Annotated in this window: 45 protein-coding genes and 1 other annotated feature; of the genes, 22 read left to right on the top strand and 23 right to left on the bottom strand. The window is 35.2% G+C overall.

Translation table 11 applies throughout. The features are described 5' to 3' along the window. Positions 1-207 precede the first annotated feature (207 nt). Complete coding sequence (locus tag HF990_RS10945) at positions 208-1,194, bottom strand: ornithine cyclodeaminase family protein (RefSeq protein ID WP_168412588.1); 987 nt, start codon at positions 1,192-1,194, stop codon at positions 208-210. Positions 1,195-1,215: 21 nt separating this feature from the next. Beyond that, positions 1,216-2,544: an MFS transporter gene (locus HF990_RS10940; RefSeq protein WP_168412587.1), complete on the bottom strand. Its 1,329-nt coding sequence runs from the start codon at positions 2,542-2,544 to the stop codon at positions 1,216-1,218. A 132-nt stretch (positions 2,545-2,676) separates the two neighbouring features. On the opposite strand from HF990_RS10940, the gene HF990_RS10935 reads away from it, so the two are divergent. Next, entirely contained in the window at positions 2,677-3,168 is a 492-nt protein-coding gene (locus tag HF990_RS10935; RefSeq protein WP_168412586.1) for a helix-turn-helix domain-containing protein, read from the top strand. A 218-nt stretch (positions 3,169-3,386) separates the two neighbouring features. Here HF990_RS10935 and HF990_RS10930 read toward each other — a convergent pair whose 3' ends face one another. After that, positions 3,387-4,586, bottom strand: coding sequence for an ABC transporter permease (locus HF990_RS10930; protein WP_168412585.1), 1,200 nt, complete (start codon positions 4,584-4,586; stop codon positions 3,387-3,389). Beyond that, positions 4,579-5,313 (bottom strand): ABC transporter ATP-binding protein, encoded by a 735-nt coding sequence (locus HF990_RS10925; RefSeq protein ID WP_016838144.1) that lies wholly within the window; start codon positions 5,311-5,313, stop codon positions 4,579-4,581. The genes HF990_RS10930 and HF990_RS10925 overlap by 8 nt, the downstream gene beginning before the upstream one ends. Positions 5,314-5,419: 106 nt before the next feature. On the opposite strand from HF990_RS10925, the gene HF990_RS10920 reads away from it, so the two are divergent. From HF990_RS10920 to HF990_RS10895, 6 genes are all read left to right on the top strand, one after another. Beyond that, positions 5,420-5,845: an HIT family protein gene (locus HF990_RS10920; RefSeq protein WP_026019060.1), complete on the top strand. Its 426-nt coding sequence runs from the start codon at positions 5,420-5,422 to the stop codon at positions 5,843-5,845. 188 nt (positions 5,846-6,033) lie between these two features. Beyond that, positions 6,034-6,573 (top strand): tryptophan transporter, encoded by a 540-nt coding sequence (locus tag HF990_RS10915; RefSeq protein ID WP_016838146.1) that lies wholly within the window; start codon positions 6,034-6,036, stop codon positions 6,571-6,573. A 141-nt stretch (positions 6,574-6,714) separates the two neighbouring features. Next, positions 6,715-7,080 (top strand): YtxH domain-containing protein, encoded by a 366-nt coding sequence (locus HF990_RS10910; RefSeq protein WP_016838147.1) that lies wholly within the window; start codon positions 6,715-6,717, stop codon positions 7,078-7,080. A gap of 185 nt (positions 7,081-7,265) precedes the next feature. Beyond that, positions 7,266-7,847, top strand: coding sequence for an HTH-type transcriptional regulator Hpr (locus HF990_RS10905; RefSeq protein WP_184656237.1), 582 nt, complete (start codon positions 7,266-7,268; stop codon positions 7,845-7,847). 123 nt (positions 7,848-7,970) lie between these two features. After that, on the top strand, positions 7,971-8,531 hold the full coding sequence (locus HF990_RS15385) for a metalloprotease family protein (protein ID WP_016838149.1): 561 nt from the start codon (positions 7,971-7,973) through the stop codon (positions 8,529-8,531). Between the two features lie 84 nt (positions 8,532-8,615). Continuing rightward, a complete protein-coding gene (locus tag HF990_RS10895; RefSeq protein WP_016838150.1) occupies positions 8,616-8,807 on the top strand; it encodes a hypothetical protein in 192 nt (63 codons plus the stop codon). An 80-nt stretch (positions 8,808-8,887) separates the two neighbouring features. On the opposite strand, the gene HF990_RS10890 is transcribed toward HF990_RS10895, so the two are convergent. After that, entirely contained in the window at positions 8,888-8,992 is a 105-nt protein-coding gene (locus HF990_RS10890; protein ID WP_016838151.1) for a YjcZ family sporulation protein, read from the bottom strand. 143 nt (positions 8,993-9,135) lie between these two features. Between HF990_RS10890 and HF990_RS10885 the strand changes: the two genes are divergently transcribed. After that, a complete protein-coding gene (locus tag HF990_RS10885; RefSeq protein ID WP_016838152.1) occupies positions 9,136-10,008 on the top strand; it encodes a peptidylprolyl isomerase in 873 nt (290 codons plus the stop codon). 277 nt (positions 10,009-10,285) lie between these two features. Here the strand turns inward: HF990_RS10885 and yhaM are convergent, their stop codons facing one another. After that, complete coding sequence (yhaM, locus tag HF990_RS10880) at positions 10,286-11,230, bottom strand: 3'-5' exoribonuclease YhaM (RefSeq protein WP_016838153.1); 945 nt, start codon at positions 11,228-11,230, stop codon at positions 10,286-10,288. 171 nt (positions 11,231-11,401) lie between these two features. Here yhaM and HF990_RS10875 point away from each other — a divergent pair, with 171 nt between their 5' ends. Further along, the gene (locus HF990_RS10875; protein ID WP_016838154.1) at positions 11,402-11,587 is read left to right on the top strand and encodes a YhzD family protein; all 186 of its coding nucleotides are present in this window, start codon (positions 11,402-11,404) and stop codon (positions 11,585-11,587) included. A gap of 59 nt (positions 11,588-11,646) precedes the next feature. On the opposite strand, the gene HF990_RS10870 is transcribed toward HF990_RS10875, so the two are convergent. Further along, a complete protein-coding gene (locus HF990_RS10870; RefSeq protein WP_016838155.1) occupies positions 11,647-12,429 on the bottom strand; it encodes an enoyl-CoA hydratase in 783 nt (260 codons plus the stop codon). Positions 12,430-12,721: 292 nt separating this feature from the next. Continuing rightward, positions 12,722-12,953, top strand: a binding site (T-box leader). A gap of 150 nt (positions 12,954-13,103) precedes the next feature. Here HF990_RS10870 and serA point away from each other — a divergent pair. Next, positions 13,104-14,723 (top strand): phosphoglycerate dehydrogenase, encoded by a 1,620-nt coding sequence (gene serA, locus HF990_RS10865; protein ID WP_016838156.1) that lies wholly within the window; start codon positions 13,104-13,106, stop codon positions 14,721-14,723. A gap of 192 nt (positions 14,724-14,915) precedes the next feature. Further along, the gene (locus HF990_RS10860; protein WP_157782649.1) at positions 14,916-15,602 is read left to right on the top strand and encodes a TraR/DksA C4-type zinc finger protein; all 687 of its coding nucleotides are present in this window, start codon (positions 14,916-14,918) and stop codon (positions 15,600-15,602) included. 36 nt (positions 15,603-15,638) lie between these two features. On the opposite strand, the gene HF990_RS10855 is transcribed toward HF990_RS10860, so the two are convergent. The 4 genes from HF990_RS10855 to HF990_RS10840 all read right to left on the bottom strand — a co-directional run bounded on the left by HF990_RS10855 (position 15,639) and on the right by HF990_RS10840 (position 19,782). Beyond that, the gene (locus HF990_RS10855; RefSeq protein WP_016838158.1) at positions 15,639-16,430 is read right to left on the bottom strand and encodes an HAD family hydrolase; all 792 of its coding nucleotides are present in this window, start codon (positions 16,428-16,430) and stop codon (positions 15,639-15,641) included. A 155-nt stretch (positions 16,431-16,585) separates the two neighbouring features. After that, the gene (locus HF990_RS10850; protein ID WP_016838159.1) at positions 16,586-18,106 is read right to left on the bottom strand and encodes a coproporphyrinogen III oxidase; all 1,521 of its coding nucleotides are present in this window, start codon (positions 18,104-18,106) and stop codon (positions 16,586-16,588) included. A 170-nt stretch (positions 18,107-18,276) separates the two neighbouring features. Beyond that, complete coding sequence (locus tag HF990_RS10845; RefSeq protein WP_016838160.1) at positions 18,277-18,621, bottom strand: YlbF family regulator; 345 nt, start codon at positions 18,619-18,621, stop codon at positions 18,277-18,279. Between the two features lie 18 nt (positions 18,622-18,639). Continuing rightward, positions 18,640-19,782, bottom strand: coding sequence for a DUF445 family protein (locus HF990_RS10840; RefSeq protein ID WP_168412584.1), 1,143 nt, complete (start codon positions 19,780-19,782; stop codon positions 18,640-18,642). Between the two features lie 416 nt (positions 19,783-20,198). Here HF990_RS10840 and HF990_RS10835 point away from each other — a divergent pair, with 416 nt between their 5' ends. Further along, a complete protein-coding gene (locus HF990_RS10835; protein ID WP_172597925.1) occupies positions 20,199-21,533 on the top strand; it encodes a hemolysin family protein in 1,335 nt (444 codons plus the stop codon). Between the two features lie 75 nt (positions 21,534-21,608). Beyond that, positions 21,609-22,493 carry a cation diffusion facilitator family transporter gene (locus tag HF990_RS10830; RefSeq protein WP_016838163.1) on the top strand — a complete coding sequence of 295 codons (885 nt, stop codon included), beginning with the start codon at positions 21,609-21,611 and terminating at the stop codon, positions 22,491-22,493. 115 nt (positions 22,494-22,608) lie between these two features. Here the strand turns inward: HF990_RS10830 and HF990_RS10825 are convergent, their stop codons facing one another. Together HF990_RS10825 and HF990_RS10820 are read right to left on the bottom strand one after the other, a co-directional pair. Then, positions 22,609-23,259: a response regulator gene (locus HF990_RS10825; protein WP_016838168.1), complete on the bottom strand. Its 651-nt coding sequence runs from the start codon at positions 23,257-23,259 to the stop codon at positions 22,609-22,611. 13 nt (positions 23,260-23,272) lie between these two features. Further along, positions 23,273-24,388 (bottom strand): GAF domain-containing sensor histidine kinase, encoded by a 1,116-nt coding sequence (locus HF990_RS10820; protein WP_016838170.1) that lies wholly within the window; start codon positions 24,386-24,388, stop codon positions 23,273-23,275. Positions 24,389-24,583: 195 nt separating this feature from the next. Here HF990_RS10820 and HF990_RS10815 point away from each other — a divergent pair, with 195 nt between their 5' ends. From HF990_RS10815 to HF990_RS10805, 3 genes are read left to right on the top strand one after another with little or no spacing between them, the layout of a single operon-like run. Next, a complete protein-coding gene (locus tag HF990_RS10815) occupies positions 24,584-25,009 on the top strand; it encodes a disulfide formation protein C (RefSeq protein ID WP_016838171.1) in 426 nt (141 codons plus the stop codon). Continuing rightward, a complete protein-coding gene (locus HF990_RS10810) occupies positions 25,010-25,480 on the top strand; it encodes a thioredoxin family protein (RefSeq protein ID WP_016838172.1) in 471 nt (156 codons plus the stop codon). It abuts the gene before it with no gap. A 56-nt stretch (positions 25,481-25,536) separates the two neighbouring features. Continuing rightward, positions 25,537-26,391 carry an RluA family pseudouridine synthase gene (locus HF990_RS10805; RefSeq protein WP_016838173.1) on the top strand — a complete coding sequence of 285 codons (855 nt, stop codon included), beginning with the start codon at positions 25,537-25,539 and terminating at the stop codon, positions 26,389-26,391. Positions 26,392-26,793: 402 nt separating this feature from the next. Here HF990_RS10805 and HF990_RS10800 read toward each other — a convergent pair whose 3' ends face one another. Then, positions 26,794-27,621 carry an aldo/keto reductase gene (locus tag HF990_RS10800; RefSeq protein WP_096551985.1) on the bottom strand — a complete coding sequence of 276 codons (828 nt, stop codon included), beginning with the start codon at positions 27,619-27,621 and terminating at the stop codon, positions 26,794-26,796. Between the two features lie 240 nt (positions 27,622-27,861). Between HF990_RS10800 and HF990_RS10795 the strand changes: the two genes are divergently transcribed. Continuing rightward, the gene (locus HF990_RS10795; protein WP_168412583.1) at positions 27,862-29,472 is read left to right on the top strand and encodes a long-chain fatty acid--CoA ligase; all 1,611 of its coding nucleotides are present in this window, start codon (positions 27,862-27,864) and stop codon (positions 29,470-29,472) included. Positions 29,473-29,512: 40 nt separating this feature from the next. On the opposite strand, the gene HF990_RS10790 is transcribed toward HF990_RS10795, so the two are convergent. Further along, positions 29,513-29,707 (bottom strand): hypothetical protein, encoded by a 195-nt coding sequence (locus tag HF990_RS10790; protein WP_016838176.1) that lies wholly within the window; start codon positions 29,705-29,707, stop codon positions 29,513-29,515. Positions 29,708-30,069: 362 nt separating this feature from the next. Between HF990_RS10790 and HF990_RS10785 the strand changes: the two genes are divergently transcribed. After that, a complete protein-coding gene (locus HF990_RS10785; RefSeq protein WP_168412582.1) occupies positions 30,070-30,954 on the top strand; it encodes a VOC family protein in 885 nt (294 codons plus the stop codon). 181 nt (positions 30,955-31,135) lie between these two features. On the opposite strand, the gene trmL is transcribed toward HF990_RS10785, so the two are convergent. Both trmL and queG read right to left on the bottom strand, forming a co-directional pair. Then, complete coding sequence (trmL, locus tag HF990_RS10780; RefSeq protein ID WP_409373616.1) at positions 31,136-31,636, bottom strand: tRNA (uridine(34)/cytosine(34)/5-carboxymethylaminomethyluridine(34)-2'-O)-methyltransferase TrmL; 501 nt, start codon at positions 31,634-31,636, stop codon at positions 31,136-31,138. A gap of 19 nt (positions 31,637-31,655) precedes the next feature. Next, a complete protein-coding gene (gene queG / locus HF990_RS10775; protein ID WP_016838180.1) occupies positions 31,656-32,792 on the bottom strand; it encodes a tRNA epoxyqueuosine(34) reductase QueG in 1,137 nt (378 codons plus the stop codon). 135 nt (positions 32,793-32,927) lie between these two features. Between queG and HF990_RS10770 the strand changes: the two genes are divergently transcribed. Next, complete coding sequence (locus tag HF990_RS10770) at positions 32,928-33,629, top strand: B3/B4 domain-containing protein (protein WP_016838181.1); 702 nt, start codon at positions 32,928-32,930, stop codon at positions 33,627-33,629. Next, positions 33,626-34,141, top strand: a complete 516-nt coding sequence (locus HF990_RS10765; RefSeq protein ID WP_168412581.1) for a DIP1984 family protein — start codon at positions 33,626-33,628, stop codon at positions 34,139-34,141. The genes HF990_RS10770 and HF990_RS10765 overlap by 4 nt, the downstream gene beginning before the upstream one ends. Before the next feature lie 1,605 nt (positions 34,142-35,746). Here the strand turns inward: HF990_RS10765 and HF990_RS10760 are convergent. The 6 genes from HF990_RS10760 to HF990_RS10735 form a co-directional block, all read right to left on the bottom strand. Beyond that, complete coding sequence (locus HF990_RS10760; protein WP_168412580.1) at positions 35,747-36,640, bottom strand: S66 peptidase family protein; 894 nt, start codon at positions 36,638-36,640, stop codon at positions 35,747-35,749. A 123-nt stretch (positions 36,641-36,763) separates the two neighbouring features. After that, entirely contained in the window at positions 36,764-37,477 is a 714-nt protein-coding gene (gene nagB / locus HF990_RS10755; RefSeq protein ID WP_026019064.1) for a glucosamine-6-phosphate deaminase, read from the bottom strand. 75 nt (positions 37,478-37,552) lie between these two features. Continuing rightward, positions 37,553-38,839, bottom strand: coding sequence for a mechanosensitive ion channel family protein (locus HF990_RS10750; RefSeq protein WP_168412579.1), 1,287 nt, complete (start codon positions 38,837-38,839; stop codon positions 37,553-37,555). A gap of 229 nt (positions 38,840-39,068) precedes the next feature. Then, the gene (locus HF990_RS10745; protein WP_168412578.1) at positions 39,069-40,295 is read right to left on the bottom strand and encodes a dicarboxylate/amino acid:cation symporter; all 1,227 of its coding nucleotides are present in this window, start codon (positions 40,293-40,295) and stop codon (positions 39,069-39,071) included. 201 nt (positions 40,296-40,496) lie between these two features. After that, positions 40,497-42,248, bottom strand: a complete 1,752-nt coding sequence (gene pabB / locus HF990_RS10740; protein ID WP_168412577.1) for an aminodeoxychorismate synthase component I — start codon at positions 42,246-42,248, stop codon at positions 40,497-40,499. Positions 42,249-42,351: 103 nt separating this feature from the next. Continuing rightward, a complete protein-coding gene (locus HF990_RS10735; RefSeq protein WP_016838189.1) occupies positions 42,352-43,239 on the bottom strand; it encodes a LysR family transcriptional regulator in 888 nt (295 codons plus the stop codon). Between the two features lie 127 nt (positions 43,240-43,366). Between HF990_RS10735 and hutG the strand changes: the two genes are divergently transcribed. Together hutG and gltS are read left to right on the top strand one after the other, a co-directional pair. Further along, positions 43,367-44,302: a formimidoylglutamase gene (gene hutG / locus HF990_RS10730; protein WP_168412576.1), complete on the top strand. Its 936-nt coding sequence runs from the start codon at positions 43,367-43,369 to the stop codon at positions 44,300-44,302. 5 nt (positions 44,303-44,307) lie between these two features. After that, the gene (gltS, locus tag HF990_RS10725; protein WP_168412575.1) at positions 44,308-45,486 is read left to right on the top strand and encodes a sodium/glutamate symporter; all 1,179 of its coding nucleotides are present in this window, start codon (positions 44,308-44,310) and stop codon (positions 45,484-45,486) included. The last annotated feature ends 832 nt before the right edge of the window (positions 45,487-46,318 follow it).

Genomic DNA, 46,318 nt, shown 5'->3' with positions numbered 1-46,318 from the left:
AAATTGTCCATGCAGGCGATGCTTACTTTCGCTGCCATGAACTTAAAGAAAATGGCAAACTGGACATGGAAAAGACCATGTCCAGCCTAAATAAGAGAAGAATCTTAGAAAATGATGAGCAAAAAAAAGACAAACCCCAACTCAAATGCTTCATTTGAGTTGGGGTTTGTCGACAGTCTGAGCTGACTCAAGTATTGAGTCAGCTTTTTACATTAAATCGATAATTGTTCCTATACGATGTTCTAATGCTTTATTGTAGACGCCTTTTGCAACTGCAAGGTCGTAGTAGGATGCACCAACCGATTTGAAAAAAGTGATTTCATCCTCACTTTCCCTCGGAGCAATTTTCCCACTTACTAATAATTCCAGTTCGCCATGCACATCTTCAAAGGACCATTCACCACTATTATTCGCATCAATTAATTCACCTGCTTCTTCCATAATCCCTTCAAGATCATCCACTACTATTTTGGAAGCTCGTAAAATGGTTGTACGATCGATTTCACACATATGAGGTAAGTAAGATCCGACTCCGTTAATGTGGGCACCAGATTTTAAATATTTCCCATTAAACACTGGTGTCGTTGAATTTGTCGCACAACAAATAATTTCTGACTTCGAAACTGCCTCATTCACATCATCTACTAGTTCAATGGATGCAGTTACACCATGCCCTACTAATTGTTGTTTAAATTGAAACGCTTTTTCCTTTGAACGATTAAACAATAAAATTTTCTCAATCTTCCTTACTGCCATTACGCCTAGCGCTTGCTCAAAAGCCATGCGACCTGTACCTACGATTGTCAACACCTTCGCATCTTGTTTCGCAAGTTTCTTTGTTGCTAATCCTGTCATCGCCCCGGTGCGAAGCCTCGTCAAATAAGAAGCATTCATAACTGCCAAATGCTCTCCGTTTTCCGTGCTAGTTAAAACAATAATCCCTTGCGTTGTCGGTAGCCCCTTTGCTGAATTGTTCGGGAAAATTGTTACTACTTTAACACTGGCAAAGTGATGTTCCAAATCTGCACTCGGCATATATAAAGAAGAAGCATTTTTTTCCGGAAATTCAAGCACTGTTCTGATTGGTGCCAACACTTTATTTTCTTGCTTTGCTATTAGCATTTCTTCCACATCTTTTAATGCATCTTCCATTTTATAGATGCTCTTAATCTGTTTTTCATTTAATAGAATCAATGACCACACGCTCCATTTTTACTAAACACTTTGCAATTCTTTCTTTTTCACTTCTTTACCTTTAAATTCATCCAATTCTTGATTATTCTTATCTTTCACTGTTAATACAGCAATAAAAGAGATGACCGCTGTCAAGATGATATATAACGCAACAGGAACGTAAGAATTATTAAATTCAACTAGCAGCCATGTTGCAATCAACGGCGCTGTTCCTCCAGCCAAGGCAGCCCCAATTTGATATCCTAATGAAACCCCAGTATAACGAACTTTTGCATCGAATATTTCAGAAAACATTGTTCCCAGCACCGAAGTAATCGGAGCCCAAATAATTCCCAATCCAAGCACTGTAGCAATTAGGAGTGTCGCAAATGTTCTTTGTTCGAGCAACCAAAAATAAGGAAACGCATATAAAATCATTCCGATTGTTCCCGTAATATAAACTTTTTTTCTACCAATTTTATCAGATAAGCTACCCATATACGGCATTAAAATGGTTGTAATAATTGTAGCAATCATGATGGATATTAACACTTCTGAACTTTTAAATCCTAAGTTGTTCGTACCATAGGAAACAATAAATGTAGAGAAAATGTAAAATGGTGCAGTTTCTACAACTTTTCCACCTACAGCAATAATAACCTCTTTCCACTGCGTTTTAAAAATTTCTATGAAAGGCAACTTCGGAATTTCTCCGGATTCTTGTACTTTTTTAAAGGAAGGCGTTTCATCTAATCCTTTACGAATCCAAAGACCAAAGATTACTAATAAAGCACTTAAAATAAATGGAATACGCCATCCCCAAGCAACGAAACTTTCAGGCGAAACAATAGAAGTAATAAATGATAACGCTCCCGAACCTAAAAACATCCCAATTGTGACACCCATTTGTGGGAAGGCACCGTAAAAGCCCCGTCTTTCTTTTGGAGAATATTCAACAGCAAGTAATACGGCTCCTCCCCATTCTCCTCCAATTCCAAGTCCTTGAACTAATCGTAAAACAATTAATATGATTGGAGCCGCTATGCCAATTGCTTGGTATGTAGGTAATAATCCCATTAATACTGTCGCTATACCCATAATTGATAATGTTAAGACGAGTGTACGTTTTCTTCCGATTTTATCTCCAATATATCCAAAGATGATTCCTCCAAATGGACGGATGAAGAATGCAAGCGCAAGAGATGCATAAGAAGCCAACAACCCTACCGTCGGATCGTCGGTTACGAAAAACACTTGATTGAATACAAGTCCCGCTACCGTTCCATAAAGGAAGTAGTCGAACCATTCAATTGAACTTCCTACTAAACTTGCAATCCAAACTTTCGTCATAACATTTTTGCTTGTACTCATGTTAGTCCCTCCTATTGAATATATAAAAATTGAAGTGTCACTTAAATTTATGCAAGAAATCATACATTCATTCGAATTTTCTATGAAAAATTTAGATATTAGTTCTATTATTTTTTAGGGGGATGTTTATTTATGATGATTGGGGAAAAGCTTCGAAAAATCCGAAAAAAGAAGAAGATGACTTTAAAAGATTTGTCTGAACAGACGGGGGTTTCAATTAGTTTTTTATCTCAAGTAGAAAGAAATAAATGCAGTGTTACGTTAGAATCGTTAAGAAAAATTAGCGATGCGTTAAATGTCAATCCAAGCTTGTTCTTCTCTGATACAAATTATCAAGCAAAATCTTTTCCGTTTTTTTACAAAGACTTGTCCAACAATGTTCAAGGGGCTTCATTTCACCCGATCTTAGCGACACTAAAGCCAAAGGAAAACAAAGGAAATGAATTTTCCCATTACGGCCATGAGTTTATTTATGTGTTATCTGGAATTTTAACTGTTTCTCTCGAAGGAAACGTTTTTGAATTAAGAAATGGGGAATCCATTATGTTCGAATCTAGCCGTAATCATTATTGGTGGAATGATGGAGAAGAGGATGTGCAGTTTCTTCTAGTGTCTACTTTATGAGAATGGGAATTACGCTAGTTCATCTCATTTTGTAGGATATTCATGAATACAAATTGGAAAAAACTCTCTCTTTTTTGTTTCAACAATAAAAACAGTAAACGATTATCATGTTGTAATTTGTACTTTCTGGATTCTCCATAATAGAACTCAAGAATAAAAGCGCATTGGAAAACACTTATGAAATCCAATACGCTTATATAGCAGATGTATAATCCAACTTAAACATGCACAACCGGATCTTTTGACAAGTTAAACGTCAACTCGTTCATCACAATGATAATAATAGCTGGAACAAAGAAATATGGCTGTCCAATGGCACAAAGCATTACTAGCATCCCTTGAATAATCATAAAAATACGCAATAGCTTTTGAACAGCTTTCTTTCGTTGATTCTCTTTTATTGGAAAAAGCATGTCCATACGAAAATCAGAAGAAGACAATAACGCATATTTTAACTGAATGGTCGTAGCAAAACTTAATGCTCCTGCAACAATCCATAATACAACCGGAATATCGATCGTCAACGCGACAATCACTAAAATGGCTGTTAAACGAACCCATAAATAAAAATGGTCATTCGTTCTTACAAAAGTACGGAAAACTAAATAACTTTGAGTACTTTCCTTATTAAATAGAACAAATTTATAAATGATATCTAACCATGCTCTACGTTTTATTGCACCGCGGATATGAGGAACATCTGTAAAGTAGTTCGCAAATCGGTAAAAGGCCATCATACGATTTTGTTCCAATTTTACAAAATGTTCGTAAGGAATTGGTTGAACGATTACTTTCTTTTTTAACGACTGATTGTACACTATAAGCAACAATATATATAGGAAAGCCCACCAAAATTGAACCGATAGAATGGCTTGCACCGCTAAAATTGATACCGCCATTCTTGCTATGCGATCAAAAGCGATGAAATTCCCTCGATTGACATAGCGATAATGGAATTCAGTTTGAACGTTAATATATTTCAGTATGATGATAAACAGCAACCCAAGCCAAATATGCAATGATTCTAATTCCGTGACTGCATTCAATAAAGGAATCGCAATAAGATAGCAAATTGCAGATAGGAAAACTTGTGACCAAAAAGTCCAATTCAATGCTTTTCGGAAATAGATGGGCATCTGTTTTTCTAATGGCAATAAATATACTTGATCTGGCTCTTTTAAAAGAGTGACTGGACGAGAAAATGCAACGATAATACCTACCACTACAGCAACAAGCCATTCAGCTGGGAAATTGGATGATACAACTTGCAACCACTGGCTATATTGAAACCCAAGCGCTCCAATGGCAAACACAATCACAATAGCCAAATGCCCAGTGAACACAAAACGCATATATTTTTGAACTTCAATCATATAGTGTTCGAAACGTTTGGACCATACTTCTGCCAAATTACTCATTATGTTGCTCCTTCGTCATGGCAATATATAAATCATCTAACGTTGCATTTGGCATATTAAACGCTTTTCGTAAATCTTCCATCGTTCCCTGTGCACGAACTCGTCCTTCATGAAGGAAAATGATGCGGTCACAATGTTTCTCAGCCGTCGATAAAACGTGCGTAGACATTAAAACAGAAGCCCCTTCGTTTTTCCTTTCAGTCATTTGGTTAAGCAATGATTGAATCCCTAACGGATCGAGCCCAACAAATGGTTCATCAATTATATATAATGAAGGTTTTACTAAAAAGGCGCACATAATCATCACCTTTTGCTTCATTCCCTTTGAAAAATGGGATGGGAACCAATTGAGGCGCTTCTCCATCCGGAATTCTTCTAATAATTTTCCGGAACGTTCCTTTAAAGTATGCTGATCAATGCCGTATGCCATCGCCGTTAATTCCAAATGTTCTTTTAACGTAAGTTCATCATATAATACGGGCGTTTCGGGAATATAGGAAAAAGATGAACGATATGTTTCAATATCTTCGTTTAACGTAACACCATTTAAACGGATTTCTCCTTTTTGTGGAAGAAGCGTCCCAATTATATGTTTAATAGTTGTACTTTTTCCAGCGCCATTTAAACCAATTAAGCCAACCAATTCCCCTTGTCCAATTGAAAAGTTCAAATCTTTAATGACGGGTTTTCTTGTATATCCACCTGTTACATCCTTTACTTCCAACATAGTTAACACTCCTATTCTTCCTACAGTTTATCAAAATTAGAAAATGTATTCATCTCATGAAATATGTTAAAATGTAGATAAATTTTGTATGAAAGGATTGGGTGAAATGAGCGACTGCATTTTCTGCAAAATTATTGAAGGTTCCATTCCATCAAATAAAGTATATGAAGATGAACATGTTTTAGCTTTCATGGACGTAGCGCCATTAACAAAAGGACATACTTTATTAATTCCAAAACAACACGTCAAAGACTTATTTGAAATGCCTGAAGATGTAGCACGAAATTTATATGCAGCTGCACCAAAAATTGCAAATGCCATTAAAAAAGCGTTTAATCCACAAGGAATGAATACATTGAACAACAACGGTGCCTTTGCTGGACAAACAGTATTCCATTATCACTTGCACTTCATTCCACGCTATGACGAAAACGATGGATATATAGTACGTTGGGAAACGAAAAAAGATGAGTTTACTCCTGACACATTAAAAGCAATTGCGGATGAAATTAAAGCAAATTTGAATAAGTAATGCTTTCTCAGACTGGCTCAAAACAATTCCACGAGTCAGTCTTTGTCATTTAAAAAAGTTGTTACTATCCTATTAAAATTGCTTGAAAATTATTTCTTTTAAGATTACAATCATACTATATATTTTCGCTAACGGCTTGAGGGCACGTTAGGAAAGTAGAGCATAGTTTAGTAGAGGAGAGATTTATTATGAAAACGAAAAATTTAGTGTTAATGGCCCTTTTAGTGGGGATCGGTACAGCTCTTTATTTAGTGATGCCACCAGTTCCAATCGGTGGTGGAATTAAGCCAGATTTAATGTTAACGATGATGTTTGTCGGGATTATTTTATTCCCTACTGTTCGAGATACTTTTATCCTTTCAGTAGTAACTGGTGTTCTTTCCGGTTTATTCTCATCAATTCCAGGATCACTCATTCCAAATATCATCGATAAATTTGCCACAGGTTTTATCTTTTTTGTTGTAGTACTTTTAGTAAATAAATTTGCAAAAAATGTTGTAGCTTACGGTATTTTGATTGGATTAGGAACGTTGTTATCAGGAACTGTATTTTTATCAATGTTGCTATTATTAGTAGGCGAAATGCCAGCAGCTTTTGGCATTATGTTTGTAACGGGAGTAATTCCTGCAACGATTGCAAATATCATTGCATTTGCAATTATTTATCCTATTTTAAAAGGTTTGTTAATGCGTTCCAAATTCGAAACTTCTGTTACACAAGTATCATAATATTGGATATTTCGCTGTCTAAGTTTTACTTAGATAGCTTTTTTATTTTCTTTCATTTTGGTTTAATATGGATAAGTACAAGAATTAATATTTTAGACAATTTCTTTACATACTAATTACAAAAAAAGGGAGAGATTTTCAATGCGTGCAAAACCATTTTTAATCGGACTAACTGCTGGAGTCATTGCAGGAATTACGACTGCAATTTTCACAACTCCACAAACAGGCAATCAATTACGAATGAATATCGCGACTACTTCCAAAAATTTAAAAACAACTATGAGTCAATTAAATAATCAAATCAATGACATAAAAAATGGGATCTCCACTTTAACAAATGAAGTGAAAATTACTATTCCACAAATATTATTCGATGTAAAAAATTCCATTTCACAATTTACACAAGATGTTCAACCAAGTTCACAAAATTTAAAAGAAGAATTGGAACAATTACAGAAAAGCCTAAGCGAAATCGAGAATAATCTTTCACAAATCAAAAAAGGTTAAAATATACTCAGTATAATAATATCCAGGACTTTATAACTAAACAACAATGTGTTTTTAGCACTATTTTTTCAAATTTTATTAAAAAATAACATTTATTAATCACTTTTCATTTATTTATTTTTTCTAACTTTAAACTTTTTTCTTTTATTGCTATAATATTTTAAAATCCTATAATAAGAAGGTGAATCAAATTGTCTGTAGAATCTTATACGTTGAAAGAGGCTATGATTTATAGCCAACGAATTGCCCAACTTTCAAAAGCTTTGTGGAAAGCCGTCGAAAAAGACTGGCAACAATGGATTAAACCGTTTAATTTAAACATTAACGAACACCACATTTTATGGATTGCTTTCCATTTGCAAGGTGCATCAATTTCAGATGTTGCAAGGTTTGGGGTAATGCACGTATCAACTGCGTTCAACTTCTCAAAGAAATTAGAAGAGCGCGGGCTTCTTAAATTTTCAAAGCGCGATGATGACAAGCGCAATACGTATGTTGAACTCACTCCTGAGGGAGCAGAGCTAGTGATTCGTATGTATGATCATTACTTGGATACGGAACACTCTATTTTGGAAGGATCTCTAGCATTGAAAGAATTGTATGGTAGATTTCCAGAATTTTTAGACGTTATGGCAATTATTCGAAATATTTACGGGGAAGATTTTATCGAAATATTTGAGAGATCTTTCAAAAATTTTAAAGAATCTATAGAAGAAAAAGATACGCATGAAGTAGTTATTAAAAATGAAATATTAATGAATAAATAGCAATTGGGGATTATGGGGAGTGTATTAGGTACACTCTTTTTTCTTTTGTCTGCAAAATTATTAGCATAATAATTCAGTTTGTTTTACAATTTTCTTAATTTCAGATAGAGGAGTATTGCAAATATGCATTGTTGGAAAACGATTAACATAAAAAGAGAATATCGTACACCTCGCCTTGTATTTTATGCAATCATTATTTTTATTCTTGTTTTTTCTTTTTCATTTATTATCATCGGTGCAAACCGTCCATTAATATATGATGCTCATCATTTCCCATTATTTATATTAGTTTGTTTACTTTTATACCCGCTGCATAAGCTAATTCATTATTATTCACTGTTTTCTTATCGCAAATCGGTTAAATTAAAATGGAGATTTGAGTTTAAACTGATTCCCATAGTTCAAATTCGAATTAAAAAAATGTTACCGAAAAAAAGATATATGTTTATTCTTTTAACTCCATTTATTATTGTAAATACTTTACTTATACTTGTAGCAATATTCCTTCCCTATTATTCACATTACGCTTGTTTACTACTCGGATATCATTGTGGTATTTGCTTAGTAGACATATTATATTTTATACATTTGGTGAAAGCACCAAAAAATGCTGTAATAGAGGAAACACCTAAAGGTTATGAAATTCTAGTTCCTCCTAGTTTTTCAAACATTCCCAACAATTAAAACGATAAATATTCAATTACTCACTTGTGGGATGGTACCACTTTTTGTTATTCTTAAATGAAGTGATAGAGGGGAGGAATAGACTTGCTACTGTTAATTGTAGTGCTATTCTCGGTATTTTATTTATTCCAAATTAACAAAATGACATATTCACTATGTATGCAAAAAGAAATACCTGAAGAAAAACAACCAAAAATTTTTAGCACAATTAATATATTAGTAACGATTTTACTAATATCCTTTTATATTGAGGTGTATGTTGCCATCAATTTTTAATAAGAGGAGATGTAGGTTACAATTATAGTTCAATATAGATAAAAGAGCTAAAGGAATTCCTTTAGCTCAATTCACTGTAATCAATGCATGTAAGCTGCACCAACAATGATTAATAAGATAAACAACACAACCAATAGCGCGAACCAGGAGCTACCTCCGTATCCACCACCATAACTTTGACCCATAACGACACCTCCTTTCTAATGCCTATATTATGCAGTAGGTAATGGGCTACTTAGGCAAACATATTAGTGCAACCATTTAGATTTTTATTCGTTTATGTTATAGTTACAATTGGATTTTAAAGACAGGGAGAGAAAGTATATTTATGAAGAAAACATTTTTAGCTATTGCATTAGCAACATCCGTATTTACATTATCTGCTTGCAACTCTGGTAATGAAGTAGTGGTTTCTACAAAATATGGCGACATCACAAAAGATGAATTCTATGATGAAATTAAACAATTAGCTGGTAGCATGTTATTAGAGCAAGTAGTGATTGAGCATGTTCTAGAAAATAATTATGAAGTAAAAGACGAAGAAGTAGAAGAGCGCTTCAATCAATATAAAGAACAATTCGGAGATTCTTTCAAAGACGTTTTACAATCACAAGGATTAACGGAAGAGCAATTTAAATCAAATATCCGCTTTACTTTATTACAAGAAAAAGCTGAAAAGGATATCGAAGTAACAGATGAAGAAATTGAAAAGTATTATAACCAAGGAAAATATGAATTGCATGCTCGCCATATTTTAGTGGATGACGAAGCTACTGCTAAAGAAGTCCTTGAAAAGCTTAATAAAGGTGAAGACTTTGTTGAATTAGCGAAAGAATATTCTAAAGACACTGCCAACGCTGAACAAGGCGGCGATTTAGGCTGGTTTACTGTTGGAACAATGGTAACAGAATTTAACGATGCTGCTTATGCATTAGAAGTAAATGAAATTAGCGAACCAGTTAAAACAGATTTCGGCTACCATATCATTCAACTTTTGGACAAACGTGAAGTTGAAAATTATGGTACTTTAGAAGAGAAAAAAGATGAAATTCGCCAAGAATTAATTAACATGAAAGGCGGATTTGCAGCGAAATTAACAGAGTTAGTGAAAGAAGCGAAAATTGAAATAAAAGATAAAGACTTAAAAGATGCATTTTCACAAATTTTATTAACTGAAGAAGATTCTAAAGAAAAAGAATAATACAGATTAAGTACGAAATGTTTTGAAAGATCACCTTTTCATGCTAAAAATGGTGCTGGCGAATCCTCCCAGCACCATTTATTTTTTCAAAAAATAATTTACCGAATTCAGTAGCATTCCACCATTCACTATCGAATAATTGTTATATCAAAGTACATCATCGCGAATCAAGAAATACTATCTTATGATAACATGTCATAACATTCCTTAAAGAAAAAAGAAAACGAAGAAAACCCATTGCTTTCTTCGTCCCCTCTTTTTGTTCATCCACTCAATATTAAAATTCTTCAAATTTTGGTTTATAAAATGAACGATTATCCAGCGCAAATATACGTTCCGTAAATTCTCCTGGCTTTGTTTTGTTTAATGCCCTCGTTAGCATATTCATTTTCGCATCAATATTATCAATATAATGCAAAATTTCCGCCTCTTGAATCATCGGTTTTTTCGGGCTTCCCCATTCTTCCTTCCCATGATGAGAAAGAACGATATGTTGTAATACCATCACTTCTTCTCCTTCAATTCCTAATTCCTTTGCCGCTTGCCCGATTTCATCAACCATGATTGTAATATGACCTAGTAAATTTCCTTCTACCGTATATGTTGTTGATACGGGGCCGGACAATTCCTTCACTTTCCCTATATCATGCAATATAATTCCAGCATAAACTAAATCTTTATTTAATGTTGGATATAATTCACAAATTGCCTTCCCTAATCTCAACATATGCACGATATGATCTAATAATCCAGAAACATAATCATGGTGGTTTTTAGAGGCTGCGGGGAAAACAGTCAATTCCGATTGATATTTTTTCATTAGAAAACGGGTGATTCTAGAAATTTTGGGATTTTTAATTTCAAAGAAAAATTGGGTTAACTCTTCAAATAATTTTTCCTTTGGTGTTGCAGCAGAAGGAATTAAATCATTTATCTGTATCCCGTCTTCCGGTTTTGCTAGTCGAATTTGTTTTATGCGAAGTTGGTTTTTACCGCGATATTCATGGATTTCTCCACCGATTTTTACAATCACTTGCGGTTGGTACATTTTTTCATGCTCTTCATTCGTATCCCAAAGCTTTGCTTCGATATCGCCACTTTTATCTTGGAGAATGAGCGTCATGAAAGGCTTACCCACCGTTGTTACTCCCTTGGTTGCTTGTTTAATAAGCAAAAATTGATTCACTGCATCTCCTGGCTGGAGTTGAGTAATACCTGGCATATCCGACACTCCCTTTTCTTTCCCTTCATCGTTCAAATTAATCGTTCATTTTTCATTGTACCATTTGTTTAAACTTGATTCGATGTTAGAATCCATAAATTATAATTCTATAAACTTGCTTTATTTTTGTTGTATAATAATATTGAATTTTCAAAAAAGGATGGGATGAAAATGGCAAATTTTTATTTCACGGCTTACGAAAAATCAGGGGAACTATTATTTAATGAAGTTTGGGAATTTGAAAATGAACAAGAAGCCATAATAGAAGGCCAAAAACGCATTGAAGAAAAAGGGGTTCAAGATAAAACGCATCGACTCGTAAACTCTTCAGGAAAAATCATTTTATTCCATGTATAAAAATTAGCTGGAGGTTGACTTTTCACTATAAATAGTCAACCTCCAGCTAATTTTTATTTTTATTGCCCTATAAATTGAGGGGAACGCTTTTCAACAAAGGCTTTAATGCCTTCCAAATGGTCTTTCGTATTCCTCATCTTTATTTGTGCTTCCAGTTCTTTTGCCAGCACTTTATTTAATTCAGAAAGGCGCTCAGTATGATAAATTTGTTTTGTCTCAAGCATCGCTAAAATAGGAGAAGATAAAATTTTCTCTGTATATTGTTGCACGTATTTTTGCGCTTCTCCATCCTTTACAACGGCATCCACTAATCCAAGGTTTAATGCTTCTTCTCCATTCATTACTTTGCCTTCCCAAATAATTTGCTTTGCCTTTGCTACTCCAACTCGTTCCTTCATAAAGAAATGCCCACCACCATCTGGGATGAGGCCAATTCCTATGAAATTCATAGCTAACTTGCTATTTTCTTCAGCAATGACATAATCTGATGCAATGGCAAGGCTGAATCCAAGACCTGCTGCAGCACCATGTACTTGAGCTATCGTAATCATTGGCAATTGATAGAAAGCAAGCATCATTCGGGAAATCGAATCCATGATATCATGAAACTCTTGCAATTGCTCTGATTGAAGCATCATTTTAATGTCTCCTCCAGCAGAGAATGCTCGCCCTTCCCCTTTAATAACTAATATTTGAATATCCTTTTCGCCTTGTAACTGTTCAAAGCAATCCGCCAGTTCTTTTAACATTACTTCATTCATTGCATTCATCGCTTGTGGACGCTTCAATGTGAGCACAGCAAGACGATCATTACGACTTAATTCAATTGTTTCGTATGCCATTTCTTCCACCCCTTAATTTTGATGTACAATTATTACTTCTACTTAGATGGAAAAAATTCCTTTCGAACATAGACAATCAAATTTTAGCAACAATAAATGTATATTCATCAATTAAAAAATCTTTATACATAAAATAACAATAAAAACACGAATATTAACAACAAACAACAAATACAATGTTCGTTAATTAACGAAAAATTTAAGCGTTTTCATTAAAATTTTTTAATCATTTTAGGAAATTAGTTGACATTAATGAACAATCAGTTTATTATGGAAACACATTAATAAGAGTCAAAATATTATGACGGAGACATGCTCTTACGTTCAGATTCTCAGAGAGCTGATGGTTGGTGCAAATCAGTGTTTCTGGCGTTTGTAGTTCCACTCCTGAATAGAATGGCTGAACAAATAAGTAAGCCAATTCCGGTTAATGCACGTTACGCATCACTTGAGGTTGCCTTGAATTAGGCAACGAAAAAGGGTGGCACCGCGTGAAGTTGATATGACAGCTTTTCGCCCCTAATTTATAGGGGGTGGAAGGCTTTTTTTAATACCTAAAAAAATGGAAGGGGTCTTTTTATCGAGAAAGTCTAACAATTGTTGCAATTGTTCGATAGTTGGCTATTGTCTTTAATTCTTTATTAAAAAATATTAATGAAAAAGGAGTTTTTTAAATGGTTACAAAAGCAACTACAGCTACAGATGTAATTAAAGTGTTTATTGCGGATCCATTAAGTGAAGACGGTATTTTCCCATTGCGCGAAGAAAAAGATCTGAATTTAGAAATCATTGTGGATACTGGGAATTCACAAGAAGAACTCATTGAAAAAATTAAAGATGTTGATGCATTAATCGTGCGCAGTGCTACGAAAGTGACTCGTGAAGTAATTGAAGCTGCAAAAAATTTAAAATTAATTGGTCGTGCTGGTGTAGGAGTAGATAACATCGATCTACAAGCTGCAACTGAACACGGTATTATTGTAGTCAACGCACCAGATGGAAATACAAACTCTGCTGCTGAACATACCATTGCGATGATGACTTCTCTTGCTCGCCATATTCCACAAGCTTATTTATCTTTAAAAAATGGAAAATGGGATCGCAAAACTTACGTTGGGGTTGAATTGAAAAACAAAACGTTAGGTGTTATCGGTTTGGGGCGTATCGGTACAGAAGTGGCTTTCCGTGCAAAAGGACAACGTATGAATATTATGGCATATGATCCATTCTTAACTGAAGAAAGAGCGAAAGAACTTGGTGTAACAAAAGCAACTGTTGATGAAATTTGCCAACAAGCTGATTTTATCACTGTGCATACGCCACTATTACCTGAAACGAAAAATTTGATTAATAAAGAAAAATTCGCTCTTATGAAACCTGGCGTACGCATTATTAACTGTGCACGTGGTGGAATCATCAACGAAGATGATTTATATGATGCAATCGTGGAAGGAAAAGTAGCAGGCGCTGCTCTTGACGTATTCGTTGAAGAACCAGCTACAGATCATAAATTGCTAACTTTACCACAAGTGATTGCTACACCTCACTTAGGTGCATCTACAGTTGAAGCACAAGAATCTGTAGCAGTAGATGTTTCTAACGACATTATTAAATACTTTAAAACTGGTACTGTTACAAACCCTGTGAACATGCCATCAATTCCAAAAGAGCTGCTAGCTGAAGTTGAACCATTCTTTGAATTAGCAGAAAAACTAGGTGCTTTCTTATCACAAGTAACAACAGAACCATTAAAAGAAATTAATTTGTTCTACGCTGGTGAAATCGCAAATTACGATGTACGTCCATTGACTGCAAATACATTAAAAGGTTACTTAAAGAAAACTCACGGCGAAAATGTAAATGACGTAAATGCACGTTATTTAACAGAAAGAGTTGGCGTAAAAATTAACGAAAATAAAACAACAACAGCAAAAGGATTTACTAACCTTATTACTGTTGAAGTAATTACGGAAAATGAAACACATAGTGTTGCAGGTACACTTCTAAACGGTCTTGGAGCTCGTATCGTAAAAGTAGAAAACTTTGTTGTAGATGTTATTCCAGAAGGTCACTTATTATACATTAAAAATATCGATAAACCAGGAGCAATCGGCCGCGTTGCAACGAAACTTGCTGAGAAAGACGTCAACATTGCAACAATGCAAGTGGGACGTAAACAAGTTGGCGGTGCTGCTGTCATGATTCTTTCAATCGATAATGAAGTAACTCCTGAAGATTTAGTTTACGTAGAACAATTAGAAAATATCGATGAAGTAAAAGCAATTACTCTTTAAGCTGCCCGGCACGACTACTTGGTGAGATAGAACAGAATTGTGCTTTGTGTCCCTAAATATACAGGCAATGGAATTTTACCATTGCCTGTATATTATTTTGCCCAAAAAACTTCCGATAGAAAACTTTCCAACTTTGTTTTCTCCTTTAAATTTCATTTTTCTGTTCATACTATGGATGAACGAAAGGACGTGATGACCATTTTAACGGAAAAACAAATTGCTAAGCTAAAAAAACAGCTGATTGAACAAAAACATGCGTTGTTAAAAAATCAATCTGTAGATGACGAGTTTGTTGACCGTGGCAGCTTACGAGACGCTATTGATGAATTATCAACAGTCGACAATCATCCTGCAGACATAGCAACAGAACTTTTCGAAAGAGAAAAGGATTTATCTTTAAAAGTTCACCAAGAAGATGAATTAGCTAAAATTAACGCTGCTTTAGAGAAAATTGAAAACGGTACATATGGAGTTTGTGAAGTATGTAAAAAAGAAATTCCATATGATCGATTAGCAGCTATTCCATATACCTCCTTCTGTATTAAACATGCAGATGCAAAAAACATCCCTACTGATCGACCAGTAGAAGAAGATTTACTGATTCCTCCTGTCGATAATTCCTTTGCTGAAAGAGAAGTAGAAGGGGTAATTCAAGATTTTGAAGATACATTCCAAGTGGTTGCAAAATACGGTACATCTGAAACGCCATCAGATTTTGAAGGGGATTTTGAAGATTTCAATGAACTATATGACGACCCTGAAGAATACGCAAATAACGATGAACCCCAGTCTTTCCATGTATCGACGAAGGATGAAATACCTTTTCCAATGTCAAAAAGAGAAATTGAAGAAGCAAGTAAATATGATTATTTAGAATAGAAAATGCGAGACGGCATATGTCTCGCATTCATTTTATTATGAAAGCTTTTCAACTAATTGTAAAAATTCCGTTAATGATGAAACTTCGTAAGTTGGTTGGATATCAGGGTTTTGCAGATTATTTTCCCGATTGATCCAAACATTTCGCATGCCTACCCGAGATGAGCCTAAAATATCTGTTTTTAAATTATCGCCTACCATAATCCCTTCATCCGCAGTAATGCCTGCCTTTTCCATCATAAATTCAAATAGAGATGCATCAGGCTTTCCTTTTCCAAAGTCACCAGAAATAATCACATGGTCGAAATAAGGGCGGATTTCTGGTGTTAAAGTTAATTTTAAGTTTTGTAAACTTGGTGCACCGTTTGTTAATAGTACTAATTGGTACTTTCCTTTTAATGCATCAAGAACTTGATACGTATCATCATAAACAAAAGGATGTTTTTTCCGTTCTTCAACAAAACGTTCTCCGAGCTCAGCGCCGAATGTTTCATCATCAATGCCTAACACTTTTAAACCGTTTGTCCAAGCATCTTTTCGATAATTCGGCACAATGTTTTTCATTTTTTGGAATGAATCAGTAGGATCATCAAAAGTTCCCCACAAACCTTCAAAAGGATTAATACCAATCAACACCGTATAATCGTAAGTTTCATAGGATTCATAAAGCTTTCGTGCTTCTTTGCGTACCGCTTCTTCCAATTGTTCAGGGTCTATATCGTATTTCGTTGCCGCATATTGACATGTTTTTTCAAAAGCTGTTTTGATACTTTTTTTATCCCAAAGTAACGTGTCATCTAAATCAAATATGATCGTCGTAATTGCCATTTCCAACTTCTCCTATTTATGATTGTAGTAATTATTATTCTAGCATATATTGAAATTCTAGCTATATAGAAATTGGAACTTCTATTTATACATTTTGTTCATTTAAAAAACACCTCCACAGTAATAGAGGGGAGGTGTTATCGTTAACGGGTAACTCAACATTCATTTTTCAATTGCACTCGATATAAATCATTGAGCATTTCAATCTTTTTCTCAATCGCATTTTCAAAAGATAAAATATACTGATAAGGCTCTTTAGGGTTATGGTATTGTGTGATTTTACCAGTTTTGGGATTTACAAATTTAGTAGCTGCCCCACAACCGATACCTAATATCGTTTGTACCTCTTCCATAATGACGATATTATAGATGCTTTCCTCGCCCGGTTTAGAGTATCCAACATTTTCTAAATTACCTAAAATGTTTTTTTGGCGATATAAATAATACGGATTGTATCCATTTTCGCGAGTCCACTTTTGAGCCATTTCCATCATCCTCGACACCGTTGGACGATCAGCCACTTTATATTTATCTTTATTTTGCGTCATTTCGGAAGCACGTTTGAAAGATAACGTATGCACAGTAAGGGATTCTGGTTGCAGTTTTTCAGTTTCATTCAAAGAATGTTGAAACTCTTCAACTCCCTCATTTGGTAAACCGATGATTAAATCCATATTGATATTATTCATTCCTAAATTGCGAGCAAGTAAAAATTTATCGATTGTTTCTTGTACAGTATGATGACGGCCTATCGCTTTTAACGTTTCATCGGTATAACTTTGCGGATTGACTGAGATGCGATCAATACCCCACTTTTTCAACACTTCTATTTTTTCCGGTGTAATCGTATCAGGTCGACCTGCTTCTACAGTGATTTCACGAATAGATTCAGGATTTGGGAACGATTCAAACATCGTCTCATATAGGGCATCCATTTCATCCGACTCGATTGCTGTTGGCGTACCGCCGCCCCAATATATCGAAGTCACTTTCATATCATTTTCCTTCAACCATTTTCCCATTTCTCTCATTTCGATATGCAATCCATCAAGGAAAGAAGCCACTCGTCCTGTTTTTCGATTCGGCGCGATTGCATAGGCTGGGAAAGTACAATAAGCGCATTTCGTCGGACAGAAAGGGACACCGATATAGATAGAAATTTCTTTCCCAATCTCATCTAAATCGGGAATTGTTGCTAATTGGCGCTCAACAATCGATTCCAATAATTGAATTTTTTCAGTGGATACACGAAAATCTGTTTGTAATACTTCTGCAATTTCATTGCGTGTAAGTCCTTGTTTTCTTAATTTATGATAAAGTTTTGTTGGTCGTACTCCCGTTAAAATCCCCCAATGTTGCTTTATTCCAGTATATTGCTCTAACACGTCCAACAGCACGTGAGATAATGCGCGCTTCATTCGAATATTTTGTTCTTTTTCTGTTCCATCCGTATCATATTTTTTTGAATAAGTGCTAATAAACGTTTTTCCATCCACCTCTAACTTACTAGCAGTGTAATACACGTTGTTTTCCATTTTATATTGAAAACGAACAGACAAATCCGGATCCTCAATGATTTCGTAAAGCTTACAATCTTCAAAAAATAGATTTGCTATATGTGTTAAAACATTAATCCAGTCTTGCTTGAAACTTTCGTGGATGATTATTTTTTTCATTCATACCTCTTCCTTTATAGAACTTGTTGCACTTTTACTTGTTTACGTGATTTTTTTATTTTTAGTTCCTGTTTATTTTAACAGCGAAAGGCTTTATTGACTATAAAATCATGCATGTTTTTTATGGAAATAAAAAAGACCACACATTCAGTGCGGTCCAATTACCGATCTTATAGTCCATCATAGAGGGATTGAATCGGTTTAATTAGCGAACGATTTGCTTCATCAATAAGACGGCTTAATTCCATTTCAGCTTCTAACATTGCCATAATTTTAGGATTTTGTTGAGCAAGTTGAGCAGTTTTTTGGAAGTAGAGATATTCTTCCTCTAGCAATTCTTCTCCTTGCATTTGCTTTTGTTGCAATTTTACCTGAACATCGCGGAATTGAGTGAAAATCGTTCTTGCTTGTTCATCATCACGAACAATGTCAACAGTATCTTTTAATTTTTGAAACGCTTCCGTTTGACTAATGGATGTCTCTAACTTTTGAATAAGTTCCATAAATTGATTCATTTATAATCCTACTCTCTATTAATTTAAAAATTGTACAATTAAACCTTGTACGATACCAATTAATCCTCCTAAGAAACCGCCTAATAGAGTAATCATCATTAACTCACGATTTGCAATTCCTATCACGATTTCTTCCAACTTTTCGATTGGGAAAGAGTCAACTTGCTCTCGAACAACTTCTTTAATGTCTAATTTTTTCAGTACATCTTCAAGTTTTGATTCAGCAAGTTCCAAAGCCTTATCGACAATTTTAGGCATCAAATCGTACTTTACCCAGTCGTTGCCATTTGGAAAGTAATAGTTTATGGATTTATTGAATCGTTCTTCAATAGCTAATTCTCTTTTGGCATAGGATTGGATATTTATTAGTATTGGTTCTAATTGTATCTCATTTAGGTAATTCATGATAGGCTGTTTTTTTATTTTTCCCCATTCATCATTCATAATATTCACTAATGAACTTTTTGTTTCAGATGAGCGAAGAAGTCGAACGAGCTCATGTTGAATTTTAGAGACGATGGATGAAGAATCGCTGAAAAACATTTGGAAAAGTCCACCGATTGTCCCTTTTGAAGAAAGAAAATCATCTAATAGATTTTTAATGGTGATTTCTCCTTTGGAAGATAAAATATAATCTTCCCCTCTTTGAATGATGGTTGTCACTAATTCTGGTACTTTTTGATTTATCGTTTTTGTAATATCTTCCGGCAACACTTCTTCAATCGATTTTGTCGATAAAGTATGTTTAAAAGATACAAATTGTTTTTCTATAAAATCATCCACTTGCCCTTCAATCTTTTCTGGCAACCCATTTATTCCTGCTAGTTCCAACCAATCTTTCAGTGTTTTATTATTTAAAAATATCAATTCTTCCGACTTTGATTGTGCAAACTGTAAAATTCCAAATCGAATTTCTTGAGAGAATAATTTATTTTTGATGACATCAGGTGTCAATAAATAATCTTGCACCGTCACCCCTATTTGTCTTGCCAATTCCCCGCGGCGTTTTGGAATTAGTCCTGGTGTAAAAGGAAGCTTCCATTTTCCTAAATAAAGCGCATTATATGGTCTAAAAATCATTTTAATCGCTAAAAAGTTTGTTGCACTACCAATGATTGCACCGATAATTGCCATAGATAGTATTAATAGTACTACATCCATTAATATCCTCTTTTCTAACACAATGATTTCACTAACAAAAGTTACTTTGCGAAATAAATAATAACATACCTTTTGTTATATACGATTATATTTCATTATTGTTTCATGAACATTGAAAGTTATTACGGACTATTTCTTTTTTTCGCGATTTATTTTTCCTCCCAATAATAGCTCTAACTTGCTTTAGGAAAATTATTCTTTCCCCCAAAAGATTTAAATTTATTTACAAAATCGCATACTATATATAACAAAACGACTCACAATCTTCTGAAAATTTCAGAGATGGATGATTTGTATTTTTTTCAAAAATCCGTTATGATTATCTTATTAAAAATTAATTTTATTGTAGGAGGTGTACTCCTCATTTCACCCCTCATTCGGGCGTGGAACGGGGAAAGTATTTGGACGGAGACATAGTGGGGCTGACCATTAAGTTAGCTGTTTTTGCCTTATTAATTTTGTTTTCAGCATTTTTTGTTGCCACTGAATTTGCGATAGTAAAAGTTCGGGTAACGCGTATTGATCAACTTTTAGAAGAAGGAAACAAAAAAGCAATTAAGGCTAAAAAGGTAATTGAGAACCTTGACGAGTATTTATCTGCTTGTCAATTAGGAATTACCATTACTTCATTAGGTCTAGGTTGGTTAGGTGAACCTACTGTACAGTTGTTATTAAGTCCATTATTTAAATGGATTGGTGTAACAGGACCTATCACTGAAGTTCTTTCATTTATTATTGCATTCAGTATTGTAACGTATATCCATGTTGTGGCAGGTGAATTGGCGCCTAAAACGTTAGCGATTACAAAAGCTGAATGGGTAACGCTTAATTTTTCAGGAGCGTTGTATACATTTTATAAAGTGATGTATCCTTTCATTCACCTTTTAAACATGTCTGCTCGTGGTTTGGCAAGAATTTTCGGTGTGAAATCATTTAACGAAACCGATACAGCCCATACGGAGGAAGAGCTTCGTATGATTATGGCTGACAGCTTTAAAAGCGGTGAAATCAAATATTCTGAATTTGAATATGTAAACAGTATATTTGAATTCTCAGACCGCACGGCCAAAGAAATCATGGTGCCACGAACAGAAATTACAACGATTGATAAGGAAGCAAAACTAAAAGATGTTTTTGAAGTAATGGGTGTGGAACAATATACTCGCTATCCGGTGATTGATGGCGATAAAGACCACGTAATTGGTTTAGTCAACTTAAAACATTTATTAACTGCATATATAAAAGATCCTAAAAATGCAGAAAAAACAATTACAGAATATATGCAACCAATTATTCGAGTAATTGAAACTGTTCCAATCAGCGATCTTTTATTAAAAATGCAACATGATCGTATACACATGGCAATTTTAATGGATGAATACGGGGGAACTTCCGGTTTAGTAACCATCGAAGATATCATTGAAGAAATCGTTGGTGATATTCAAGACGAATTCGACGATGACGAAATCCCTGAAGTTCAAGAAATTAGTGATGGCCATTATATTATAGATGCAAAAATGTTAATTGAAGATGTAAATGAAATGTTGAATATTCATATCGATGATGAAGATATCGATACAATCGGCGGCTGGTTCTGGACTCAACGCTACGACGCTGTTGAGGGTGACAGTTTTGTATATGATGGTTACGAATTCAAAATTAAAGAATTAGATGGTCACCATATTTTATACATTGAAGTCATCAAATTGCCAGAAGAACAAGAACTCGACTTGTACTCAGTTGCTGAATAACGTATTTCAAAAACGACTTTCTTTTCTAAGAAAGTCGTTTTGTCATGTTCGGAACTTTTGTAGGGAGGAAAAAAAGTGGAGCTTTATACAAATTTACGAGCAGGGGAAAAAGGTGCCTGGATATCTATAGGCGCATACATATTTCTTAGCGCAATGAAACTTATCATAGGACACATCGGCGATTCAGAAGCTTTAAAAGCAGATGGTCTTAATAATACTACAGATATTATTGCATCTATAGCAGTTTTAATTGGTCTAAAAATTTCACAACGTCCTCCTGATGAAAATCATCAATACGGTCATTTGCGTGCCGAAACAGTTGCATCTTTAGTGGCTTCTTTTATTATGATGGTCGTTGGACTTGAAGTAATCTTTAGCTCAATTATGAACATATTTGACCCTGTTCGCAATTCGCCATCCACTTTAACCATTATTGTTGCATTAGGCAGTGCTGCTGTCATGTACATGGTATATCGATATAACTTAGCTCTTTCTAAAAAAATTAAAAGTTCTGCGTTAAAAGCGGCTGCCTATGATAATCGTTCCGATGCATTAGTTAGCGTTGGTACAGCCATCGGTATTTTTGCTTCGATTATCGGCTATTCAATTATAGATACCATTACTGCTTTAATCATCGGAGTGATTATTATTAGAACTGCATTGGAAATCTTTTGGGAATCAGTGCAAACATTGACAGATGCGTTTGATACCGAGGAAATCGAAACTTTATCCACATTAATAAAAAATGTAGATGGTGTTATTGAATTGGTGGATTTAAAAGGAAGAACACACGGAAATGCAACATTTATTGAAGTGACAGTGACAGTAAATCCATATTTAAACGTCTGGGAAAGCCATCGCATTACAGAAAATATCGAGTCAACGATTAAACGATTTGACATTAATTGTACAGCGCTTGTACATATTGAACCTCACGAGGCAGAAGAAGGTGTAGATTAAAAGCACAGAAGTACTAATTTAAAGGGAACAGTAGATCCATTTTATCGAAATTCTACTGTTCCCTTTAATCATTTATTTTATAAATGCTTTCCTTCGCAAATGACATAACTCTAATTTAAATTTTCCCGCTTCCTTCTGTTAACCCATGTTTTACTGCATAAAGAGCTGCTTGTGTTCGATCTTGCACTTCCAATTTCGCAAATATATTCGAAATATGGGTTTTGACTGTCTTTTCTGTAACAAATAATGACGATGCAATTTCCTTGTTGCTTTTTCCTTTCGTCAATTCCGCCAGCACATCTTGTTCACGTGGAGTTAATGGGTTTTTCACATGCGGCAGATTTCCTTCCTCCCTTAATGATTCTTCCAATTGTGTTGTGGCTACCGGGTGCATAATGCTTTCTCCACGCATTACTTGTCGAATGGAATTGACTAAATCATCCGGTTCAATATCCTTTAACTGATAGCCAGCTGCCCCAGCTTCGATGGCGGGAAGAACATGGTCTTTATCTGAAAAGCTTGTCAATATAATAACTTGTACTTCTGGCCAACACGCTTTAATTTGTTTCGTCGCTTCAATGCCATCCATCTCCGGCATAACTAAGTCCATTAATACAATATCCGGGTTTAATTCTTCCACTAATCGAACTGCTTCCATCCCATTTTTCGCTTCCCCAACTACTTCAATATCTTTTTGGGTCTTCAAAAAGAATAATAAGCCTCTACGAACAACATGATGATCATCCGCAATTAAAACACGTATCATCCTGCTTCCCTCCTCAATAAGGTAATCGAACGAACAATTCGGTCCCTTTTCCAATCTCCGATACCCATTCAGCTGTGCCGCCAATTGCAGTAGCTCGATCTCGTATCGATTGCAATCCAATGGAAGGGATGTTCATGTTTTGATCAATTTTAAAACCTCTACCCTCGTCTTTTATAACGAGTAAAATATCTGTTTGTGTCACCGTTAAGTAAATCGTTGCTTCCATCACGCCCGAATGTTTTCGGACATTATTTAATGCCTCTTGAGTGATTCGGAATAATGTTTCTTCTACTCTTGAAGGAAATTGAATGACTCCTGATACATTGATCGTTAATTTGATCTTTAACATTTCTGCATAAGCTTTTATTGCATCGATTAGTCCACTTTCCAATCCTTGAGGCCTTAATTGCCAAATAAGAGCCCTCATTTCTGTTAATGCGGACTGTGTCAAATTTTGAATTTCTTTAAAGGTTTCCTTAATTTCTATATTATCGCTCATCTCTATTCCAGCACGAGCCGTTAACGTAACGGAAAACAATAACTGATTCACAGAATCATGCAAGTCGCGCGCCAACCGATTCCGCTCTCGAACTAATGCCATTTCTTGTTCTTGTTTCGTTAAACAAATACGTTTAATGGCAGATCCCATTTGAAAAGCTACAGATTCTAGCAATTCCAATTCTTCTTCTGTAAATACAACTGTATTGGGAGTAGCGACATTTAGTATTCCGAACCGTTCATTACCCGATTGTAATGGCACCGTTGCATGATGGGTAATTCCTGCCGTATCGCCCACCTTTTCCTCGATGGCATTTTCAATTCTTTGACATTCAATAATATTTGATGCTTTTTTTAGTTCATTTCGTCGGAATCGAGAAACACACCAACAACCACCCTTTTTTAAATATTGGCAGTCATTGTAACATAACCCTTCCGGCAAGTTCTCGTGGACTACAAGATTAATCTTTCCTTTTTCATTAATAAAGAAAATCCATCCTGTTGTAAAATTAGTTCCTGCTAAAAATTTTTTAAGTGCTCCTTTTAGCATTGGTATTAATTCTGTTTCTTCATTAAGCAGTTCCGCAATTTCTTTTAATAATGTAATATTGGAATGATCATTTACTACCATATAGCACCTCAACAAACACTTTGTAGTTTAATCATAACATTCCCCTTATTCCCTCGCATTCGTTCAACTCTAAGACTTTTGAATGAATTTCCAATTTCTCGAACTTTATCGTTCTATTCGTTCGAATTCATTTACTTCGAAGTCAAAACAATTTATAATCAAACTGCACAGATTAAATCTTTTAGGAGAGTAATAATGAGCAAAAAATTAGAGAATAGTTTGCTATTTGTATGGTTAGTCTCTTTGGTAGCAACGCTAGGTTCTTTATATTTTTCCGAAGTTCGGGGTTATGAACCATGTGAACTTTGTTGGTATCAACGGATATTAATGTATCCAATTGTACTCATTTCCCTTGTGGCATATTTACAAAAAAATGCTCGGATTGCGGTAACAACAGCCGTATTTTCTTGCATTGGTGGAACGATTTCCCTATACCATTATGGAATTCAAAAATTGGACTTTTTATCGCAACATGCACCAGCTTGTGGACGAGTACCATGTACAGGCCAATATATTAACTGGTTTGGTTTCATTACGATTCCATTTTTAGCGTTAGTTGCATTTATCTTAATTGCAATTACTAGTTTTTATATGTTAAAGGTTTTGAAGGAGGACAAATAGTTGAAAAAGCTTGGAATTCTTGCAGCAATCGTTGTAATTTTATTTGCTGTGATTATTGTGTTAACAAATTTATCAAACAAAAGCAAGTTAGAAAACAATCCTTATGGCACAGACAATTTAAAACAATCTACAATTGATTTATTAGATGATGAAAATTATCAAAATATTATTTTGCCAGATGCTCTTAGAGAAAAAATTGCTTCAGGTGAACCAGTTGTAGCTTATTTATTTAGTCCTGAATGTCCACATTGTAAAGAAATGACGCCTCGACTCATGCCAATTGCGAAAGAAATGAATGTTCATATCGATCAATTAAACATCTTAGAATATGAAAAAGGCTGGGACGAGTATAACGTTGAATATACACCAACGCTAATTTATTTCGAGGATGGAAAAGAAGTTCAGCGAATGGTAGGAGCACATCCTGATGAAAACATTCGCAAATTCTTTGAAGAAGTGGTATTAAAATAAGTAAAATGGAAATCGTGTTCTTTATATGGACACGATTTTTCTTTGGAGGAAAACGTATGCATTTTCACTATGAAATTTCGCAAGATGGATTAACGGTAGAAACTTTGTTGCGGGAAAAATGGAAACTAGGAAAAAAACTCGTTCATGAACTACGAATGGCGAAAGCTGTGAAAAATACAGATGGTGAAGCAGTTAAATGGAATGAACCATTATCAAAAGGAACAATGCTATTTTTTATTTTTAGCGTCCCGAAATCCAACTATTCCCCAACGAAACAATGTGAAATCGAAATAAAATACGAAGATGATCATATTTTAATTGTTTCAAAACCTAAAGGAATGAGTACACATCCGAACGACAGGGACGATCACAATACTTGCATGAATCACGTAATGGCTTATATGAAAGATAAAGGGTTACAATACGCAGAGCACGTTCATCGGCTAGACCAAGGAACAAAAGGTCTGTTGATTGTTGCAAAACATCCCATTGCAAAATCAGTATTTGACCGAATGATTGAAGAAAAATCCATCGTTCGAACTTATGAAGCGGAAGTCCAAGGAATCATAAAAAAAGATCGTGGAACCATTAATGCACCAATCGGAAAAGATCGTCATCATCCTACACGACGAATCGTTTCAAAAACTGGTCAACATGCTGTCACTCACTTTAAGGTTGTGAAACGAAAAGAACATTCAACAGTTGTTCATTTACAATTAGAAACAGGCAGAACACATCAAATCCGCGTCCACATGGCTCATATCGGCCATCCTATTGTAGGGGATGTAATGTACAATGCTCGTAAAACTTCGAAGCGCGATTATGAACTTCATGCCATTCAATTAGAATTTGAACATCCTTTTCTAGATAAACGTATCATTGTTAATGATCTTAATACTGCCACACAATAATATAAGTAAAAATAAATGAGGCTGCTTAGAAAATAAATTTTTCTAACAGCCTTCTCTTATTTTAATCATACTATTGAATTAAAGGATTATTAAGGGAAAATAATAGTCAAACGAATGACTATAATAGCCATTCTCAATAAGTTAATAGTCAAATTTATGAAGTTAATAGCTATTCGTTAAAAATCTGCTTCATAAATTTGCTATTATAGTCAAAATTGGGCAGATAATAGTCAAATGCTGTTGATTTATAGTCAAACTCATTAATTTATTAGCCAATCCATCAAAAGTATTGTTGAAAAAATAGGATATTAGCCAAACTCAATTTAATATTAGTCAATCCAAAAAGAATAATAGTCAATCATATTAAAATAATAGCCATCCTAGATTCGCTTTTTATTTCCCTTAAAAATCAAAATGGAAATTATCAGGATTTTGTCCATATCGCTCATTTTTATTAATCATTTTTATTTCAAGCATATCTTCATTTGATAATTCAAAGTCGAAAATTTGCATATTTTCGGCAATGCGGCTTGGTGTTACTGATTTTGGAATTGTAATCGTATCATTTTGATAATGCCAACGTAAAACGATTTGTGCTGGAGTTTTTCCATACTTTTCAGCGAGTTTTACTAAAGTGTTATCATTTAATAGGCGACCTTTGCCAATTGGTGACCATGCAGTAACGGCAATCTCATGTTCGCGACAAAATGCTCTTAATTCATCTTGTTGCAAATACGGATGGCACTCAACTTGATTTACCATCGGCTTCACATTTGCTTTTGCGAAGATTTTTTCTAAATGATGTTGATGGTGATTTGATACACCTGGTACTCGGATTAATTTTTCCTCATACAGACGCTCAATGGCACGATAAGTATCGATAAACTTATCTTCAACAGGCCAGTGAGTTAAATAAAGATCCACGTAATCTAGCCCCAATTTTTTCAATGAAGTTTCAAATGCTCGAAGCGTTTCGTCATAACCTTGATCATTGTTCCATACCTTAGTTGTTACAAAAATTTCCTCACGTGGAATACCGCTAGCTCGTATCGCTTCTCCCACTTCTCTTTCATTGTTATATAGTGAAGCTGTATCAATTGCTCGATAGCCTAACTTTAACGCTGTATCCATTGCATTTAAAGCTTCTTCATGATCTTCCATTTTATACACGCCTAACCCTAAGTAAGGCATCTCTACACCATTGGCTAATGTTTTTGACGGTATTGCCATAAAATCACTCCCCTTACATTCATTAACCTCATTATAAACTGAAAAATATAAATAAAAAAATTATCTAATCCATCAATATTATAGGAATTAAAATTAATAGAAACTTCCTAATAAATTCATAGCATCATTTTCTCTTTAAAGTTAAAATATTCTATAATACGTCACATTTTTTAGTAATAATGTAGTATTCTTCTAAATATATTTATTGAAAGGGAAAAAAACAAGGGGGATGATGTAAAGATGATGGACACACCTTTATTATTAACGAGTTTTTTAAAACGGGCTGAGCGCTACTTTCCTGAAAAGTTGATTATTTCGCGTACAAGCCCAGACACAATTCACCGCATTCCTTACAAAGACTATGTCAAACGCACAAGAAAACTTGCAAGCGCTCTCACAAAGCTTGGGATGAAACGCGGAACAAAAGTTGGTTCTTTTGCTTGGAATCATCACCGACATTTAGAAGCATATTTTGCAGTTCCTTGTGCAGGTGCTGTTTTGCACATGATTAACATTCGCCTTTCGCCAGAACATATCATTTACGTAATTAATCATGCAGAAGATGAAATTTTGTTAGTCGATGGCGATCTATTCCCATTATTTGAAAAAGCAATTCCTTACTTAAAAACGGTTAAACATATTGTTGTCATGCAAGATGATAAAACCGTTCCTGAATCCTCTTTCCCGAATGTCTATTCTTATGAACAGCTTTTAGAAGAAGCAGATGAATTTGAATTTCCGAATGATTTAGATGAAAACTCACCAGCAGGAATTTGTTACACTAGTGCAACTACTGGAATGCCAAAAGGTGTCGTTTACACTCATCGCGGATTAGTACTTCATAGTATGGCACTTGGTTTAGCAGACGGAATGGGAATCACCGAAAGAGACATTATCATGCCGGTTGTTCCAATGTTCCACGTGAATGCATGGGGAATGCCATTTGCTGCAGTAAATTATGGGTCAACGCAAGTATTACCAGGTCCTCACTTTACACCTAGTTTACTGCTTGATTTAATTGAACAAGAAAAAGTGACGTTAACAGCAGGGGTTCCAACTATTTGGCTTGGCGTACTTCAAGAACAGGAAAAAAATCCTCGCGATATTTCTTCCCTAAAAGCTATTGTATCTGGAGGTTCTGCTTCGCCAAAAGGATTAATTCAAGCATTTGAAGACAAATACAATGTTCCGTACGTTATTGGATACGGTATGACCGAGACAACACCACTTGTTTCTCTTTCCAACTATACATCCGCAATGGAAGATTGGACACGGGAAGAAAAATTAAATATCCGTGCAACACAAGGCCTTACTGTTCCACTTCTTGATACGGAAGTAGTAAATGAACAAGGAGAAGTTCCATGGGATGGAAAAACGATGGGCGAACTGCGGATTCGAGGTCCTTGGATTGCCCATGAATATTATAAAGATGAACGAACAAAAGAAGCATTCCGTGATGGGTGGTTGTATACTGGAGACATTGCAGTTGTCACACCAGAAGGTTATATCAAAATTACTGACCGTACAAAAGATTTAATCAAAAGCGGAGGCGAATGGATTTCATCTGTCGATTTGGAAAATGCCCTCATGACTCACGAAGCTGTATTAGAAGCAGCGGTCATCGCCATTCCGCATGAAAAATGGCAAGAGCGTCCACTTGCATGCGTCGTATTAAAAGAAGGAAAACAAGCTACAAAAGAAGAACTACTCGATTATTTAAAAGATCAATTTGCGAAATGGTGGATTCCGGATGACATTGTATTCTTAAAAGAGATTCCAAAAACATCCGTTGGTAAATTCTTAAAAGCCAAACTACGAGAAGAATTAAAGAATTATAAAGTGAATGCATAATAAACTAAGGGGCGAATCTTTGTGAATTTGCCCCTTCTATTTAATTTTTTCTTTTCAATCTTTCATCTTTATTTGGATGATCTACAACATCTGATTGAATTGGATCTGGAATTCGATGGTCATCTTCTAACTGCTCCCCATCCCGCAGTCGTTCCATTTGTTTCCCAAGCCAAATACAATCTTCTAGATTATTCGTCATATGCCCGCTAACTGGCATTTCATTTTTGTTTTCCACAAAAGTAACCTCCCAATTGTTTATATGAGTTATTGTGAACAAATCCTTCAAAAAAATGATATAGTAAAGTAAATTTATTTAAGCTATACTAAATTAGAGATAACATTTACTTAGGAGGTATACTTCCATGGGTACTGTTTTACTACTAGTAGTATGTGCTTCATTTCTCACAGCTATTTTAACTGCTGGACGTGAAGGAGATTACACTGAAGAATAATCTCTTTTCATTCGAAATACGAAAAAAGGCAATCCTATTTTAGGGTTGCCTTTTTGTTTTATGTCTTGACTTTTCACACTTAACAAAATAAACTTAGTTACATAAAGTAAGTGAGTTGACAAATATCACTTGAAGGAGACTTTGTATGGCGACACATTTTCATAAAAAACCAAACACATATGTTTCACATGTTCAAATAAAGGTATCGAATTTAGAGCGCTCTTTAGAATATTACAAAAATATTATTGGCTTTGACGTGTTGGAGCAAACCGAAAAAGCAGCTGCTTTTACAACAGATGGAAAAACAAGCATTCTTTCCATTGAGCAAGTAGACAATGCACTCCCTTTACAGAGAGGTCAAACTGGTCTTTATCATTTTGCGATATTGCTTCCTACACGTAAGGATTTAGGAAATTTCATTCAACATATTTCTCACCTAAATGTTCAAATTGGTGCAGGTGACCATCATGTGAGCGAAGCTATTTATTTATACGATCCGGACGGAAATGGCATTGAAGTATATGCGGACCGTCCAGAAGAGCAGTGGATTTGGAATGGAAATACCGTTTATATGACAACAGAACCCGTAAACTTCCGTTCCCTTTTAAATTTAGCGGATGGTCATTGGAATGGATTACCTAAAGGAACAGTGATGGGGCATATTCATTTATCTGTATCTGATCTTTTAAAATCAGAAGAATTTTATACAAAAGCGTTAGGTTTTGAAGTTGTTACAAGATATGGAAGCCAGGCGTTATTCATTTCCACTGGAAAATACCATCATCACATTGGATTAAACACTTGGGAGAGCTTAGGAGGTTCTCCTTCTAGTGAAAAAAGTGTTGGTTTAAAATCCTATACATTAGTGCTGGATAACGAGGAACAAGCAGAAAAAATTAAAGGTCATTTAAAAGAAATGGGGCATGTTGTAGAACGATTTGAAGGAGCTTCAAAATATGGAGGCCATCAAGAGTTTTCTACCATTGATCCTTCAGGAATCCGCATTGTTTTTACTTTGGATGGCGAATAAATATTAAATGGAGTCTTGAAAGTCGAAAACTTCCAGACACCTCCTTTCTAGTTGAAGCAAGTTTCCCCTATCCTCGTCGCAAACTGACCGTCTTTTGGACATCAGTATAAGATTATAAAAAAGCTCCCTATTAGTATAGATGATTAAATAGGGAGCATTTCATTTTTCAGGCCAGCCCAATTTATTTTAGCCCAGGGAAATTTTGTTGGCGTAATGCTTCGTAAATGATGATGGCTGCTGAGTTCGATAAATTCAAAGAACGCACTTTATCTGTTTGAGGAATTCTTAACACTTTATCGCGACGTTCGTATGCAAAATCTTTCGGCAAACCAGACGTTTCTCTCCCGAACATGAAATAAATGTCTTTTTCCCTATCGCTAAAATCATGAGTTGTATAAGGCTCATCGCTATACGTTTCGATTAAATATAATTCCCCATCCTTTGCATATTCGAGAAAATCTTCTAATGAGTCATGGTACACAATATTGACATGTTCCCAATAATCTAATCCTGCACGTTTCAACATTTTATCGTCGGTAGAAAACCCTAGAGGATGAATTAAATGCAAAGTTGTATGCGTAGCAGCACAAGTACGTGCAATGTTTCCTGTATTAGCTGGAATTTCGGGTTGATATAATACGATATGTAATGGCAAATCTAGACACTTCCTTCTTTTATACATCTTTGATTTGAAATAAGGGCTAGTCTCTTTCCACCAGTTCCAGCCCTTTTTTTATTTCACGCAGCACTTCTTCATCTTTTTCTTGATGATATGCTTCAAGCAATGCATCTTTTGCCTTCTTTCCACCAATTTTCCCGAGAGCCCATGCACTAGTACCCCGAATGACAGGACGTTCATCCTTTTTCAATAATTCAATTAACTCTGGCACCGCTGATTGTTCTTTAAAATGAGCCAGTGCAAGAATTGCATTTCGCTGAATGGGTTTTTTTCCTCGCCAAGAACCCGCTATTGTACCGAATTTGTTTTTAAATTCTTTATTCGAAAGTTTCAACAGTGGAACGAGGAGCGGCTTTGCCAGTTCAGGATCTGGCAAAAATTCATCATGAATCCAATTCGTCTTCCCCTTATTTTTTGGACAAACCGTTTGACATGTATCACAGCCATATACTCGGTTTCCAATTTTCGTTCTAAATTCATCCGGTACAACATCTTTCGTCTGTGTTATAAAGGCGATACAGCGTTTTGCATTTAATTGACCAGGTTCTACTAATGCACCAGTCGGGCAAACATCTAGGCATAACCTGCAATCACCGCATTCATTTTCAATCGGAGAATCTGGTGGAAAGGGAATATTTGTAATCATTTCTCCTAAATAGACATATGAACCGAATTCAGGTGTAATAATAGAGCAGTTTTTCCCACTCCAACCTATCCCTGCTCGTTCTGCAACAGCACGGTCTACAAGCTCACCCGTATCGACCATCGACTTCACCGAGACATTGGGAACTCTTTCTCGTAGCCATTGTTCCATCAATTCTAGTCGTTGTTTTACTGCCACATGATAATCCAATCCCCAAGATGCTCTTGCAAAAATCCCTCTCCGTTCACCTTTTTTACCAGTTGGGGGATTTTTCATTTTAGATGGATAAGCTAAAGCAATCGCAATAATGCTTTCTCCTTCAGGCAATAGCTTCTTTGGCTCTGTTCTCTTATCGATATCCTCTTCTTCAAAGCCGGATTGATAATTCAATTCCTGTTGCCTTTTCAAACGATTTTTCATTTCTTGAAAGGGAGACGCTGTGGTAAATCCAATTTTATCTACCCCGATGGACTTCGCATATTCAATTAAATCCATTTTCAATTGTTCTACATTCATATTCTAATCGCGATGAAAAAGTCGCAATTGCACCTCCCCTCGTTCACATCATTCAAAGTCTAATGAGAATCAATCTACTTTCCTTTTCGTTTATGGTACAATAGATTTACAAATAATTGGCAGGTGAATATTGAGATGAACCTTTCAATCAATAAAGAACTATTTTCTCTAGTTCCGCAACTAAAAATCGGCATTATTCATTATACCAAAATTGTTGTATCACAATCGCCTCAAATGTTGAAAGGACGAATGCAATTATTTCAAGAAAATTTATTTTTTGAACTGCAAGAATCTCCTGTAACAGAACGTCCAGGTATTAAAGAATGGAGAACCGTTTGGAAGGCTTTAGGTGCTGATCCGAATCGTTACCGTCATTCTGCCGAAAGTTTAATGCGGAGAATTGCGAAACAAAACTATCTATCTCCTGTTCATTTAGCGGTGGATTTAAATAATTTCTTTTCAATAGAACATGAAATTCCTATTGGCATTTACGATGTCGATCATATTGTAGGGGACGTTGAAATTAGCTTGGGTAATGATGAAACCGGCTATGATGGGTTAAATGGCCGATATAACAAATTAACAAATATTTTATATAGCAAAGATGAAAAAGGAGCTTTTGGAAGTCCATTTGTCGATTCAGTCAGAACAAGCGTTACGGAAGAGACTACGGAAGCATTGCAAATTTTTTATTTACGTCCATCTTTAGAAGAAGACAATTGCAACAAACTCCTTTCATCTTGCGGTAAAATGTTTACACAAGTTGCAGGGGGAGAATTTACGACCGCATTATTATCCGCCGATAATCCTAGCGTAACGATTGAGGTGAAAAAATGAAAACCATTCCACTGGCAGAAGGAATCAAATTAAAAAGCATTTTAACGAAAAAAGTTCAAGAATTAGTGTATGAGTTTCAAAAAAATGCTCATGTCGTCGTTGAAAAAGGGGAAACACCAAAACAAACGGGCCGTTCTTTAAAAGAGATTGAAGCAGATCTGGCACAAGTGAGAAAAGATATCCGCACATTAGACAAACTGATTTATCGGGCGAATATTGAAAATACAATCGAATTTAAAGGGGAAGTTATGCCCATTGTTGAAGCTATCGAACTTGCTACTCAATTGCGGGCAGAGGTTTCCTTATACAAAACTTTAGGCAACTCTGAAAAGGAAAAAATCTACACTTCAACGGGTGAAGGAGTTGTTCTATACGAAGTTGCCATGTACGATCCACGCGAATATCGTGAGCGGGCAAACCAGCTCGAAAAAGAAGCGCACCGCTTATCTAATTTAATTAATGCCAAAAACTATGAAGTGCATATTGAATTTGATGATTCCAATTATTTCTAAAACAAAACCATTTCCTCGGGGAGGTGAGAGTCCTCCCCGAGGTATAACGGCTGTCAAACTTGATATAGTGCATAAATGGCAAACCAATAACCATTAACCTGTTACTATGTAACCTGTAACTAATGACCAACTAGCGCAAAGGCAATCGATCGTCAAAATACCTAAGTGTTTTTTCTTGTACAGCCGTTATAGCAATAGGCTGTTTAGAAAATGATATCTTTCTAAACAGCCTTACTTTTTTCTAACGGAGATTCTTATTTTTGATAATAGTCAAAGTTCAAGTTTTATTAGTCAAACTGCTTTGGATTATAGTCAAACTCGGGAAGATATTTGCCAATCAAAAAAATCCGACTCCCCAATCAAAGGATAATAGTCAAAGTCCATGATTTATTAGTCAAACTACTTTGGATTATAGTCAAACTCGAGAAGATATTTGCCAATCAAAAAATTCCGACTCCCCAATCAAGGGATAATAGTCAAAGTCCATGATTTATTAGTCAAACTCAGCTGGATTATAGTCAAACTCGGGAAGATATTTGCCAATCGAAAAATTCCGACTCCCCAATCAAGGGATAATAGTCAAAGTCCATAATTTATTAGTCAAACTCAGCTGGATTATAGTCAAACTCGGGAAGATATTTGCCAATCAAAAAAATCCGACTCCCCAATCAAAGGATAATAGTCAAAGTCCGTGCTTTATTAGTCAAACTACTTTGGATTATAGTCAATCTTGAGAAGATATTTGCCAATCGAAAAATTCCGACTCCCTATTCAAGCGATAATAGTCAAAATCCTTCCTTTATTAGTCAAACTCAGCTAGATTATAGTCAATCTTGAGAAGATATTTGCCAATCGAAAAATTCCGACTCCCTATTCAAGCGATAATAGTCAAAATCCTTCCTTTATTAGTCAAACTCAGCTAGATTATAGTCAAACTCGGGAAGATATTTGCGAATCGAAAAATTCCGACTCCTCAAACAAGCGATAATAGTCAAAGTCCATCCTTTATTAGCCAAACTGCTTTGGATTATAGTCAAATCTGGACAGATATTTGCCAATCGAAATAATCTAACTCCCCAATCAAGGGATAATAGTCAAAGTTCATACTTTAATAGTCAAATTGCATAGGATTATAGTCAACCCAGGGAAGATATTTGCCAATCGAAATAATCTAACTCCCCAATCAAGGGATAATAGTCAAAGTTCATACTTTAATAGTCAAATTTCATAGGATTATAGTCAACCCCTGGAAGATATTTGCCAACCGACTCCCCTCAAGTGAAAATGGGCAAACTACAATGAATTATAGTCAACTTCGTGAAGATATCCCTCAGACCATTTCACAACTATTTTTTTGACCTATTTGAAAAAACAAACACTAACGGAGGAAAGAAGAGTATGAAACCAAACCATCCGAATGAAATAAAAATTGGAATTAATAAAAAGGAAATGCCAGAAATAATCGTTAATATTGATCGTTTCTTTAATCCATAAATTCCAATCAAGAAACCTAATGCAATACAAAATAAGGATAGAACTTTCAACCAATCCATATCATCACCCCTAAACCATCAAAGATGCATATCTCGCAACTTCATTCAAAAACTATTCCACTCCTGGCAAAAATCGCAACAATTTTTCATCAGCATCTAATATAACATCCACCCCAAGGGGAATGCCTATGTTTGGTGTAGAGTGGCCAATGTTAAATCGCGCAACTGTAGGTTTTTTATATGGCAACAAATATTCTTTTATTAAGGATAATGCGTTCTCTTCTACATCACCATTTCCTAATCTCCCAATCACAAACCCACATGCCCCTTTCAATTTCCCTGCCAATCTTAAATGATTAAACATACGGTCAATTTCTTCAATACTCAATTCTTCATCTTCAATAAGCAAAATTTTATCGCGCGTGTCAATTTCAAACTTTGTGCCAAGTGTATCGACAATTCTACGCAAATTTCCGCCTATAAATTCACCTCGTACAGAACCAGGTATTAAACTTTCAAGAGGTGAAATGGTTTCATCATAATAAATTTCAAAAGGCGAAAATAATTGGTAAAACATTTTTTTCGATTGTTCGTCCAATTCTTTTGAAAGAGAAGGTCCATGGAATGTGACAACATTTGAATATTGTTGAATGGCTATATGTAAAAAGGTAATGTCTGAAAATCCCCAAAATATTTTTGGATGTTCAGTTAGTAGTGAATAGTCGATTTTATCAGCTATTTTCGCAGCACCATATCTATCAGTGGCACAAAAAATTCCTTTCACTTCAGGGTCTTCAATCATTTGATGCAAGTCATGAACCCACGCTTCATCTGTTTCCTCAAAATCATGTTCATTAAGCTCAATGGTTTTCCCTAATTTATAATGTAATCCCATATCGGTGAATAGAGATATATTTCGTTGCAAGCTTTCCAAATTAATAGGGCCACTTAGTGCTATAATCCCTACAGTATCTCCTTTATTTAAGTGCTTTGGCCTTATTTTCATTGATTTCCTCCTACAATTTATTAATACTACAACTATATTAACAAATGGCGTTGAACAATGCTTCTAGAGATAAATTCAGAAAAAAAAGAGCCGTCTCACCTTACGCGGCCCTTTTCACTTATTTTATTTAACTCCTGTATAAATAACCGTTACATCTGGATGTTGATGTAAAGCACTTGCCGGTAAATCTTCTGTTATTATTCCGGTACGAAGACGATCATAAGCTTCTTGTTTCGTTTCCCCGGAAATTAACAAAATAATCTTCTTCGCATTTAAAATTGATTGAATACCCATTGTGATTGCTTTTCTAGGCATATCCTCTGGCTTTTCAAAATACTTTTGATTTGCTTCTATTGTGGATTGGGTTAATTCTACAATATGTGTAAGAGAATCGAAAGGTGTGCCTGGTTCGTTGAATCCGATATGTCCATTTACTCCGATACCAAGTACTTGAAGATCGATTCCACCTGCTTCTTTTATTTGTTGTTCATATGTACGACATGCAGTTTCTAAATCAGAGCTATGACCTTCTGGAATGTGTACGTTTTCCTTTTGAATATCTACATGTTTAAATAAATGATGATTCATGAAATAGTGATAACTTGCCTCATTATTTGGGTCAATTCCAACGTATTCATCTAAATTAAATGAAACCACATCTTTAAAAGAAACATTACCTGAATGATATTGTTGAACTAACTCTTTATATAAGCCAATTGGCGTACTTCCTGTCGCTAACCCAATTACTGAATTTGGTTTGTTTTGTAATTGTTCTACAAAGATGTCACAAGCTTTTTTACTTAAATCCTCGTAATCTTTTGCTTCAATCCATTTAATTGAGCTCATTTTTTCCTCCTATAATTTAAATTTGGCGCCCTTTTTTATTTTATTATCAACTTACAATAATGACCATTATTTTTTCGCAACAAATTCAACGTTTCTTTTATTCGTCTGCGCATTGTCAAGAATATGCGGTATATTTTTTAAATCGCTACCAGTTGGCATTTGGAAAAGACGAAGACCGAACTCTTGTGCAACAGCAAATAAATGATCAAAAATATCAGATTGAATGGACTCATATTCCGTCCATACCACTGTATTGGCAAAAGCATATATTTCCAATGGTAATCCGTTTTCAGTCGGTGCTAATTGTCGAACCATTAATGTAGCTTCCTCATTGATACCTGGATGATGTATTAAGTATTGAGTGATGTACGCACGAAATAATCCAATATTCGTTAAAGCTCTACCATTCACTGAATTGGCTAATCGGTCAATTTGATGCTTTTGGTTATATTCTTCAATCTCCTTTTGGCGATGAACAATGTAATCTTTGAGCAAATGAATTTTTTTACATTTTTCAAGCAATTCTTCAGAACAGAAAGAAATACTTGTAATATCTATAAACAACGATCGTTTAATTCGACGATTACCCGATGCCTGCATTCCTCTCCAGTTAATAAAAGAATCTGAAATTAACGCATAACTCGGAACAGACGTAATCGTTCGGTCAAAGTTTCGCACTTTCACAGTATTTAAGGAAATATCAATGACATCTCCATTCGCACCATACTTCGGCATTTCAATCCAATCGCCCACCCGTACCATATCATTAGCCGTCAGCTGTATGCCGGCTACAAGGCCAAGCAAGGAGTCGCGGAACACTAACATAAATACGGCAGATAACGCACCGATTCCACTTAAAAGAATAATTGGATTTTCTCCTAATAGATTAGCAATTCCCAAAATCGTTCCGATAATATAATTGGCAATTTTAGCTACTTGAATATAACTTTTGATTGGTCGAATTTTCGAAATCTCATACGTTTGGTAAATATCATGAAATGCTGTTAATAGGCTATTAAGTAAACCTAAAGCAACAATGATCATATACGTTATCGCAAACTTCTCAATTGTACTTTGATAAGTAGGAAAAATAGCTGCGGAATAAAAAATAATAATAGCAGGTACTAAATGAGAGAGCCTATGAAATACCTTACTTTCCAGCAAGATGTTATCCCAAGTAAATTTATTTTTATGTATGATTCCGATGATAAAACGAATGACGATTTTTTTGGCAATAAAGTTTGCAAGGATACAAACAATGATAATAAACGAAATCATGATGGCAATTGATAAATAACGAACCCACGTGTCGTTTAATTCATAACTTATAAGGTAATTGCGTATAAATTCCATCACATTCCCCTTCTTATTCAATTCTTTACTTCACCAATATCCATTGAGCAAATCTCCACTATTATAACAAAAGAGATTAATTAGGCTAAAATAAAAGCAGACGTACAAATTATGGAATTACTATATGTTATTCATTATTCATCCAGCATCAAAACGAACAAAAAAGCAACTACAGTTCAAACTTGAACCGAGTTGCATTTTTGTTTTGCATTTATAAATAATAAAACGCTTACATATTGCTTAACGAATCATCCCGTGGATTCCGCTCCTTGCTTATCTCAAAAGCTTGAACAACAACCGCTGCAGATGCATCTCCTGTAACATTGATTGATGTGCGAATCATATCTAAAACGCGGTCAACCCCTGCAACCAATGCTAATGCTTCTAATGGTAATCCAACTGCTGTAATCACCATTGTCAGCATGATTAACCCAGCCCCTGGAACACCTGCAGTACCAATTGATGCAAGCGTTGCAGTTAATACAATAATTAATTGCTGTGTAAATGAAAGATCGACACCTAAAAACTGTGCGATGAACAGCACGCATACCCCTTGATACAATGCCGTTCCATCCATATTGATGGTAGCCCCAAGTGGTAATACAAAGCTGCTTACTTTCTTTGACACGCCCAAATTTTCTTCCGTATTTTGAATTGTGATTGGCAATGTGGCAGAACTGCTGGACGAACTAAAAGCAACTAAACTTGCAGGCAAAATTCCTTTGAAAAATTTTACTGGGCTATAGTTGGCTAAAAACTTCACTGAGCTTGAATATACAATAAGTGCATGAAGAATACATCCAATATAAACAACGAGAATCAATTTAATGAGCGGAAGGAGAACGGAAGCACCGTATTGTCCCACAACTGGAGCGATTAAACCAAAAATCCCGATTGGAGCAACTTTCATCACAATGTGGGTAATTTTATACATAATTTCTGCAAGTCCATCGAAAAAATCATAAACTGGTTTTGCTCTGTCACCAACCAACGTAATGGCTACTCCTAGGAAAAGTGCGAAGAAAATAATTTGAAGCATATTAGCATCAACCATTGATTGAATTGGATTTGTAGGAATAATATTCAACAAAGTATCAATAACCCCTGGCACTTCCTTAGGTTCAGCTGCTTCTTCAGATATTGTTAAATTTAGACCTGAACCGGGCTTAAAAATATTAGCAAGAATTAATCCAATAATTACGGCAATAGCTGTCGTAATTAAATAATAAGCAAAAGTAATTCCACCCATTCTGCCAATTCGCTTAATATCACCTGTACCAGCAATTCCAATCACAAGAGAAGCAAGTACTAATGGAACGATAATAAATTTAATAAGTCTTAAAAATAAATCCCCAAGAGGTTTAACCACTTCAATACTTGGTCCAACAATGACACCCACAATAATCGCAAGAACAAATGCGATTAAAATTTGTGTTAACAGACCAATCTTTCTCAATTTGAACCCCCTTTTGTGTATTACCGTGATTCACCCATCCCAAACAATGATTTAGTTGTCTCCCCCCCTTACAGAAACAAAACAATGATTGGTTTATCCTATGCTAGTCATTGTTTCAGATATGAATTTCTTGCTTATGAAAACAAGGCTAGTCACTTTTCCACAAAAAAAGGACTTCTAAATTAGAAGCCCTAAAATTCCTTAAACAAACTCTACTTCAATCCATTTTCTTACACTATTGATAAACCATACTTTCGAACACTTTTTCAAATCATCCAATGTTAAAACCTTTTCTCTGATCTCTCCTGCTTTTAATAAATGTTCACGGAAAGTCCCGGCAAGCAATCCGCTGCTAACAGGTGGAGTCCAAAGTTTTCCGTCCAACTCTAATACAACATTACCGTTTATAAACTCCGTCAACTCTTCTCTTTCATTCCATAAAAGGACGTCAAAAATATCTGCGGATTGAGGCTTGAACGATTCATAAACATCTCGATTCGTTGTTTTATGATATAAAAATACATGTTCCGAATTTACAGGGGTTTTAGCAAGTGTAACCTTTTTAGGAGACTCCATTTTCACGATTGATTGCCCTTCAATTGTACATCTACCATTTGTATTGACAAGTAATCGAACTTTCCATTGTCCTGATTGATTAGCTTTTGCAAACTCTTTCAACTTCTGTTTTACTTCATCGATATCCAGTTGATATTGAAAATACGCTGCAGATTTCCCTAATCGATTTAGATGTTCTTCTAGTAAGAAGAATTCTCCATCATCCAACAATAAGCTTTCTAATAATTGAAATTCTTTCACTTCTCTAGTAAGGAAATCAGATTTTGCAAGAACTTCATTAAATTCATCTTCAGCAGTGGAGTCCCAAGTAATGCCACCTCCTACACCATAAGTGGCCTTTCCTGATTTATGCTCAATCAGTACCGTTCGGATTGGCACATTAAAAATAGCTTCTTTATTTGGAGTAATGTAGCCAATAGCACCACAATACACTTCACGAGGCGTTTTTTCTAACTTTGTAATAATGTCCATTGTACTAGCTTTCGGAGCTCCAGTAATCGAACCGCACGGAAAAATAGCTTTTAACACATCTACTAGTTCTGTTTCTTTTTTCAAGGTTGCAGTAACAGTCGATGTCATTTGATGGACCGTTGGATACTGTTCAATATCAAATAATCGGGGTACCGTCACTGTTCCGGTTTCGGCAACAGCCCCTAAATCATTACGCAGCAAATCAACAATCATTACATTTTCTGCACGATTTTTTTCTGAATGATAGAGCCACTTTGCCTTTTCTTGATCTTCTTCAAAAGTTTTTCCCCTTTTTATTGTCCCCTTCATTGGGCGAGTTGTAATTTTCTCTCCTTCAATATGGAAAAACAACTCAGGAGATGCCGATAGAATACTATGTTCTCCTGTATGAATGTAAGCGCAATAATTTGCCGATTGAGCTTTTTTCATTTTATTGAATAATGCAAATGAATCACCTTCAAATTGCGCATGTAAACGAATCGTATAATTCGTTTGATATGTAATTCCATTCGCAATGGAATCTTTAATAAATTGGATGGCTTCCCGATACTCTTCTTCATTTACATCAGGCTTCCACTCTGTTAGTGAATAGGAATTCATCACTGCTGGCGATTCATGTAAAGGTTCTTTAAAAAGACCAAACCATAACAACGGCATTGTATGTCTAGGCTTCACTTTAAGCGCAGAGTCAAAAGCCGCAGCACTCTCATAAGACAAGAAACCTGCCGCGTAAAATCCTTTATTGATTTCTTCCTGTACTTTTTGAAGACAAGTTAACACTTCACTGATATCGTAAGTCGAAATGATTTTATCAGGATGAAGAAACGTAATCGGCTCTATATTTCCTTTAGAATTCGCAAATTCAAAATACAATCGTGGTGTTTGCTCTGAAATTTGTGTATTCATGTTCCATTTCCTTTTCTATTTTAGAAATTTCTATACATAGTATAGAAAAATTAAGTAGTTATGAAAACTCTTTTTGAATTCATGCAAATGACGAAGCATGAATTTATGCTCTAGTAAAATGTTCTTGTACTAATTCGATATACCTTCGAATGGATTTTGGTAAGTAGCGTTGATTTAAGTAAGTGAGATGCACAGTACGTTTAAGATTTGGATGTTCAATTACTTTTTGAATAACCGCTTCACTTGTAGAACCCTTTAAATAATTTTCAGGTAAAATCGTCACGCCCAATCCTTCCTGTACTAGGGAAATGGCTGTTTCGAATCGTTCAATCTCATATTTATCATTCATAGGCAAATTGTTCATTTCAAACGCTTTTAATACATCTAAGCGTGTTTGGAATCCTTCAGTACTAATTATAAATGGTTCCTTATATATATCTTTCAATTCCAAAGTGTCTTTCTCTTTTAAATGATGCTCCTTTGACAAAACAGCTACTAATCTTTCTTCGTATAACGGTATAGAAACAATATCTTTTTCGTTAATAATTTGATTGGTAATAATGACATGAGATTGATGAGTTCGTAAAGCTTGTTTGACACTTTCCGCACCTAAAATATCGACTAACTTAATGTTGATGGAAGGATAATCTTGTTTTAATTTCTTTAATGTTTGCGGTATCCAATGTTTTGCAGATTCAATTAGCCCTAATATCAAACAACCATCCCCAACAGAACCAATTTCCTGCAATTCAATTTTTAATATATCTAAGTTCTCTAAAATCTCCTTGGCTCTACCGTATAGAAATTCCCCAACATCTGTTAATTGCAGTTTTCGAGTATGTCCTTCAAATAAAGGATAGCCTACGTCAGATTCTAATTTTTTCATTGCTATACTTAACGAAGGCTGGGCAATGTGTAATTCCTCTGATGCTTTCGTATAACTCATGCATTCCACAAGTTTTATAAAGTATCTCAACTGCTTCGTATCCATTAAACCACCCTATTTATAGTTATTATCTATAATATTATTCAAATTATATATTAGATTTATGAATCAATTCAAACTATACTGATACTAACTACTCAGAATATTTCAAAATTAAGGGGATGCGTTTTTGATGACATCATTACGACGAATTTGGTCTGGAAGAACTGACTATGGAGATGAAAAAAGCAAACGATTCCATGAAATCGTACAGCTAGAAAAAAATATTGACCCAATACCAAACGTGGCAATCGTAGGCTTCCAATGTGATGAAGGGGTTCGTCGAAATCAAGGACGAATCGGTGCCAAAGAAGGACCTAATGCCATTCGAAAAGCTTTGGCAAATATACCTTGGCACGGGGAATCGGCTTGTATCGCTGACTTAGGAAATATAAGCTGTGAAGATGCGGAATTAGAAAAAGCTCAAAAATTATTAGGGGAAAAAATAGCGGAAGTACGGACAAACGGTTCGAAAGTGATTGTGCTCGGGGGAGGACACGAAACATTATATGGTCACTACTTAGGTATTCGACAATACATCGGTCGTGATAAAAAATTAGGAATCATAAATATCGATGCTCATTTTGACTTGCGAAGTTATGAAGAAACGACTTCATCTGGAACGATGTTTAAACAAATTTTAGATCATGACAATCATGCATCTTATTGTGTAATCGGTATACAACAATACGGAAATACACTGGAACTGTTTGAAAGAGCAAAAGAGTTTCGAGTCACTACAATTTTAGAGCAACAAATACGAGAAAATATGAATCAAGCTCTAAATGAAATCGATTCTTTTATCAATCAAAATGAAGTGATTTTGTTAACACTTTGCATGGATGTCATTAATGCAGCAGAAGCGCCTGGGGTCAGTGCCCCATCACCTTTTGGACTAAATGCTGTTGAGGTTCGAAAAATCATCCAGCATGTGCTTCAATCTCCAAAGGTGGCTTCATTCGATATTTGTGAAGTAAATCCAACCTTCGATCCAAATGGCCAAACTGCAAAATTAGCGGCGTATCTTGTCAATGAAGTGATTATGTTCATGATAAAACAAAGGGGGTAAAAACGATGGCGTTTGATCAAATTACAACTATTTTCTTAGCGGTGTTGTTTTTAACAATCGGTACATTCATTATTAAAAAGGTAGGAATTTTTCAACGTTTCTGTATACCAGCACCAGTTGTAGGGGGATTATTATTTGCACTGATTGTCACGATTTTTAAGTCTATAGGTTTTGAAATCACTCTTGATACTTCATTGCAAAGTTTATTTATGATAACGTTCTTTACGACAGTAGGATTAGGAGCCAGTTTTAAATTAGTAAAACTCGGCGGAAAGCTGCTTATTATTTACTGGCTCGCTTGTGGTTTTTTAGCGTTAATGCAAAACGTCATTGGGGTGGGATTAGCATCACTTTTAGGCATTGAACCATTAATCGGAATGATGGCTGGTGCAGTATCAATGGAGGGTGGTCACGGTGCCGCAGCTGCCTTTGGTCAAACGCTCGAAGAATTAGGATTTGAAGGAGCAATGACAGTCGGTGCAGCAGCTGCAACGCTTGGACTTGTAGCAGGTGGATTAGTTGGTGGACCTGCAGCGAAACATTTAATTTCAAAATATGATTTAAAACCATCTAAGGAGGAAATGGAAGTTTCTTCATTGGATACAGATCATGAACAAGTGACAACTCAAACGTTCTTTACTCAAGTATTGATCATCACATTCTGTATGACGGTTGGTTCCTATTTAGGCAAATGGTTCTCCGAGCTAACGGATTTTGTATTACCTGGCTATGTTGGTGCTATGTTTGTAGCGGTTATTGTTCGCAACATTCTTGATAAAATCAAACCGGGTGCTATCAATATGAAAACTGTATCCATTATTGGGGATATTACCTTAGGAATTTTCTTATCCATGGCGTTAATGAGCATTAAGCTTTGGGAAATTACAGACTTAGCATTGCCTTTACTAATCATTGTGTTAGTACAAGTGATATTTATTGTTCTACTTGCTATGTTTGTATTATTTAGATTGCTCGGCAAAAATTACGATGCGGCAGTCATGATTTCAGGTTTTCTTGGCCATGGACTTGGTGCCACTCCAAATGCGATGGCAAACATGCATGCCATTGTCGGACGATTCGGTCCATCGCAAAAAGCTTTCCTCGTAGTGCCAATTGTAGGTGCATTCCTCATCGACGTATTTGGAATACCGATTATTATTACAACTATTAATCTATTTAAATAATTCATAAGTAAAAAAATGGCTCTATCATATTTGGTTTTCATATTCTAGCACCAAATTGATAGAGTCATTTTTTGATTTTCGTCATTTTATATTGGATTCTTATTAACCAAAACTTCAAATTCGTTGTTTAAATTACACATATAGGCCTGTGAGGAGCACGATTTGTTGAAGCGAGAGATGAATCGTCTTCTAATTTGACGGTACGATGTTCAGTTTTTCAATTACCAAATAATACACCTCCTCTGTAATCGATAACTCTAACTTACAGGGAGGTGCAATCGATTTATATGCGTCGTTTGAATTCGGTATTATATAAATTACGGGTTAGTGCAAAATTTAATGTTTTTTCTATCTAAACTATGAGGCCAACAACTTTGAAAAGTGAAAAGGTGTGGCTGATTTTGCATAGATTAAGCGAGATATTAGCCAAAGATGGCACAATAATAGTCATTCTGCTTATGTTAATAGTCAAATTTGTGAACATAATAGCCAATCAATCGAAAAAAGTTTACGAAATAATCGATAATAGTCAACTCTTTGAACATAATAGTCATTCTTTAGAAGATAATAGTCAAACTTATGAATTTAATAGCCAATAAATTAAAATCAACTTCAAAAATCGGCGATAATAGTCAAAGTTGATTCGATAATAGCCAAAATGCCAAGGATAATAGTCAAACTTGGCAAAATAATTGCCAAAGCATTAATCGAGTAGGAGGGAGTGATTAGCTCCCGTCCTCTCACACCACCGTACGTACGGTTCCGTATACGGCGGTTCAATTAAGATAATTGACGCAAGTTTTCATAACTTCCGTGAATAGCTGTTCTCTTT

It is taken from the genome of Ureibacillus thermosphaericus (assembly GCF_012396605.1).
Lineage (GTDB): Bacteria > Bacillota > Bacilli > Bacillales_A > Planococcaceae > Ureibacillus > Ureibacillus thermosphaericus.
Note: the sequence above shows the minus strand (reverse complement) of the source record. Positions and strands in the feature narration are given on the sequence as shown.

Bases quoted from the DNA above. Each gene is read 5' to 3' on its own strand.
- HF990_RS10925 (WP_016838144.1), bottom strand. From the start codon at position 5,313: ATGTTGGAAGTAAAGGATGTAACAGGTGGATATACAAGAAAACCCGTC.
- HF990_RS10875 (WP_016838154.1), top strand. From the start codon at position 11,402: ATGGCAAATTTTTATTTCACGGCTTACGAAAAATCAGGGGAACTATTA.
- HF990_RS10885 (WP_016838152.1), top strand. From the start codon at position 9,136: ATGAAGAAAACATTTTTAGCTATTGCATTAGCAACATCCGTATTTACA.
- pabB (WP_168412577.1), bottom strand. From the start codon at position 42,248: ATGAATACACAAATTTCAGAGCAAACACCACGATTGTATTTTGAATTT.
- gltS (WP_168412575.1), top strand. From the start codon at position 44,308: ATGGCGTTTGATCAAATTACAACTATTTTCTTAGCGGTGTTGTTTTTA.
- HF990_RS10825 (WP_016838168.1), bottom strand. From the start codon at position 23,259: ATGATACGTGTTTTAATTGCGGATGATCATCATGTTGTTCGTAGAGGC.
- HF990_RS10935 (WP_168412586.1), top strand. From the start codon at position 2,677: ATGATGATTGGGGAAAAGCTTCGAAAAATCCGAAAAAAGAAGAAGATG.
- HF990_RS10750 (WP_168412579.1), bottom strand. From the start codon at position 38,839: ATGGAATTTATACGCAATTACCTTATAAGTTATGAATTAAACGACACG.
- HF990_RS10765 (WP_168412581.1), top strand. From the start codon at position 33,626: ATGAAAACCATTCCACTGGCAGAAGGAATCAAATTAAAAAGCATTTTA.
- HF990_RS10770 (WP_016838181.1), top strand. From the start codon at position 32,928: ATGAACCTTTCAATCAATAAAGAACTATTTTCTCTAGTTCCGCAACTA.
- serA (WP_016838156.1), top strand. From the start codon at position 13,104: ATGGTTACAAAAGCAACTACAGCTACAGATGTAATTAAAGTGTTTATT.
- HF990_RS10845 (WP_016838160.1), bottom strand. From the start codon at position 18,621: ATGAATCAATTTATGGAACTTATTCAAAAGTTAGAGACATCCATTAGT.
- HF990_RS10820 (WP_016838170.1), bottom strand. From the start codon at position 24,388: ATGGTAGTAAATGATCATTCCAATATTACATTATTAAAAGAAATTGCG.
- trmL (WP_409373616.1), bottom strand. From the start codon at position 31,636: ATGTATAAAAGAAGGAAGTGTCTAGATTTGCCATTACATATCGTATTA.
- HF990_RS10795 (WP_168412583.1), top strand. From the start codon at position 27,862: ATGATGGACACACCTTTATTATTAACGAGTTTTTTAAAACGGGCTGAG.
- HF990_RS10800 (WP_096551985.1), bottom strand. From the start codon at position 27,621: ATGGCAATACCGTCAAAAACATTAGCCAATGGTGTAGAGATGCCTTAC.
- HF990_RS10760 (WP_168412580.1), bottom strand. From the start codon at position 36,640: ATGAAAATAAGGCCAAAGCACTTAAATAAAGGAGATACTGTAGGGATT.
- HF990_RS10890 (WP_016838151.1), bottom strand. From the start codon at position 8,992: ATGGGTCAAAGTTATGGTGGTGGATACGGAGGTAGCTCCTGGTTCGCG.
- HF990_RS10870 (WP_016838155.1), bottom strand. From the start codon at position 12,429: ATGGCATACGAAACAATTGAATTAAGTCGTAATGATCGTCTTGCTGTG.
- HF990_RS10920 (WP_026019060.1), top strand. From the start codon at position 5,420: ATGAGCGACTGCATTTTCTGCAAAATTATTGAAGGTTCCATTCCATCA.
- hutG (WP_168412576.1), top strand. From the start codon at position 43,367: ATGACATCATTACGACGAATTTGGTCTGGAAGAACTGACTATGGAGAT.
- HF990_RS10910 (WP_016838147.1), top strand. From the start codon at position 6,715: ATGCGTGCAAAACCATTTTTAATCGGACTAACTGCTGGAGTCATTGCA.
- HF990_RS10840 (WP_168412584.1), bottom strand. From the start codon at position 19,782: ATGGATGTAGTACTATTAATACTATCTATGGCAATTATCGGTGCAATC.
- HF990_RS10915 (WP_016838146.1), top strand. From the start codon at position 6,034: ATGAAAACGAAAAATTTAGTGTTAATGGCCCTTTTAGTGGGGATCGGT.
- HF990_RS10805 (WP_016838173.1), top strand. From the start codon at position 25,537: ATGCATTTTCACTATGAAATTTCGCAAGATGGATTAACGGTAGAAACT.
- HF990_RS10860 (WP_157782649.1), top strand. From the start codon at position 14,916: ATGACCATTTTAACGGAAAAACAAATTGCTAAGCTAAAAAAACAGCTG.
- yhaM (WP_016838153.1), bottom strand. From the start codon at position 11,230: ATGCCAGGTATTACTCAACTCCAGCCAGGAGATGCAGTGAATCAATTT.
- HF990_RS10735 (WP_016838189.1), bottom strand. From the start codon at position 43,239: ATGGATACGAAGCAGTTGAGATACTTTATAAAACTTGTGGAATGCATG.
- HF990_RS10815 (WP_016838171.1), top strand. From the start codon at position 24,584: ATGAGCAAAAAATTAGAGAATAGTTTGCTATTTGTATGGTTAGTCTCT.
- HF990_RS10855 (WP_016838158.1), bottom strand. From the start codon at position 16,430: ATGGCAATTACGACGATCATATTTGATTTAGATGACACGTTACTTTGG.
- HF990_RS15385 (WP_016838149.1), top strand. From the start codon at position 7,971: ATGCATTGTTGGAAAACGATTAACATAAAAAGAGAATATCGTACACCT.
- HF990_RS10850 (WP_016838159.1), bottom strand. From the start codon at position 18,106: ATGAAAAAAATAATCATCCACGAAAGTTTCAAGCAAGACTGGATTAAT.
- HF990_RS10940 (WP_168412587.1), bottom strand. From the start codon at position 2,544: ATGAGTACAAGCAAAAATGTTATGACGAAAGTTTGGATTGCAAGTTTA.
- HF990_RS10785 (WP_168412582.1), top strand. From the start codon at position 30,070: ATGGCGACACATTTTCATAAAAAACCAAACACATATGTTTCACATGTT.
- queG (WP_016838180.1), bottom strand. From the start codon at position 32,792: ATGAATGTAGAACAATTGAAAATGGATTTAATTGAATATGCGAAGTCC.
- HF990_RS10930 (WP_168412585.1), bottom strand. From the start codon at position 4,586: ATGAGTAATTTGGCAGAAGTATGGTCCAAACGTTTCGAACACTATATG.